Genomic DNA, 56,165 nt, shown 5'->3' on the forward strand with positions numbered 1-56,165 from the left:
TCCGGCAGCGTCGAGGTTCAAGACGCCGTCAAGAACCTGTTGAATTCGCAGGGGTTCACGGTCGTTCGCGCGTACCCGGCGCAGCAGGGATCCTGGCGTCGCTCATTCGTCTTCCGACTGCGCCGGGCCAGTTCATCGGAAGAGATGCGTCGGCGCCTCGAGAAGGTCGAACGCGGGATCGAGCTCCAGCTCCTCACCAAGAACCAGGCGCACGTCGACCAGGCTCAGGGAGATGCGGTCGCGAAACTGCTCGTCGCTCTCGAGGCTTCACCGACAGCCATGGTTCAGATCGGCTCGGTCCTGATCGTCAAGATCGACGGCGTTCCGCTCGTTCGCAACCTCACGCAGACGGAAATCGCCATGCTCGACCGCGACCCGTCTCTGCTCGACAACCCTCGTTCGGTCCTGCGCGCGCTCGGTGACGCGGCCATGGCAGCTCCTGATCCGGGAGCAGGACGCCTGGCCGAGGTGATGAGCCGGGACCATCGGCCGGGAGCCGGTTGACAGCGCCTCCCCCGGACCTGACCGAGGGCGGCACTTTCACGTGAAAGTGCCGCCCTCGGTCAGGTGCTAGACGGTGATCTTGTCGACGTTCGGGCCGCCGTTGGCGGTCGTCGCGGTCGCCTTGATCTTGTTCGTCCCCGCGGTCAGCGTGACCGGGATCGTGACCGTCTGCCACGTGTCCCAGTTGCCCGTGCCGCCGAACGCCACCGCGGACGCCACCTTCGTACCGTTCACCGTGAGGTCCATCGGCCGGTTCACCGTGGTGCCGTTGGCGTACCGCAGGACGACGTTCGCGGCGCCGGCCGACGCCGCGTTCACGGTGAACTCCACCGCGCTGCCCGTCGCGTTGTCGTAGTTGACGAAGCCGGTGCCGGTGAAGCCGGCGTGGTTCGACTCCGCGACGCCGTTGGTGATCGTGGCGTTCTCGGCCTGGTAGTCGGCGGGGTTGCCGGGGGTGACCGTGCCGTCCGCCGGGATCGTCTTCGTCCTGGTGTTCCAGCCCGCGACCCGCACGGACGGCTTGGCGCCCTTGAGGTCCGCGGTCCGGTACGTCGCCGTCAGCGTCGTCGACTCGCCGGGCCAGAGGCTGACCTGGTTGTCGGTCCACCGCACCGGCAGCACCGGCGCGCCCGCCGCGCCGACCACGTGCGCGTCGACGAAGAACGCCGGCACCTTGCCGGCCGCCGGGTTCGTCAGCGTCACCTTGGTCGTCGTGGTGCCGTCGCCGTTCGTCGTCGTGCTGGCCGTCGAGCCCAGCGGAACCTGGGCCAGGCCGTTCAGGCCGGACAGGTCCGCGTAGGCCGACTGAGGCGTGTAGTACCAGTCGCTGTTGCCCCAGTCGAGCGTGTCGGCCTTGGTGGACAGCCAGTACACGTTCCGGCTGACCTCCTTGCCCGACGAGTCGGTGAGCACCAGCTTCGCCAGGTACGTCGTCGACAGCCCGCTCACCGAGCCGATGGTCAGCGCGGTCGTCTTCGCGCCGTCGCCGCCCACCGAAACGGCCTTGGACTGGTCGTACTTCGCCGTCCCGTCCAGGTTGAACAGCTGCACGCGCGCGGTGAGGCCCGACGCCGCGTCGTGGTTGTGGTTCACCACGACCACCGACTTGGTGTCGTACGAGTACTGGATGTGCAGCGGCTCGTTCGCTTTCTTGGCCCCGAAGTAGGAGCCGTTCTGGTCGAGGTAGGCGTCGAACAGCTGCCAGTGCAGCGACGTCCAGCCGCTGTTGAGCATCCAGTAGATGATCCCGGTGGCCGGGTTCGAGCCGTCGCTGAAGTTGCGCGAGTGCGACTCGAACTCGGCGCGGACGTTCTCGTACTGCGCCAGCTGCGCCTTCCGGACGTAGTCGTCGAGGTTCGCCGGCTTGCCGTAGCGGCCGGCCAGCGCGTCGCCGAACAGCTTCAGGTTGCCGAACGTCGAGGACGAGGACCGGTGGTACTGCGTGGCCGACGGGTTCTTCCACAGCGTGTCGAGCTCGCTCGAGGACATCATCCGCTTGAGCGTGTCCATGGTCGGGATGTCCGGCCCGGCACTGGTTTCGGAGTTGAAGCTCCACGCGCCGCCGAGGTCGGTGTGCGCCTTGTCGTACCAGTAGTTCGGCGGCACGTAGTCGTACGGCCCGTTCATCTTCATGCCGGACGACCCGAGCTGCGGCGACGACTTCGCCGACGCGGCCGGGACGACCGGGGTGGGCCAGTCCGCGGCGCTCAGCGCGTCGAGGTAGTTCTTCTCGATGGTCGCGTCCGGGGCGAAGTCGCTGCCGATGAGGAACGAGATGACGCTCGGGTGGTCGCGCAGGCGCTCGGCCTCCGCGGTCATCGACGCCTTCGCGACCGGGTAGTCCGCGGCGGTCCAGGGGTCACCCTTCTCGTCGCCGTTGACCTGGCCTTCCCACTTGTCGCAGCACTCCCAGCCGGGCAGCGTCAGCACGCCCATCCGGTCGGCGAGGTCGAAGAACTCGTCCGGCTCGATGTGCCCTTCCAGGCGCACGGTGTTGAGCCCGAGGTCCTTGACGTAGGCGAGCTTGTCCGCCGCGTACTGCTCGTTCCAGCGCAGGAACAGGTCCGGCGAGTAGCCGCCGCCCTTGATCAGCAGCGGGCGCCCGTTGATCGTGTACGCCCGGCCGCCGCTCGAGTTCTTGTTCGCCGTCACCTGGCGGACGCCGAAGCTCGAGTGCGAGGTGTCCGACGCGGTTCCGCCGACGGCCGCGGTCAGGTCGAGGTCGTAGAGCGGCTGCCCGCCCATCCCGGCCGGCCACCAGACCTGCGGGTTGTCGATCCCGACCACGCCGAACGTGACGGTCTTCTTCTCCTTGGCGGCCAGGGAAACGGTCTGGGTGACCGGTTTGCCGGCGACCGTGCCGGACACCGTCGCCGAGACCGCGGCCGCGGAGTCGTTGCGGACGTCGGCCTTCACCGTGAGGTCGGCGTGGCTCAGCCCGGTCAGCTTGGTCACGACGTGGCCGCCGCGCAGCGCCACCGGGCCGCTGCGCCGGACGAGGACGTCCCGCACGATGCCCATGTTCTGGTCCGGCGGGGTCTGGGCCCAGTCGATCCAGCCCATCGACAGGTCCTTGTTCGGGTCGTTCGGGTAGACCTTGAACGCGATGCTGTTCGCGCCCGACTTCACCTGCGCGGTGATGTCCAGGTCGTGGCGGGTGTAGGCGCCGTTGACCTGGGACTTGTCCGCGATCCGCGTCCCGTTGACCCAGACGTCGGCCTTGGACAGCACGCCGCTGAAGTCGAGGTACGTCCGCTGCGTGGTGTCGGTGACGGTGAGGTCGGTGCGGTACCACCAAGGGACCTGGAAGTCCGCGGTCGGCACGTTCTTCATGTTGGTGGAGTAGAACGGGTCGGCGTACTTGCCGTTGGCCAGCAGGCCGGCGTAGACGGTCGAGCGGGGGCCGACCGGGTACCAGCCCGAGGTGTTGTACCCCGGCTTGGACACCGCCGAGTCGTCGTTCACCTGCGCCGACGTCTGGATCAGGAAGCCGGGGACGGCGGTGGCCGGGGCCGCGGCCGCGACGACCGCTCGCACCGGGACCTGCCCGGTGGCCGACGCGACGGTGGCTCCGCTCACCGCGACGGCCAGCGAGGCCGCCACGAGGAGAGTCCGGGTTCTTTTCTGCCGATAGCTCACTAGCGCGCCTCCTAGGCACCCACGGCGGCGGGGGACTGCGGACTTTCGTTAGGGAACTTTCCTAACAATTGCGGACGATGGTAGCGGTCCGATCACGCGGAGAACAGGGGCGTTCCCGTCAAACCCGGGCGGTCCGCCACGCCGCGGCGGCGCGCAGGGCCAGCAGGAGCGGCAGGGAACCGTCTTCCCAGAGCCGTTGCGGCAGTGCCTCGCTGAGCGGTACACCGGCGGCCAGCGCGGCGCCGATCGCGGCGAGGTCGACGTCGACGAGCGTCAGGCCGGCGCTGTAGAGCCGTTCGCCGCTGACCGGGCGGCGCCGGGCGACCTCCGCGCTGTCGGCCGCGAGCTCGGTCAGCCCGAAGAACTCCGGCTTGGCGCCGCGGTCCATCCAGCGCGCGAAGCCCGTCACCTTCGTCGAGCGGATGTCGGCGGGGGTGAGGCCGCTTTCCTCGCACAGCTCGCGTTCCATCCCGGCGCGGACCGCGGTGTGCAGGGCCTGCCGCGCGCCGCCGTCCGGCGTGCGCAGGTCGCGGGGTTCGAGCGAGCCGCTGCCCGACGGCGCGAGCAGCAGCCCGCTCACGGCGTTGAGCGCCGACTGCCGGACGGTGACGAGCTTGCCGTCGGTGGTGAAGGCGACCGTGGAGACGCCGACGTGGTCGGCCAGCGCGCTGCCGCTCAGCTCGCGCAACGCGCCCGCGGAGTCGGTGAGCTCGGCCTTGCGCAGGTCGTACTCCTCGCCGGTGTCGGTGCGCGTGATGCGGAGCGTGCCGAGTTCGTTCGAGCAGACGGCGTCGAAGAACCGCGCCCGGTGCAGCCGGATCGGCGCGGGCCGCGCCCCGGTGGCGGGCAGCGGGTCGCCGCGCATGCCGACGACGGGACCGTTGAACAGCAGGCGGCCACGGGCCCGCAGCGGGAGGACGTGCGGCGCGGTCGCCTTGAGGGACGGCGGCAGCCGGTAGGGTTGCTCGGCCACGTCGATCGTGTGCCGCTCTTCCCACAGTTCGCGGTCGATCGCGGCGCTGACCAGCGCGGTTCCCCGGGCGGGCACGGCGAGGTACGCCGCTTCCGGGTACGCCGACGGCGGCGGCAGCTCGGCGGCCGGGAACGGCGCCGCGATGGCGGTGAACTCGAACCCGGCCCACCGGCGGCGCAGCAGCCGCACGTCCCGGGTGAAGGTGGTGACGCCGAGGGCGAGCGCGATGATCGAGAGCACCACGCCGATCGCGCTCGGCAGGATGGTGACGACCCCGAGCAGCACCCCGAGACCGGACGCGGCGAGCGGCCACTCGCGGGCGCCGAGGAAGCCGAGGTAGTCCGCCCTCGCCCGGGCGCGGCGCGTCAGTTTTCCCATCGCCGCACTGTTTAGCACGGCGGAGGTGGTGCGCGGGACGGGTTTCAGGCTTCGGCGTCGAGGTAGACCCAGTGGCCGTCGTCACGCCGGAAGCGGCTGTTCTCCTCTTGGAAGCCGTTGCGGCCCCGAAGCCGGTAGTGCGCCCGGAACTCGACGGTGCCTTCGGTGTGCAGCAGGCCCCCGCCGGTGCGCCCCAGGATCTCCAGCCGCGTCCACTCCTGCGCGGGGTCGAGCGCGAGCCGCCGGGGCCGGGTGCGCGGGTGCCAGGTCCGCAGCAGGTACCCCGTGTCGCCCACGGCGAACGCGCTGAACCGCGACCGCATCAGCAGTTCGGCCGTCGGCGCGGCGAGCGCGCCGTCGTGGAACCGGCCGCAGCAGGCGGCGTAGGACTCGGCGAGACCGCACGGGCACGGGACGGGAGGCATCGGGGAATTGTGCCACGACCGTCCACTCCGGACTAACCGGCGTTGACGGGTTTCCCGCTCTCGCGCGCCTCTTGCGCCCCGCGGACCGCGAGCCGGTCGGCGCGTTCGTTCTCCGGGTGGCCGGCGTGGCCCTTGACCCACAGCCATTCGACCTCGTGCCCGCCGATCGCCGCGTCGAGGCGCTGCCAGAGGTCCGCGTTCTTGACCGGTTCGCGCGCCGCCGTCTGCCAGCCGTTGTTCTTCCAGCGGGGCAGCCACTGCGTGATCCCGTTGCGCACGTAGGTGCTGTCGGTGAACACGCGCACCTGCGACGGCCGCGTCAACGTCTCCAGGGCCCGGATCGGCGCGGTCAGCTCCATCCGGTTGTTCGTCGTCGGCGTGGCTTCGCCGCCGTACAGCTCGCGCTCGTGCTTGCCGTAGCGCAGCACCGCGCCCCAGCCGCCCGGTCCGGGGTTCCCGCTGCACGCGCCGTCGGTGTAGATCTCCACGTCCACGCGGCGACCCTATCGGTTCCGGCTCTCGCCCAACGCCGCCACGCCGGGTTACGGTGGGCATCCGGAGCGGAGCGGGAGTTCGGGGCGATGAACGGGCACGACGACACGGCCGAGGGGGCGCTCCTGGCCTACCTCGCCGACGCCGATCGCGAGTACCTGCTCTCCCGCGGTACCCGCCGCCGGTTCCGGGCGAACGACGTCGTGCTCATGGAGGGCGACCCCTCCGACCACGTCCACGTGCTGGTCGCCGGCTGGGTGCGGGTGTCCGCGATCGTCGAGGACGGCCGCGAGGTCCTCTTCGGCCTGCGCGGCCCCGGCGAGGTGCTCGGCGACCTCGCCGCCGTGACCGGGCGCCCGCGGACGGCGTCGGTCCGCGCGATCGAGCCCTGCACCGTCTTCCAGCTGACCGGGGCGCAGTTCATCGACGTGCTGCACGCCCGGCCCGAGATCGCCATCGCGACGATCAAGACCGTCGCCGCCCGGCTCCGCAACGCCGAGTCCGCCCGGGTCGACTCGGCGGCCCTCGACGTCACCCGGCGGGTCGCGGTGCACCTGCTCCGGCTCGCCGAGGAGCACGGGCGGTCGGTCCCGGAGGGCGTGGTCATCGAGGCCGCGCTCTCGCAGACCGACATCGCCGCGCAGGTCGGCGCCGCCCGGCGGACCGTCGCCCGGGCGCTGCGCGTGCTGCGCGAGCGCGAGATCGTCGAGACCGGCCGCCGCCGGATCCTCATCCGGAAGCTGCGCGTGCTCCAGGCCTTCGCCCGTTCTGAGCCAAACGGCACACAAGGGCCGTGACAGCGGGCATCTGAGGACCGCTCCGACCCGGCGATGCTGGAACCCGGCCGGTAAAGAAATGCGATGCCACCGGCTGAATTTCATTTCGAGCGAGGTCGGGGAGTGCTCGTCGTGAACGTCCACTGCAAGATTTCGACCCTGGTGAAATCGGTCTTCGCCGCGTTCGTGGCCGGTGCCGTCGCGGGTTTCCTCGCGGCGGCCGGAAACGCGGTGGAACCCGCCAGTCCGGCGTTCCACGACTCCGCGCGGCTTCCCGCCTCGGCCTGGGTGCAGCGATGAGGAGGTGTGTGTGATGGAGAGCCACTCGATCTGGGCCCTGATCTTCGGGGCCAACTGACCCGCGGAGGGAACCCGGCCGGCCGGCACGCGGGGGGCCGGCCGGCCGGGCATTCCGCGAATGCGCGTGTCCGTGATTTGTCACGTCACCGCCGCCGACGGCCGCTGGTAATGTCAACAGCTCTTTCCACCGGCGGCGCGGAAGGAGGTGGGATGACCGGGACGACATCGGAGAACTCGTTCCCGTTCGTGCGCGAACTGAACGAACTGCGCCGCGGCCGCGGCCTGGACGCGGCCGACCTGCACCAGCGGATCGGCCCCTGCCTGCGGGCCGCCTGCGAGGTCGCCGACGACGACCCGCCCGCCGCCGCGCGGCACAAGGTCGTGCTGCGGCTGACGGAACTGTGCGGGCGGCTGCCCGCGGACCTGCGGCTGGCCGCGCTGGCGGCACTGGGCCTGCACGAGGAGGCGGCGGGGGAGTTCCTCGACCGGCGCATCTCGTGGCTGGCCAGCGTCCTGGACCGCGACCCGCGCACCGCGCGCCGCCGCATCGACCTCGCGTTCCGCCGGCTCGACGAGCTGCTCGGCGCGCCGCCGCGCGAACGTGACCTGCACCCGCTGGCCGGCTGGTACGTCGAGTCGATGAAGGCGATGCTCCGGCTCGACCGCGACCCGCCGGACCTGCAGGAGGAACGCCGGATCGTCGCGGAGGTCGACGAGCTCGACGAGCTGGTGCTCTCGTTCAGCGCACCCGCCGACCCGGGCCTCGACCCGGTGCCGGCCATCACCGCGGACGTGCTGTTCGGCGGCGAAATCGTCGAGGCGCGCCAGGTTTCGGCGAGCCACGCCCAGTTCGTCATGCGGCTGCCGAGCCCGTTGCGGCTCGGGCAGCGGCACGAATACGGCATCCGCTTCGCGCCGCAGCGCACGTCGCTGCGGCCGTACTACGTCATGACCCCGTTGCGGCGCTGCGAGAAGTTCTCGGTGCGGGTGCGGTTCGACCGCGACGGCCCGCCGTCGAAGGTGTGGCGGCTCAACGGCGTGCCCGGCCGCGTGATCGACGACGGCACCGACTCGGGCGACGCGCTGACGGTCAACAGCCTCGGCGAGGTCGGGCTCGAGTTCCACGACCTGCACCAGGGGCTGAGCTACGGCCTGCAGTGGTCGGCCGATCCCGGGGCGGGTTGAGCGGGCCGTGCGCACCGATCCGGTGACCGCGACCGTCGTCCGGCTCGGGATCGTCGCACCGAGCCGGGGGCGGACGGCGCGCGCGGTGCACCTCGGCGCCACCCTCGACGGGGTGCTGGACGAGGTGTTCGAGGGCGTCCCGGTGCCCCACCGCACGCCGACGTGGTTCCGGCGGGCCGAGGGCGACGCCACGACGGTGATCATCCCGCCGACGGTGCCGCACAGCTGGGTCGCGACGGAGCTCGTCGCGCTGCTGGCCGGGGCGCTGGGCCGCCGCAACCGCCACCTCAACGAGTTCGGCAGGCTCCGGCTGCGGGTGGCGGCCGACCACGGCGACGTCGTGCTGCGCCCGCCCCACTTCGGCGGCGCGGCGGTGGCGCTGGCGACGTGGCTGTGCGCGGCCGAGGAGCTGAAGGCGGCGATCGCGGCGGCGCCGGAGCTGGATCTGCTGCTGGTCGTCTCGGACCGGTTCCACACCGCCCTCGCCGGCGACGAGGGCTACCGGCGGATCGTCGTCCCGGCGGGCGGCGAGCGCGAAATCGCGTGGCTCCGGACGGGTCCGGATACTGGGACGCGGAATACCGGCGCAGGCGGCGGGTTGGCACCGTCGTAGCCGATGGGAAGGGGCTCGCGATGAGCACGTTCACGCAGGAGTGGCAGGACTGGAAGACGCAGCGCGAGGAGGACCTCGCCGCTCCGCACGGCTGGCTGGCGCTGGTGTCGCTGGACTGGCTGACCGAGTCCCCGCGCGAGTACCCCGGCATCGCGGGCCGCTGGTGGCAGGACGCCGACGCGGCCTACGTCGACCCGGCCGGCGCTTCGCTGACGTACGAGGGCGCGCCGATCACGGACGTACAGCGTTTCGAGCTGGTCAACAGCGGCGCGGGCACGCGGGTGCTGGCGGGCGACGTCGAGATCGAGGTGGCCCGCCGCTCCGGTTACCTGATCCGCGTGCACGACCCGAAGGCCGAGGTGCTGCGCGGGTTCCACGGCATCCCGGCGTACGAACCTTCGCCGTCCTGGGTGCTTCCGGGGCGGTTCGAGGCCTTCGACGAGCCGCGGCCGACGACCGTGGGCGCGGTCGTGGAGGGCCTCAGCCACGTGTACACGGCGCCGGGCGTGGTCCGCTTTTCCCGCGACGGGCAGTCGCACACGCTGACGGCGTTCAACGGCAAGGACGGCGGCTTCAGCATCCTGTTCACCGACGGGACGAGCGGGGTGACGACGTACGCGGCGAACCGCTCGCTGCCGGTCGGCGCGCCGGCAGCGGACGGTTCGGTGACGCTGGACTTCAACCGCGCGGTGAACCTCCCGTGCGCGTTCACGGACTTCGCGACGTGCCCCCTCCCGCCGGCGGGCAACAACCTGCCGTTCGCGGTCGAGGCGGGGGAGAAGATCCCGTACGAGCGCGGTTGACGCGCTCAGTGCGCGACGTCGATGACGACGCGGTTGGGCGCGGTGAGCGTGAAGACGTTCACCGCGCTCCGCGCCCGCACCCCGACCCCGACGGTGAGGTGCGCCTCGAAGTCCCCGGTGACGGCGACGGCCATGACGTTGGCGAGGTTCCGCGTCCGGAACTTCTGCGGCCCGGCGTAGGTGGGCTGCCCAGCGGCGTTGTGCGCGGCGGCGGGCGTGGCGGAGACGTTGATGAAGTATTCGCCGGTGAGCCAGACGATTTCCCCGCTCGGATCGGCGGTGAGCTCGTCGACGAGCTGGTAGCTGACGGTCGGGGCGGGTCCGGAGCTGAGGTCGAGCACGATCCGGTCGAAGCCGGGGTTGAGCCCGGTCCGGATGTTCGTCATGGCGGGAACGACGGGATCGGCGGCTCGAGCGGGCGCGGCGGCGGCGATGGTGCCGGCGATCAGGACGACGACACCGGCGAACGCGCGGCGGGTGGTGGTGGACATGGTGGGCCTCCTGGCGGAGCGAACCGGTGGAAGCCCCAGCGCTGGGGTCTTGGGGGGACGTCCGATTCGTCCGGGAAGTTGCCCGGCTGTCCGCGATCGTTACCCGGCTGCTCCGAACGTGTCAGCCGCGGACCAGGGAAAAGATCGTCCCGTCGGCCGTCGTGGAGAGCACCTCGGGTGATTCGGGTGCCCGGCGCTCGCTGCCCGCCTCGAGCCGGTCGGCGAACGCTCGTTGCGCTTCCATCACCTCGCCGGCGTCCCCGTCGGTGAGCTGGTCGTCGACCGACTCGTCGATGCCGTACCGGACGGTGAGCCGTTCGCTGCCGAAGCCGAACTCGAGGCTGGTGCCGCGCGCGGTTCCGACCGGGGTCTCGAACGTCACCCGGTCTCGTGGCTGCCGTTCGATCCGGCTCCGCATCACCTGGGGTGCCCACCGCTCGATCGCGCCGAGGTTGCCGCCGAAGTCGGCGAGCACGGCCCAGGAGGCTCGGACGGCGGCATTGGCGATCTCGGCCGCCGAGACGTCCACGCGGTCGGACTCGAGGCGAAAGCTCCGGCCGCGATCGATCGATTCCCCGTCCACGCGGTAAGAAGGTTCGTCGTCGTCACCCGGATCCACCGCCAGGTACGACGTGCGGCTTTCTCCGGTGACCACGGCGGTGGCCAGCCCCTGCGGCACCCGGCCGCCGACGGTGACCCCGTCGAGCCGGCCGACGGCGCGAGCGAGCTGGGACACCGCGTTGCCGGCGTTCTTAGTCCCCTTGCATTCGAGCACGCGCAGGACGTAACGACCGCTGTCGCGCCGGTCGGCACCGATGAGGAGGTAGTCGGCGCGCCGGGTGCCGATGTGCTGGACCGCCGAGCTCGGCCCGAAGACGAAGCGGGCGTCGAGGGCCACATCGATGTCGACCACGCTGCGCAGGGTCGCGGCACTGGTGCTGTCGAACCAGCGCGCGGCCAGCGCGGCACCGAAGCCGATCCCCATCTCTTCGGAGGTGACGCGCCGCTGGTTGCCGGAAATGCGGCGCCCCGCCGCGCTCAGCGCGAGGTTCGGCAAGTGCGAGTGCGAGTAGTCGTGGGCGAAGAAGCCCAGGTAGCGCAGCAGGCCCCACCACAGGTACCGGTCGAGCACGTCGTCGTGGTACCGCGGCCGCGTCACGTAGGACAGCCAGTGCAGGGCTTCGATCGGACGGAGGGTTATGCCGCTCTCCAGGCCGGCCGCGGGGGAAAGAGCCTTCCGGGGCGGGCTGAACTCTTTGCGCTTCCGCAGCTGCCGGATCAGGGCGTCGTCGCTTTGCCCCGGCAGGTGCACCGCCGTATCGACGACGCTGAACGCGTCTTCGAGGTTCATTCCCGTCCTCCCCCTTCGCCGGGCGCTATCCGGCTGCGCCCACCGGCTCCCGCGTCAGGTGCTCCAGCCGCAGCGGCCAGTCCGGTCCGAGGTGCTCGTCCAGCGTGCGCACGAGCCTCGACCCGTCGACGAGCTCCACCCGCCCGCTCTTCGCCGCCAGCTCCTCGGCCGCCCGCGTGAAGGTGCTCGCCGTGACGACGACGCACCCGCCCGAAGTCGTCCCGAGCACCGACCGCACGACGTCGACGCCGACCCGCTGGTGGTGGCACTCGACCGCCTCGCCGGAACACACCGACCCGGCCAGCCGCTCGAACCCCACCGGACCCAGCGTGAAAAGCAGCTCGCGCCGCGCCTCCGCCGAAGCCGGCAAACCGAGGTACCGAGCCCGGATCAACGCTTCGGCGTCGTCAGTCGCGTGCGCCACCGCGGCCGGCATCGAGCGGGCGTGGGCCACGAAGTACGCCTCCGTCGCCTGCAACGCCGAGTGCGGGTGGTCCGGCAGGAGATCCAGCACCCACCGGATCCCGGCCCACGGCGGCTGGTCCGTGCGGTTCGCGTAGAAAGCCTCGATCCGCCTGAAGTGGGGATCGCCGTTCGTGGCGCCCGTAGCCCGCGCCACTGCCAGCCGCGAGTGGTCGTCCGGGGTCGCGCACGCAGGCATCAGCAGGTGCCTGAGCACCAGGTCGAACTCGGCGTCCGGACGCTCCTCGGCCGTCGCGACGAACTCGTCCCTCGTCGCGACGTCCGGGAAGCTCCAGGTCCGCTTCAGCACCGCGCCGGCCGGGCTGTCCGCGTACGCCGACAACTCGGCCAGCCAGCCCGCCAGCCTCGGTGAGTCACCTCTCATGGGTCACCAGCCGCGCTCGCGCCATTCCGCCAGCTTGGCCCGCTCCGCGCCCAGCGTCGAGTCGTCGCCGTGGCCCGGGTAGAACCACGTCTCGTCCGGGAGCTCGTCGAAGATCCGGGACGAGACGTCTCCGAGCAGCGACTGGAAGTCCTCCGGGGACGTCGTCCGCCCGATGCCGCCCGGGAAGAGCGAGTCTCCCGTGAACAGGTGCGGGTGGCCGGACGGGTCGCGGTACAGCAGGGCGATCGAACCCGGTGTGTGCCCCCGCAGGTGGATCACCGAAAGGGTGACCTGGCCCACCGAGAGGGTGTCGCCGTGCTCGACCAGGAAGTCCGGTGGCACCGGCAACGGCGCGGCGTCCAGCGGGTGGGCCGCCGTGTTGGCGCCGTTCGCACCGGCCACCGCGCCCAGTGCCTGCCAGTGGTCCTGGTGCTGGTGGGTCGTCACGACCGTCTTCAGCGCCGGCCGGTCGGGGCCGTGGCCGATCAGGTCGGAGATGCGCTCCGGGTCGCTCGCCGCGTCGATGAGCAGGGCTTCGTTGTCCGCCCGGCACACCAGCAGGTACGTGTTGTTGTCCATCGGGCCGACGGACAGCTTGGTGATGGTCAGCTCGTCCAGCGTGCGCCGGGTGGCGTCGCCGCCCGGCTCGACGTGCCCGGTGTAGGTGTCCACGATGTTCACCGTGCACACGGTAGTCGTTTCACTCCAACCGGTTCCACCCGCACAAGCGCGCGGCCGCCCCGCCACGTAGGCTCACGGCGACCCCCAGCCAGCCCGACCTCAGGACGACCGTGCCCACCTCCCCGACGCCGCGCCGGATCAGCTGGGACCTCCTCCGCGTCGTCGCCGTTCTCGCGGTCATCCTCGGGCACGTCACCCACCAGGGCGCCCTGCTGCACCCCGAACTCACGGGGTACCCCTTCCGGGTGACAGCGCAGTTCGGCGCCGCGATCCTCCTGGTGATCTCCGCCTTCTTCGTTTGCGCCAGCCTCCGCAAGGGCAATCCGCGCCGGTGGCTGTGGAACCGCGTCGCGCGCCTCGTACCCGCGTACCTGGTCGCCGTCCTCGTGACCTACGTCGTGACGCGGTGGGCGGCCATCTCCTTCAGCGGCCTGCCCTACCCGCCCGGCGTGACCGGCTTCCTGTTCGGCGTGCCGCAGGGCCCGCCGTCGAACCCGTCGCCCTGGTACATCCCCACCGGGCTGGACCTGGTCACCAACCTCGGCATGGTGCAGGAGTGGGGCATCCGCTCGGGCGCGTTCTACTACCTCGACGGCTCTTACTGGACGCTGCCCGTCCAGCTCATGGCCTTCACCGGCGCGGCCCTGCTGTGGCCGCGGTCGTGGCGCACCCACCGGCTGACCGTCGCCCTGCTCTGGGCGCTGATCCTGGTGCCGCTCGCGCTGCGCTTCGCGGTCTTCCCGCCGGGGACGGCGAGCCCGCTCGTCGAGACCTTCTTCTACGGCCTCGGCCTGCACCGGCTGCACGTCTTCGCCATCGGCGTCGCGATCTGGCTGTGGTCGCGGCGGCGGCTGAAGAACTGGCACGCCGCGCTGTTCGTCTTCGCCGCCGTCGCCGCGCAGGACCTGCAGGTCTTCCCGTTCCACGTCGCGCTGCCGCAGGACGCCCTGCGCTGGCCGTCCACGATCGGGTTCGCCGTGCTCCTGCTGCTGGTCTGCGTGGCCGCCCGCGGCCCGGACTGGCGGTTCCCCGGGCTGGCCCGGATCGCCCCGGCCGTCACCTGGCTCGCGGGCATCTCGTATGGTCTTTACCTGGTGCACCAGGAACTGGGCTACATCCTGGCCCGCGCCCTGCTCGACCTCGGGCTCCCCGGCTGGCTGCGGCTCCCCGCGGTCGTCGGCGCCGCCGTGCTGGCCGGCTGGGCGGTCACCGCAGGGGTCGAACGCCCGGCCCACCGGTGGCTCACCGCCCGCCGGAAGCCCGCAAAACCGCAGGTGGAAGACGCGGAGCCAGTTTCTGTCGGTGGTGGCTCGTAGCATGGATCGCGGCCACCCGTGCAGCCTGACACCGGGTCGGCGACCGCAACTGAGAATGACTTGAGAGGACCCTGGCGTGGCTGATCGCCTCGTTGTTCGCGGTGCCCGCGAGCACAACCTCCGCGGCGTGGATCTCGACCTGCCCCGCGACAGCCTGATCGTGTTCACCGGCCTGTCCGGGTCGGGGAAGTCGAGCCTCGCCTTCGACACCATCTTCGCCGAGGGGCAGCGCCGCTACGTCGAGTCGCTCTCGGCGTACGCCCGGCAGTTCCTCGGGCAGATGGACAAGCCGGACGTCGACTTCATCGAGGGCCTCTCGCCCGCGGTGTCCATCGACCAGAAGTCCACTTCGCGCAACCCGCGTTCGACCGTCGGCACGATCACCGAGGTCTACGACTACCTGCGGCTGCTCTACGCCCGCGCCGGCAAGGCGCACTGCCCCAAGTGCGGCGAGGCGATCAGCAAGCAGACCCCGCAGCAGATCGTCGACCAGGTGCTGGAGATGGACGAAGGCGTCCGCTTCCAGGTGCTCGCGCCGGTGGTGCGCGGGCGCAAGGGCGAGTACGTCGACCTGTTCGAGAACCTGCAGCAGCAGGGCTACGCGCGCGTGGTCGTCGACGGCACGGTCCACGCCCTCACCGACCCGCCGAAGCTGAAGAAGCAGGAAAAGCACCAGATCGGCGTGGTCATCGACCGCCTGAGCGTGAAGTCGTCTTCGCGCCAGCGGCTCACCGACTCGGTCGAGACGGCGCTGCGCCTGGCCGACGGGCTGATCGAGCTCGAGTTCGTCGACCTGCCGGAGAACGACCCGCACCGCATCCGCGGCTTCTCCGAGAACCTCGCCTGCCCCAACGGCCACCCGCTGGCCATCGAAGACCTCGAGCCCCGCTCGTTCTCCTTCAACTCGCCCTACGGCGCCTGCCCCGAGTGCACCGGCATCGGCATCCGCAAGGAGGTCGACCCGGAGCTGGTGGTCCCGGACGACGAGCTGTCGCTGGCCGAGGGCGCGATCGCGCCGTGGTCGGGCGGGCAGAGCGCGGACTACTTCATCCGCCTGCTCGAGTCGCTGTCGGAGACCATCGGCTTCCGGATGGACATGCCGTGGCGCCGGCTGCCCGCGCGGGCCCAGAAGGCGGTGCTGCACGGCGTCGACGAGCAGGTCCACGTCCGCTACAAGAACCGCTACGGCCGCCAGCGCTCGTACTACGCGGCCTTCGAGGGCGTCATCCCGTTCCTCGAGCGGCGCCAGGAGCAGACCGAGTCCGAGTACATGCGCGAGCGGTACGAGGGCTACATGCGTGAGGTGCCGTGCCCCGCGTGCCAGGGCACCCGGCTCAAGCCGGAGATCCTCGCGGTGACGCTGGCGCACAAGACCCGCGGCGACATGTCGATCGCCGAGGTCTGCGCGCTGTCCATCGCGGAGGCGTCGCAGTTCCTCGACGAGCTGGAGCTCGGGCAGCGCGAGTCGATGATCGCCGGCGCGGTGCTCAAGGAGATCCAGGCGCGGCTGCGCTTCCTGCTCGACGTCGGCCTGACGTACCTCTCGCTCGACCGCGCGTCCGCCACCCTTTCGGGTGGAGAAGCGCAGCGGATCCGGCTCGCGACGCAGATCGGTTCGGGCCTCGTCGGCGTGCTCTACGTGCTCGACGAGCCGTCGATCGGCCTGCACCAGCGCGACAACCACCGTCTGATCGAGACGCTGACCCGGCTGCGGAACCTGGGCAACACGCTGATCGTCGTGGAGCACGACGAAGACACGATCCGCTCGAGCGACTGGGTGGTCGACATCGGCCCGGGCGCGGGCGAGCACGGCGGCCACATCGTCCACAGTGGACCGTACAAGAAGCTGCTGAAGAGCAAGGAATCGCTGACCGGGCAGTACCTGTCCGGCCGCCGGAAGATCGACATCCCGGCGATCCGGCGCCCGATCGACAAGAAGCGGCAGCTGACCGTCGTCGGCGCGCGCGAGCACAACCTGCGCGGGCTGGACGTCTCGTTCCCGCTCGGCTGCCTGGTCTCGGTCACCGGCGTGTCCGGCTCGGGCAAGTCGACGCTGGTCAACGACATCCTCGCGACGGTGCTGGCGAACAAGCTCAACGGCGCGCGCCAGGTGCCGGGCCGCCACACCCGCGTGAACGGCCTCGGCCACGTCGACAAGCTGGTGCGCGTCGACCAGTCGCCGATCGGGCGGACCCCGCGGTCCAACCCGGCCACCTACACCGGCGTCTGGGACCACGTCCGCAAGCTCTTCGCCGCGACCACCGAGGCGAAGGTCCGCGGCTACCAGCAGGGCCGGTTCTCCTTCAACGTCAAGGGCGGGCGCTGCGAGGCGTGCGCGGGCGACGGCACGATCAAGATCGAGATGAACTTCCTCCCGGACGTCTACGTCCCCTGCGAGGTCTGCAAGGGCGCGCGGTACAACCGGGAAACCCTCGAGGTGCACTACAAGGGCAAGACCGTCTCCGACGTGCTCGACATGCCCATCGAGGAGGCCGCGGAGTTCTTCGAGCCGATCAAGGCCATCCACCGCCACCTGCAGACCCTGGTGGACGTCGGCCTCGGCTACGTCCGGCTCGGGCAGCCCGCGCCGACGCTGTCGGGCGGTGAGGCGCAGCGCGTCAAGCTGGCCAGCGAACTGCAGAAGCGCTCGACCGGCAAGACGGTGTACATCCTCGACGAGCCGACCACCGGCCTGCACTTCGAGGACATCAACAAGCTGATCGGCGTGATCAACGGGCTGGTCGACAAGGGCAACTCGGTCATCGTGATCGAGCACAACCTCGACGTGATCAAGACGTCCGACTGGATCATCGACATGGGTCCCGAGGGCGGCTCGGGCGGTGGCACGGTGATCGCCGAGGGCACGCCGGAGCACGTCGCCGGGGTCGAGGCCAGCTACACGGGCGAGTTCCTGCGGACCGTCCTCACGGCGGAGTAGCGGCTCACCGCTCCTTCCCGGTGGTCCGGTGGACCACCGGGGAGAGCGGGCCGTAGTGCAGCGCCCGGAGCCGGTAGGCCGACCGCTCCTCGCCGGGCAGCAGCGAAAGCGCGCACGTCGTCTCATCCGGGCCGGTCACCTCGACCGGGTCGAAGTCCGGCGCGCCCGGCCGCCGCACCTCCAGCAGGAAGCCGGCTTCGTCCGGCGAGCGGTCGGCCCAGGTGAACGTCACCGTGTCGCCCGACGTCACCGCCTTCAGGTCCGTCGAGACCGGGCCGGTGAACGGCTGCACCCGGTAGTAGAACGGCGTCTCCGGGATCAGGTCCGGGTGGTGGTAGCTCGTCGTGTGCGCGGGCAGGAACCGCAGCGTCGTCCACGGGCCCGCCGGGTCGTTCGCGTACTCGACGCGGTGCCCGGCGCCGTCGTCCGGCCAGCTGAGCACCACGTCGGTGGGTGAAGTCAGCGACGCCGTGAAAGCGGGAGCCGGCGAGCAGCCCGCCACCAGCAAGGCGACCAGCAGGAGGGGTTTCACGCGCACGGCGGCTCCCGGGACGGCGGGGGCGGCGGCGGACCCGCTCAGCTTAGGAACCGCGCCCGCACGCCGACAAGATCGTGCCGATCACCGGGACGCACCAATCCGCCCGCGCGGCGGCGCCGAAAGGGGCGAAACCCGGCTGAACCGTTCTTCGCGACCGTCCGTGTTCCCAGGTGTCGAGGTCCGCCGGACGGCGGTGCCGCCCTCACCGAGGAGAGAACGTCATGAACCGTATCCGGCCGGTCGTCGTCAGCGCGGTCGCGCTCGTCGCCGTCGCCACGTTGTCCGCCTGCGGTGAAATGGCCGACGGTGCCCAAGGGCCGCAACACGGGGAGCCGGGGCACAAGATGCTCGCGGTCGCCACGATCAACGGTGTCGGCGCGGTCGTGACCGACGCCGACGGCAAGACGCTCTACCGGTTCGACAAGGACCTCTCGCAGCCGCCGACGTCCAACTGCGACGGGGAGTGCGCGACCTCCTGGCCGCCGCTGCTCGCCGGGGTGGCCACGCCGATGCTCAAGGGCATCCAGGACACCCAGGTCGGCACGACGACCCGCAAGGACGGCAGCAAGCAGATCACGCTCAACGGCTGGCCGCTGTACGAGTTCTCCGGCGACAAGACCGCGGGCGACCTGAACGGCCAGGGTGCCAACGGCACGTGGTTCGCGGTCGCCCCGGACGGCAGCAAGATCACCGCGGGCGGCAAGGCCGGCGGGTCCGGGTACTGACCACCGACGGGTTTCCGGGCAGAACGAGGAAGGACGGGCAGCCGATGAACACCATGGTCGCGCTGCGCTCGACGCACGCACCGCCGGTGGAGCTGAGGGTTGCACTACTGTCCTCGACGACTCAGAACACCGTCGGGAGGACGAGGGTGGCCATAGGAGGCAGGCGGCCTAAGAAGGCCAAAGGCGAAGACCTGATTCGGCAGCTGTACACCGAACACGGGCGAAGCCTGCTGGCCTACGCGACGAGGCTGACCGGGGATCGTGCGGCGGCCGAGGACGTGGTCCAGGAGACGCTGGTCCGAGCGTGGAAACACGCGGACGACTTGCAGAACGACGGGAAGGGCTCGGTGCGCGGCTGGTTGCTGACCGTCGCGCGCAACCTGGTCACCGACCGGGCACGGGCCCGGGCGGCCCGGCCCCAAGAGGTGGCCGAACCGGCCGAAGGCGTGCCGACCCCGGCTGTCGAGCGCGATCACGCCCAGGGCGTGGTCGACTCGATGACCGTGCTCGGCGCGATGGACGGGCTGTCCAACGAGCACCGAGAGGTCCTGGTGGAGATCTACTACCGGGGACGGACGGTGGCCGAAGCGGCGAGAACACTGGGCGTCGCACCGGGTACCGTGAAGTCAAGGTCCTACTACGCACTGAGAGCACTGAGAGCAGCGATGATTTCGAGCGGAACGGAGGTGGCGCGATGAACTCGGTCGACGACAGTCACACGCAGCTCGGCGCGTACGCCCTCGGCGCGCTCGATCCCGGGGAGGCGGCCGACTTCGAGCGGCGGCACCTGCAGACCTGCGCGCAGTGCCGGTTCGACCTGAACGAGCTCGTGGCTCTGCGCGAGTCACTCGACGAGGTACCGCCCGAGGCGTTCCTCGACGGGCCGCCCGAAGGCGGGGACCTGCTGCTGCAGAAGACCCTGCGCCGGGTGCGCGACGAGGAAGAGGCGGCGCCGGCGCGCTCGGGCCGCTCGTCGTCCCGGCGGGGCCTGGCCCTGGTGGCGGCGGCGGTGCTGGTGGTGGCCGCGCTCGGCGGCGGGGTCCTGGTCGGACGGCAGACGAGTTCCACGCCCGACCTCGCGATCCCCGCGCCGCCGACGAACGTCCCGGGCACGAAGAGCGTCGAAGGCCGGGATCCGACGACCGGCGTGCAGCTGGCCGCTTCGGTGAGCCCGTTCCAGGGCTGGGTCCGGGTGAACGTCGCCGTGAAGGGCGTCCAGGCCGGGGAGAAGTGCCTGCTGCAGGTCACCACGAAGGGCGGCCAGTCGGTGACCGCCGGCAGCTGGCAGGTGTCGGAGAAGTGGGAGAGCCAGGGCTTCTCGCTCGACGGGTCCGCGCTGGTCGCGCCCGACGACGTCAAGTCGGTCGACATCGTCACGGTGGACGGCCGGAAGCTGGTCTCGGCCCAGGTGTGACGGCTTCGGCGGGCGCGAGCTACCGGTTCCGCAGCACGTGGCTGCTGCCGGGAAGCGGGCCCGAGCGGGTGTTCGGCGTGGTCACCGACCTCGCCGGCTACCCGCGGTGGTGGTCGGACGTCCGCGCGGTGCGCCGCGTGGACGACGACACCGCCGAACTGGTCTGCCGGTCCCGGCTGCCGTTCCGGCTCGTCGTCCGGATGCACCGCGACCACCAGGACGAGCGCACGGGCCTGATGCGGGTCAGGCTCAGCGGCGACCTCGACGGGGTACTGACCGGTGCGGTCCGCGCGGCGGGCGCGGGCACACTGCTGGAGATCACCCAGGACGTCCAGGCCCGCAAGGAGTTGCTGCGGCGCCTCGACGTGGTGGCCCGGCCGCTGTTCCGCGCGAACCACGCGCTGATGATGCGGCGGGGCCACCGCGGCCTTTCGTCCTACTTGGCCTGAGGCGGGTCAGGCGTGACCGGCGGTGCAGACCGCGGGTTCCGCGGCGGAAGCCGGCGGAGCGGGAACCGTGCGGCGGGCCAGCACCAGCGCTCCCAGCGCCACCGCGGCCACCAGGAAGCCCGCGCTCACCCCGTACGCCAGCCGGAACCCGGCCGCCAAGGCCTCGCGGTCGTCGGCGCCGCCGAGAGACGCCGTGCGGGACGCCGCCACCGAAGCCAGCACCGCCGTGCCGATCGCCGCGCCCACCTGCTGGGTCGTGGTGATCAGGCCGGACGCCACTCCCGCGTCCGACGCTGGGACGTCCGACATCGCCAGTCCCATCAGCGCCGGGATCGCCGCGCCCGCGCCGAGGCCCATCACCAGCAGCGGCGGCAGCACGCCGGTGAAGTAGTTGCCGCCGACCTGCGTCAGCAGCAGCAGGCCCGCGATCACCAGGCCCAGGCCGGACAGCAGCACCGTCCGCGGCCCGAACCGCGCCGACAGCTTGTCCGCGAAGCCCAGCGACGCCACCGCGATCACCAGCGGCACCGGCAGGAACGCGACGCCGGTGCGCAGCGCGTCGAGGCCCAGCACCTGCTGCAGGTACAACGCCGTCACGAACTGGAAGCCGAGCATGCCGGCGACCATCAGCACCATCACCAGGTTCGCGCCGGTCACCGCGCGGATCCGGAACAGCCGCAGCGGCAGCAGCGGCGTGCGCGCCTTCGCCTGCCGCACCACGAACGCGGCCAGCAGGCCGGCCGCCGCGGCCAGTGCGCCCCACGCCGCCGACGAAACCGCGTACACGCCGAGCATCACGGCGCCGGTGACCAGGACCGCGCCGAGCAGGTCCAAGCCCGCCCGGAGGCCGGTGCCGCGATCCGGGGCAACCACGCGGACGGCCAGCAGCAGCGCGGCGAAGCCGATCGGCAGGTTGACGTAGAACGTCCAGTGCCAGTTCAGCGCCTGCGTCAGCGCGCCGCCCGCGATCAGCCCGATCGACGCGCCCGCCGCCTGCGTGAAGCTGTAGACGCCGATCGCCTTCGCCCGGGCCCGCGGCTCCGGGTACATCGTCACGATCATCCCGAGCACCACGGCCGACGCGAGCGCCCCGCCGATGCCCTGGACGAACCGCGAGACGACGAGCACGCCCGCGTTCGCCGAGAGCCCGGCCACCAGGGACGCGGCGGTGAACAGCGCCAGCCCGCCGAGGAAGACGCGGCGGCGGCCGAGCAGGTCGCCGAGCCGCCCGGAGATCAGGAGCAGACCGCCGAAGGCGACCAGGTAGGCGGTGACCACCCAGGCCAGCCCGGCGGGCGTGAACCCCAGGTCGGCCTGGATGGCGGGCAGCGCCACCGCGACGATGCTGCTGTCGAGCACGACCATCAGCGAGGCGGCGCACAGCACCGCCAAGGCGAGGCCGCGCGAGCGGGTGGGGTGGTTCTCGGCCATGTCGGGCCCCTCCAGTTGAGCGTTCCCCCTGGTCGTCGCCAGGGCACTTCTTGTAACAGTGCCCATCATGTGTGACCATGGGTGACCGCGTAAGGAGGCACTTCCATGTCCCAGGGGAACATCGGTGTACCTGTCCAGGTCACGGAGATCGACCCGGAAAAACTCGATGTCTGCACCGTGCTGGAGGTCATCAACCGGATCAGCGGGAAGTGGGCGATCGGCATCCTGCTGGAGGCGATCCGCGGGCCCGTGCGGTTCACCGAGCTGGAACGCGCGGTCAACGGGATCAGCCGCCGGATGCTGACCCTGACGCTGCGCAACCTCGAGCGCGACGGCCTGCTGAAGCGCACGATCTACCCGACGGTCCCGCCGCGCGTGGAGTACGAAGCCACGCCGATGGCGAAGGAGCTGTACCAGTCGCTCAACGGCCTGCTCGGCTGGGCGGAGCGGCACCGCGACGACATCGCCGAAGCGCGCGTCGCCTACGACGCGGCCTGAAAACGTGGAAACGGGCCGCTGCGCGAGGTCGGGGAGACTCGCGCAGCGGCCCGTCGTGGCTCGTGCTCAGCGGGGGCGTGAGCACGAACGTCGGGGGTGCTACCGCACCGTGGCGTCCGCTGGCTCCGGCTCCCGCTCTTCGTCGACCATCGTGGATTCGTCGAAGGGTGCCTGCCCGGCGAACACGCGCCGGGCCTGTTCGCGGTCGAACTCCTTCGTCCAGTTTCCGATGAGGACGGTCGCGACGGCGTTGCCGGCGAAGTTCGTCAGCGCGCGGGCCTCGGACATGAACCGGTCGATGCCCAGGATGAAGCCGACGCCGTTGACCAGTTCCGGCCGGTGCGACTGCAGGCCGCTGGCCAGGGTCGCGATGCCGGAGCCGGACACGCCCGCGGCGCCCTTCGACGCGATGATCATGAAGACCAGCAGGCCGATCTGCGCGCCGATCGACAGCGGTTCGTCCTGCGCCGCGGCGATGAACAGCGTCGCCATGGTCAGGTAGATCGCGGTGCCGTCGAGGTTGAACGAGTAGCCGGTGGGCACGGTGATGCCGACGACGGACTTGTCGACGCCGAGGTGCTCCATCTTCGCGATCAGCCGCGGCAATGCCGACTCCGACGACGACGTCGAGAGGATCAGCAGGAATTCGCGGCCGAGGTAGCGCAGCAGCTTCAGGATGCTGACGCGGGCGCCCAGCCACAGCACCAGCCCGAGGACCACGAACACGAACACCAGGCAGGTCGCGTAGAACCCGATCATGATCACCGCGAGGCTCTTCAACGCGGCCCAGCCGGTCGCGCCGACCACCGCCGCGATGGCGCCGAACGCGCCGATCGGGGCGGCCCACATGATCATCGCCAGGATCCGGAAGACCAGCTTCTGCAGGTGCTCGACACCGCGCAGGATCGGGGCGCCCTTCGGGCCCAGCTTCTGCAGCGCGAACCCGACGAGCAGCGCGACGAGCAGCGTCTGCAGCACTTCGCCTTCGGTGAAGGCGGAAACGAGCGTCTTCGGGATGATGCCGAGCAGGAAGTCGACCGGGCCTTCGGCGCCACCGGCGGACTTCTGGACGCTCTTCACGTCGGCCGGGTTCAGGTGCAGGCCGGTGCCGGGGTGCAGCAGGTTGCCCACGACCAGCCCGATGGCGAGGGCGAACGTCGACATGATGATGAAGTAGAACAACGCCATCACCCCGACCTTGCCGACCTTGGCCGCCTTCGCGACCGAGCCGACGCCGATGACGATGGTGCAGAAGATGATCGGCGTGATCATCATCTTGATCAGGTTGACGAAGCCGTCGCCGAGGGGCTTGAGGCCCTTGGCGAAGCCCGGGAAGAGGAAGCCCACCAGGATCCCGAGCAGGACCGCGACGATCACGGCCAGGTACAGGTAGTGGGTCTTGTCCCGCTTGCGCGGGGTCTCCTCGGTGGTCGGTGGGGTCGGCACCGTTGCCTCCAGCTCAGGGGTGTTCCAGGTTGCGGCACACTGTAGGCGCACTTCGGTGACCCGGCTCACTTGTGTTCATTGAGTTCGCGCGCACCGTCCCGTTCGGACACCGGGGCGCGCGTGTGCTGGTATGAGGAGGTGCCCCCGACGATGCGGTCCCGCTGGAGCCTGGCCCGTCAGCTGCTCGTGCTGCAGCTGGTGGTGCTCTGCGTGCTGGCCGGCGCCGGGATCACGTTCGCCTACCTCGACGCGTCCCGCGCGGTCGACGAAAACGCGCGCGACCAGGTCCGCGCGATCGCCTCGACGGTGGCCGACGCGCCGACCGTCGTCGCCGCGGTCGGCACGCCGGACCCGAGCGCGACGCTGCAGCCGTTCGCGCTGCGCGTGCAGGGCGACACCCACGTCGACTTCATCACGATCATGAGCCCGGCCGGGATCCGGTACACGCACCCGAATCCGGCGCTGATCGGCCAGCACTACATCGGCACCATCGAGCAGGCGCAGCGGGGCGAAGAGCTCACCGAGACCTACACCGGCTCGCTCGGCCCGTCGGTGCGCACGGTCGTGCCGGTCTTCGACGCCGGCCACCGGGTGGTGGCGCTGGTCGCGGTCGGGATCACCGTCGCGGCCATCTCGGCCGAGCTGCGCGAACGGCTGTGGCCGCTGTTCGGCGTGGCCGGCGCGGTGCTGCTGGTGGGCGCGCTCGGCGGCTGGCTGATCAGCGCCCGGCTGCGGCGCCAGACCCGCGGCGTCGCGCCGGACGAGCTGAGCAACCTGTTCGAGTACCACGAAGCCGTGCTGCACTCGGTGCGCGAAGGCGTGCTGCTGGTCGGCCGCGACGGGCGGATCGGGCTTTGCAACGACGGCGCGCGCACGCTGCTGGGCCTCGACAGCGACCCGGTCGGGCGCGAGCTGGCCGCGCTGGGCCTGCCCGCCGAACTCGCCGAAGCCTTCAGCTCTTCGGAAAACCGCGCGGAAGAACTGCACCTGACCGACGCCCGCGTCCTGCTGGTCAGCACGACCGCCGTCCGCTCGGGCGGCCGCGCGCAGGGCACCGTCGTCGTGCTGCGCGACCACACGGAACTGCAGACGCTGACCGGGGAACTGACCACCGCGCGCGGTCTCGCGGAGGCGTTGCGGTCGCAGGCGCACGAGGCGGCGAACCGGCTGCACACGGTCGTTTCCCTGGTGGAGATCGGCAAACCCGAGCAGGCGGTGGAGTTCGCGACCGCCGAGCTGGCGCTGGCGCAGGAGCTGACCGACCGGGTCGTCGGCGCCGTCGCCGAGCCGGTGCTCGCCGCGCTGCTGCTGGGAAAGGCGGCCGAGGCGAGCGAGCGCGGGGTCGAGCTGACCGTCACCCCGGACACCGTGATCGACGACCTCTCGCTCGGCGTCGCCGCCCGCGACCTGGTGACCATCCTCGGCAACCTGATCGACAACGGCCTCGACGCGGCGGTGCGCGGCAACGGACACCCGAAGGTCGTCGTCACGGCGCGCACCGAGGAGGACGGCTTGCTGCTGCGCGTGGCCGACACCGGGCCCGGCGTCCCCGACGACGCCGACGTGTTCCGCCGCGGCTGGTCGACGAAGGCGGAGGACGGCCACGGCCTCGGCCTGGCACTGGTCGGGCAGGCGGTCCGCCGCTACGGCGGTACGGTCGACGTCGGACGGGACGGCGGCGCGGTGTTCACCGTGCGCCTCCCGCGGCAGGAGGCGGACCGGTGATCCGGGTGCTGGTGGTGGAGGACGAGCCGGTCGCGGCCGAAGCGCACCGCGTGTACGTCGAACGGCTCCCCGGCTTTTCGGTGGCCGGCGTGGTCCATTCCGGCGGCGACGCCCTGCGCTTCTGCGAGCGCGAGCCGGTCGACCTGGTGCTGCTGGACTTCTACCTCCCCGACACGCACGGCTTGGCGGTGTGCCGATCGCTGCGCGCGGCCGGCCTCCCGATCGACGTCATCGCGGTGACGTCGGCCCGCGACCTCGGCCTGGTGAAGGCGGCGGTGTCGGTCGGGGTGGTGCAGTACCTGCTCAAGCCGTTCACGTTCGCGACCCTGCGCGAGAAGCTGGAGCGCTACGCGGAGTTCCGCGACGCCTCCGGCGAGGTGACCGGCCAGGCGGAGATCGACCGCGCGCTGGGCGCGTTGCGCACGACGGAGCAGCCGCCACTGCCGAAGGGCATGAGCGTCCAGACCCTGGAGGCGATCCAGGACGCGCTGTCCGGAGCGGCGGAGGGCCTTTCGGCAGGAGCGGCGGCGAGCGCGATCGGCGCTTCGCGCGTGACGGCCCGGCGGTACCTGGAGTACCTGGCGGACAACGGAATGGCCCACCGCGAGCCCCACTACGGCCAGGTCGGGCGCCCGGAGGTCTGGTACCGCCTGACGAGGGTGTGAGCTACCGGACGAGCGGAGGTCGAACGCGGCGGGCGCGACGGGTGTCCAGCTGTTGCGCCGATCCGCCCGGAGCAGGTAGCGCACGACTTCCGAGTCGCGAGGAACGTGAAGACCGAGTGGGGGACAGGTCCAGCTCCGCCGGCCGGGTCTGGCCGTGGCCCTGCTTCGCGACCAGCACCATGACGTCGCCTTCACCGGTGCCCGTCAGGGTGCACGTGCGGGCCGTGCCACTGACGCCGGCGATCGGGACGGCGGGCTGGGCGCAGTCTTTCGTCCGCGAGGTCGGCCACCCCAGGGGAACGGGCACGCGGAGCCGACCACGCCCGGCGAACGCGGCGGTGGGGGCGCGCCGGACGTCGGCACCGGCATTCCCCCTCGAAACCCCATACCCGTCAGCCCAGTCGCGTATAACGACCTATACCGCGAGCCTCCGACTTCCGGCGGTTCCGGCGGCGCGGTCCGTGCGGTAGACCGGGAAGATCACCGACCAGGGGAGTGCCGCCATGCGGAAGTGGGCCGGGATCGTCGCAGCCGCGATCATGGTGCTGGGGATCGCCACCCCGGCACAGGCCGGCGAACCCGCCGGCAGCGTCACCGACGTCCAGGTGACCGGGCCGGTCTCGCAGCGGTTCAACCTCGTCGTCCTCGGGGACGGTTACACCGCCGCCGAACAGCCCAAGTTCTTCGCCGACGTCCAGCGGCACGTCAGCACGCTCTGGTCGCTCGAGCCGTTCAAGTCCTACCGCAGCTACTTCAACGTCTTCGCCGTCTCCATCGCCTCGCCCGAGTCCGGTGTGGACTGTGACCCCTCGCTCGACGCGCCGAAGAAGAACACCCCGCTGGACATGGGTTTCTGGGGCGGGTGCAACGCGCAGAGCGTGCAGCGCCTGCTCACCGTCGACGACGCCGCCGCGCAGCGGTACGCCGACCTCGTGCCCGGTACCGGCCCGGCGAACCGGCAGATCCTGGCGCTGGGCAACAGCAGCACCTACGGCGGCGCGGGTGGTTCGTACGCGACGGCGTCGGGCGGGAACGCCTTGTCCGCGCTCATCTCGCCGCACGAACTGGGCCACTCGCTCGGCGGCCTCGACGACGAGTACGACTACTACGCCCGCAACGTCCCGGGCGGCGCGTACGAAGGCGGCGAGCCCGACTCGGTCCACCACACCCTGCTGACCGAGAAGCAGCTGCGCGACCAGCACGCGAAGTGGTGGCGCTGGCTCGGCGAGCCGAGCGAGTCCGGCGGCTCGATCGGCCGCTTCGAAGGCGGCCTGTACACGCAGACCGGCGTGTGGCGCCCGAGCAAGCACTCGATGATGAAGACCCTCGGCTACGACTTCGACCAGGTCGGCCGCGAGCGGATGACGCAGCGGATCGCGGCGAAGGTCCCGCTCGTCAGCGGCGGCACGCCGGCCGGGACGATCGGCGCCGACCGGGTCGTGTGGCTGCGGACGATGCACCCCGTCGACCACCGCCTCGACGTCCGCTGGACCCTCGACGGCGTCGCGCTGCGGGGCGGCGAAGCGGTCGACCTCCGGCAGGCGCACGTGAAGCCGGGCAAGCACACGCTGACGGCGACGGTCACCGATCCGACGCCGTTCGTCCGCGACCCGGCCGTCCGGCCCTCGGCCACGCGCACCTGGACGGTGGACACCAGCGTGGTCACCCCGCCCGCGGGCGGCCCGGCGGTGGTCGCGTCGACCGCCACCGCGCAGCCGGTCGGCGGGCACGACGTCGTCTACGTCGAAACGGGCGAGCCGACCGGGTCGGTTCCCCAGGTCCGCTGGGCCCTCGACGGCAAGCCGGTCGCGACCGGGCCCGACTACGCGCTGAAGGAATCCCGTGGGACGCACCAGCTGACCGCGACGACCGGCGGCACGACGCTGACCTGGACGGTCGACGCGGCGGGCCCGACGACGACGGCCGAAGCACCGGCGGGCCAGGCGGTCCACGGCTCGTTCACGATGCGGCTGACGGCGTCCGACGGGATGCCGGAGTTCCGCGTCGACGGCGACGGCTGGCACAAGTACTACGGCTGGCCGACCGACCCGGACGCGCCGTACCTGTTCACCCCGCGCGGCACGGAGATCGACGGCCTGGCGTACGGCAACCTCGGCCCGGACGGCCTCACGGTGTCGCCGTTCACCGAACGCAAGCCGGGCTACGGCCGCCACCGCGTCGAGTACCGCTCGATCGACGCGGCGGGCAACACCGGCCCGACGCGCTCGTTCGAGGTGACGCTGCTGCCGTGATCAGCGGAGCCGGCCCGGCACCCCGGGCCGGGTCTGCCACGGGTGCGGTCCGGCGAGCGGCCGGTACTCGACGCCGAGCGCGTCGAGCCGGGGCAGGTGGTGGTCGCGCAGCCGCGGCAGGAATTCGGCGTAGTCCCGGGCCCCGGAGCTCCACGCGACCTCCGCGAACGCCGACAGCCGCGGGAACGCCATGTAGTCCACGCGCCGGACGGTGTCGAGGTGCTCGCTCCACACCTGCGCCTGCACGCCGCGCAGGCGCGGGCCGGTGAGGGCCGGCTCGTACGCGTAGACATCCTCCAGCGTGTGCACCGCGCCGACCGGGATCGGCTCGTCCGGGTGCTCGGCCTGGCGGTGGTCGAGGTAGACGTGCTGCTCCGGGCACATCACGACGTCGTGGCCGGCTTCGGCCGCGCGCAGGCCCGCGGCCTCGTGCTGCCACGAGCCGATCACCATCGGGGGGAGGCCGTCGATGTCGAGGACCTCGTCCCAGCCCATCGGCGTCCGGCCGCGGGCCGTCAGGTGCTCGGCCAGCAGGCGGACGAACTCGCGGTGCTCGTCGGTCGCGCCCGGCGTCTCGTCGCCGCCCAGCGCGACCACCGACGACGGGAAGACCTCCAGCAGGTAGTCGAACACCGTCCGGAAGAAGTCCAAAGTGGACTCCGATGGCGACAGCAGCGAAGTGCTGATGCCCCAGGAGGTCCAGATCTCGTACGACGACTCGGTGCCCAGCGCCGGATACGCGGCCAGCGCCGCCCGCGCGTGGCCCGGGATGTCGATCTCGGGCACCACTGTGATGGCTCGTGCGGCCGCGTAGGCGACGATCTCCCGCAGGTCGTCGCCGGTGTAGAAGCCGCCGTGCGGACGCCCGTCCTGCGGGCCCCCGCTGCCCTGCATCGACGACGGCCGCCAGCCGCCCACCGACGTCAGCTCCGGGTACTCCGGCACCTCGAAGCGCCAGCCCTGGTCGTCGGTGAGGTGCAGGTTCAGCACGTTCAGCTTGTGCGCGGCCAGCAGGTCGACGAACCGGAGCACCTCGGCCTTGGTCCGGAAGTGCCGGGCGACGTCGAGCAGGCAGCCGCGCCAGCCGAACCGCGGGTGGTCTTCCACCACCCCGCAGGGCAGGGAAAGCCCGGTTTCCAGCGAAGCGGCGCGGAACGCGTCCGGCCCGGCGAGCTGGCGCAGGGTCTGCCGTCCGTAGAACTCCCCGGCCGCGTCGGCGCACGACAGCACGACGCCGGACGGCGAGATCTCCAGCCGGTAGCCCTCCGCCGGCAGGTCGGCGCCGCGAACGTCCACAAGGGACGGCCAGGGGCACGAACCGGGAGCGGGCGTGACCGAAACCGGCCGGGGGAGCAGGGTGTCGAAGGAAGACATGTCAGCCCTTCACGGCGCCGGCCATGCCGGACACCAGCCGTCGCTGGACGAGGACGAAGAACACGAGCACCGGGATGGTCATCAACGTCGAGGACGCCATCACCGCGCCCCAGTCGGTGTCCTCCGGCTTGAAGAACACCAGGATCGCCTGCGGCAGCGTCTGGTTCTCGGTCTTGGAGATGATGAACGTCTTGGCGAACAGGAAGTCGTTCCAGGCGTGGATGAACGCGAGCACGCTCACCGCGACCAGCCCGGGCGCCACCAGGGGGAACAGGATCTGCCAGGTGAACCGCACTCGCGACGCACCATCGAGCTTCGCCGCCTCTTCGAGCTCCACCGGTACCGCGGCCACGAACCCGCGCAGCATCCAGATCGCGAACGGCAGGCTGAACGCCAGGTGCACCAGCACCAGCGAACCCAGCTCGTTGAGCCCGAACGCCGGCACCGCGCCGCCGATCTGGCGCATCAGGAAGAACAGCGGGATGGTCAGCGCCTCCACCGGCACCATCTGCGCGACGAGCGTCATCACCAGCAGCACGGTCCGGCCCTTGAACGAGAACCGCGTCAGCGCGACCGCCGAAAGGAACGACAGCAGCAGCGACAGCACCACGACGACCAGGGCCACGAGCAGGCTGTTGAGGAAGAAGCGCCCGAAGCCCGAAACCGTGAGCACGCGCGAGAAGCTGTCGAACGACGGGCTGAACGTCCACGGCTTCGGGTTCGCCGACTGGATCTCGCCCGGCGGTTTCACCGCCGAGAGCAGCATCCAGTACAGCGGGAACGCGATCAGCCCGGCGATGACGATCGTGACGGCCTCGGCGATCAGCCGGCCGGGGCGGCGAACGGCTAGAGCCATGCCGCGCTCCGGCGCTGCGACCGGACGTACAGCCCGGTGATCGACAGCAGCAACACCGTCATCACGACTCCGATCGCCGACCCGAGGCCGTATTCCTGCCCGGCGAAGGCCTGTTGGTAGGCGTAGACGTTGAGCACGAGGTTGCGCCCGGCCACGCCGCCGCCGTTGGTCATCACGTAGATCTGGGTGAACACCTTGAAGTCCCAGATGATCGACTGGACGGTCGCGATCATCAGCAGCGGCCGCACCATCGGCAGCACGATCGACCAGCTGGTGCGCCACACCGACGCGCCGTCGAGCGACGCGGCCTCGAGCACCTCGTCCGGCACGCCCTTGATCCCCGCGTACATCGTGACCAGCACGAACGGGAACGAGCACCAGACGACCTCGGCGGCGACCAGGCCGAACGCGCCCAGCGTGCCGAACGTCCACGAGTGGTGCTCGAACGGCAGCCCGAGCCCGGTCAGCACCTCGTTGACCAGGCCGAAGTCGGTGTCGAAGAGGAACAGCCAGACGTAGGAGCCCGCGATCGCCGGTGTCGACCACGCGCCCAGCGCGGCCAGGAACAGCAGCGTCCGGGGCAGCGAGCGCACGCGGCTCGCCAGCACCGCGAGCCCGGTGCCGACGACGAGCGAACCGGCGACGCAGGCCGCGGCGAACCCGACCGTCTTGCCCAGCACGGTCCAGAACTGCGCCTGGGACAGCAGGTCCGCGTAGTTCGCGAAGCCGAGGAACACCAGCGGCGCGTTGCCCGCGGCCTGCGGCTGGCCGTAGTCGTAGAACGAGATCAGGACCAGCTGGTAGATCGGGTAGGCCAGCATCGCGGCGAGCAGGATGCCCGCCGGGGCGAGGTAGAGCGCGGCGGCCCGGCCGTCCCCCTTCCGCCGCGGCTTGCGCGCGGGTGCCGTGACGGGAGGGGCGTCTTGGACGACCACCACTAGCCGAAGGCCTTGTCCATCGCGGCCGCGGCGTCGGTGAGCGCCGCCGCCGGGTCCTTGCCGCCGGTCGCGATCTGCTGCACGGCGGTGGGGAGGACGTTCTGGCTGTCGATCTTCGACCACGCCGGCGTCGCCGGGACGAACTTGGTGCCCGACTTCAGGGTTTCGACGAACGGCTTGAGGAACGGGTCGTTCGCGGCGAGCTTCTGCTGCACGGTGCTCAGCGTCGGCAGGTTCCCCATCGCGGTGTACATCTTCTCCTGGTACTTCGCGCCGCCGAGCAGCTCGATGAACTCCAGCGCCAGGCCGCGGTGCTTGCTCGCGTTGAAGACGCCCAGCAGGTTGCCGCCGGCGAACGCGGGGGCGATGCTGCCCGCCGTGGCGCCCGGCAGCGGGACGACGGCGTACTTGCCCTTCGCCACACCCTGGTCGACGGCCTTGCGGTTGAAGTCGCCGCCGATGGTCATGCCGGCCTTGCCGCCCGCGAACGCCGTGACGCTCTGCGTGCCGGTGAGGTTCGCGCACTGCGCGGGCGGGCAGACGTCGTCCTTGAGCAGGCTCGCGTACTGCGCGACGCCGGTCTTCGCCTTCTCCTCGGTCACGGCCGACTTCCACTTGCCGCCGTCGTCCTTCGCGAGCTCGCCGCCGTTGGCCCAGAGGAACGGCAGCATCGCGTAGGTGTACTTGCCGCCGACGGAGATGCCGTAGAGGTCCGGCTTGGCGGCGCGGATCCGGCGCGCGGTGTCGGTCAGCTCGGCCAGCGTCGCGGGCGGCTTCAGGCCCAGCTCGGTGAAGACGTCCGTGCGGTAGTACAACGCGCGGATGCCGGTGTACCAGGGCAGGCCGTAGGTCTTGCCGCCGGACTTCGCGGTGTCGAGCACGGTCGGGATGAGGTCCTTGCCCTCGCCCCACGACGCGAGGTCGCCGGTCAGGTCGGCGAGCGCGCCGGTGGCGGCGTAGCTGGAGACGTCGGTGTTGCCGAACTCGGCGACGTCCGGCGCGTTGTTCGGGTCGTTGAAGGCGCCGGAGAACTTGTCCGCGCGGCCTTCGACCGGCACCCACTGGACGTCGACCTCGACGCCTTGGTGCGCGGCCTTGAACTCGGTGATGGCTTCCTCGACCGCGGCCTCCTTCGGCGCGCGGTTGGCCTCGTCGAAGAGCCAGACGCGGACGGTGCCGGTCTTTTCGTCCCCGCCGCTGCCCGCGGGCGCGGACTGGGTGGGCGCGCAGCCGGCCAGCAGGGCGACCGCGGCGAAAACGGGCAGGGTGCGGCGCAGTCTCATGAGGATCCTCCAGTGCGACCTGAACAGTTCAGGCGAAATAGACGGAGTTGACGCTGCCGACGGCGAGCGAGCCGGCGACCGCACCGGGCAGGCCGGTGGCCGGGTCGCGGGGCAGCCAGGTGACGGTGCCGGAGCGCTGGTTCGAGACGTAGAACCAGTTTTCGCCGGGGTCGAGGGCCACGTGCCGCGGCCAGTTACCCCCGGTCGGCACCGTGGACACGAGCTTCAGCGACGCGCCGTCGACGGCGAACGTCGCGAGGGTGTTGGGGCCGCGGACGGTGGCGTAGGCGAACTTCCCGTCCTTCGACAGGGTGATCTCGCCCGGGTACCGCTCGCCGGTGCTTCCGGCGGGCACGGCCGGGACGACGGAAAGGACCTTCAGCGTGCCGGTTTCGGCGTCCCAGCTCGTCACCGTGACCTCCGGGCGCAGCTCCTGCAGGACGTAGGCGAACTTCCCGGTCCGGTCGAACGCGAGGTGCCGCGGCCCGGCGCCGGCGGGCAGCTTCAGCTGCTGGTGCAGGGAAAGCTTCCCGGTGGCGACGTCGAGGGAGTAGACGTACACGGAGTCGGCGCCGAGGTCGACCGACAGCACCCAGCGGCCGGTCGGGTCGTTGACGACCTGGTGCGCGTGCGCCTGCCCGGAATCGGCCTGGTGCGTCACGAGATCCGTGGCCGCGCCGAGCTTCCCGCCGGCCAGGATCGGCAGCACGACGACGCTGCCCGAGCTGTAGTTCGCGGCCAGCACGTACTTCTGGCTCGCATGCACGCTCAGGTGCGTCGGCGCGCCGCCCTTGGACGAAACCTTGTTGAGCAGCTTGGGTTTCGTGGCGTCGGCGACGCTCAGCGCCGAGACGTACCCGGCCGGGTCGCCTTCGTTGGTGACGTACAGCGTCTTGCCGTCGGCACTGCGGTCGAACCACGACGTGTCGGTGATCCCGGGGATCGTGCGGACGGGCCCGAGCGCGGCGCCCGTCCGGCTCGAGACGTCGAGGCCGTGCCCGTTCGCCCCGCTGGTGTAGCTGCCGATGTACACGGTCCCCCCGACGATACAGCCCTTCGAAGTGGTGTCCGCAGCGGCGAACTGCGCACCGAGAACGGTCGCGGCACTCGCCCCCGCGGCGGCACCGAGGAACGTACGACGGGAAAGTCCGGTCATCGTCTTTGTCTCCCAACGGTTCGGGCGGCGGCTTTCCTCCAGTATGGTCTAGACCACGGCCATGAGCAATGCCGAAACCGCGAAACCGGAAACGGAAAGCACGGTTTCCAGTGCGGTCCACGACTTCAGCGTCTGCACCACGCTCATGTTGAAGTAGCGCGAAACGATCCAGAACCCGCCGTCGTTGACGTGCGAGGCGATGATCGACCCGGCGGAGATCGCCATGACGAGCAGGGCCAGCTGCACCTGCGAATACCCGAGCTGGGCGACGGTGGGGGCGATGATCCCGCTCGTGGTCACGATCGCGACCGTCGCCGAACCCTGCGCGATGCGCATGCCGCAGCTGATGACGTACGCCGCGAGCAGCACCGGCAGGCCCGCGTCGTGCAGCGAGTCGGCGACGGCCTTGCCGATCCCGGTCGCCGAGAGCACCGCGCCGAAGAACGCGCCCGCGCCGACGACCAGCAGGATCATCGCGACCGGCCGCAGCGACTTCGACGCCAGTTCGTTGAGGTCCTTGCCGGTGAACCCGCGCCGCAGCCCGAGCAGCCAGGACGCGAGCAGCACGGCGACGGTCAGCGCGACGGCGGGCGTGCCGATGAACGCGGCGACCCCGGCGAGCGCGGAGCCCTTCGGCAGCCAGATGCTCCCGAAGGTACCGGCGAGGATCAGCACCAGCGGCACCGCGATGATCGAGCCGACCAGCGCCAGCGACGGCACGTCTTCCTCTTCTTCGCCTTCCTCTTCGGCGACGATCATTTCGGCGGGCACCCCGACGTCGATGCGCTTGCCGATCCAGGTCGCGTAGAGCACGCCGCCGATGAGGAATGCGGGGATGCCGCAGGCCAGGCCCATGAGGATGATCCAGCCCAGCTCGACGTGCAGCAGCCCGGCCGCCGCCACCGGGCCCGGGTGCGGCGGCAGGAAGGCGTGCGTGATCGACAGGCCGGCGATCAGCGGCATCGCGTAGAGCACCAGCGAGCGCTTTCCCTGCTTCGCGGCGACGTACACCAGCGGCGCCAGCACGAAGATGCCGATGTCGAAGAACACCGGGATGCCGAAGATGAACCCGGCGACACCCATCGCCAGCGGCGCCCGCTTTTCACCGAAGCCCCGCAGCAGGGCCCCGGTGAGCACCTTCGCGCCGCCGGAGCGTTCCAGGATCGACCCGAGCAGCGTGCCGAGCCCGATGATCGCCGTGATGTGCCCGAGGATGCTGCCGAAACCCTTTTCCAGCAAGGAGTCCGACGACTTCTGCGCGGTGCCGACGATCGTGCCGACCGGCAGTCCCGCGGCCAGTGCGGTGAGCAGGCCGACCACGATCAGCGCGATGAACGGCTCGATCTTGAGCTTGACGATCAGCAGCAGCAGGACGGCGATCGAGACGGCGGCGAGCGTCAGCAGGCCGCCCGTGGTGTGTTGCAGCCAGTGGATCATCGGGCTCTCCGGGGGTTGCGCAGGGAGTGTCCGGCGAGGGCGCCGGTGGGACGGCCGTCGTCGAGGGCGGCGACGCCGTTGACGTACACGTGCGTGAGGCCCGCGGCGGCCTGCCGCGGGTCGTCGAAGGTGGCGGTGTCGGTGATCGTTTCGGGGTCGAACAGCACCAGGTCGGCGGCGTACCCGGCGCGGACCAGCCCGCGGTCGGTCAGCCGCAGCCGGCGCGCGGCCCGCCCGGTCAGGTGGGCGACGCACTCGGCGAGGTCGAGCACGCCCAGTTCGCGGACGTAGCGGGCGAGGTAGCGGGGGAACGTGCCCCACGCGCGCGGGTGCGGCCGGGTGCCGACGAGGAGGCCGTCGCTGCCGCCGGTGTGCGTGCGGTGCCGCATGATCGCCTGGACGTTCTCCTCGTGCCCGACGTGCATCAGGCACGACGTCCCGAGCTTCTCGTCCAGCAGCGTGTCGAAGTACAGCTTCGCCGGTTCGGTGCCCTGGGTGCGGGCGGAGGCGGCGACGCTGTGCCCGACCAGGTGGGCGTTGTGCTCGTTGCGGACGCCGTTGACTTCGATGGCGTCCCAGTCGATCGGGACGCCGTGCGCACCGTCCGAACCGGACTCCTCGATCTCGGCGCGGATCCGCTCGCGTTCATCCACATCGGACAACCGGGCCAGGGTGGCGTCGAGCCCGCCTTCGGTGGCCCAGCTCGGCAGCAGCGCGCTCAGGTACGTCGCGCCCGGGAGGTACGGGTAGGTGTCGAGGCTGATGTCGCAGCCGTCGTCGAGCGCGTCGTCCAGGAGCTTCAGCAGGTCGGGTGCCTTGCCCTTGTTGACCGAGAAGTTCATCGTGGCGTGCGCGAGGTGCAGCGGGCAGCCGGAGCGGCGCGAGACGTCGATCATCTCGGCGAACGCCGCCAGCGCGCCCTTGCCGTAGCTGCGGTGGTGCGGGCTGTAGAACCCGCCCAGCTCGCCGACCACCCGGCACAGCTCGACCAGCTCGCTCGTCTCGGCGTACATGCCCGGCGTGTAGGTCAGGCCGGAGGACATCCCCATCGCGCCCTCGGCCAGGCCGGTGGCGACGAGCTCCTTCATCCGGGCCAGTTCGGCGTCGGTGGCGGGCCGGTCGGCCCAGCCGACGGCGAGCATCCGGACCGTGCCCTGCGGCACGAGGTAGGCGGCGTTGACGGCGATGCCCCGGTCGAGCCGGTCGAGGTACTCGCCGACCGAGCGCCAGTTCCAGTCGAACCCCGCCGGGTCGTCGTTCCAGCCCGCGAGCTGCTGCCGGAGCGCTTCGAGCACGGCGTCGTCGACGGGCGCGTAGGAGAGCCCGTCCTGGCCGAGCACCTCGGTCGTGACGCCCTGGGTGATCTTCGCCGGGTGCTCGGGGTTGGCCAGCAGCTGCAGGTCGGAGTGCGAATGCATGTCGATGAAGCCGGGCGCGAGCACGAGCCCGTCGGCGTCGATGTGCCGGCGTCCGGCCAGGGAGCCCGCCTCGGCGACGCTCGCGATCTTGCCGCCGGTGAGCCCGACGTCGTGGCGGGTGAGTGGGTCGCCGGTGCCGTCGGCGACCAGCGCGTTCTTGATGACGACGTCCATCAGAACCACGTCCGGACGAGGTCGACGACGGTTTCGCCGTCGGCCGCCGTCACCGGCAGCAGCGGCCACTTGTCGAACACCGTGCACGGGTGCGAGAGGCCGAGCCCGATCCAGTCGCCGACCTCGACCGGCGACCCAGGCGGCAGCGTGAGGAACGCGTGCTGGTCGTTCATCTTCGCGACGACGTGCCCGTCGAGGGGCTCGGCCGGGCCGCCGGGCGTCCGGCGCAGCTGCGGCTCGGGCATGCCCTCGTCGAAGGACGCGTCGCGCTTGCCGATGGTGAGCAGCGCGAGCTCGTCCGACGGCTTCGACGTCACCTGCGCCCAGGCCCGCAGCGCCGGGCGGAACGACTCGACGCCGTCGATGCGCGGGTGGTCGCCGAGCGGGGAGATCTCGCGGTAGAAGCCGTCGTCGTGGGTGAGGTAGGCGCCGCTGCGCAGCACCGGCAGCACGTCGAGGCCGGCCGGCCACGGCTTGGTCAGCTCGTTCGCCACCTGGTCGAAGTACGCGCTGCCGCCGGCGGTGACGATGATCTGCCCGTCGAGGAGTCCCTTGTCCGCGAAGGCGATCGCGAGGTCGCGCAGACCGTCCACATAGGAGCTGATCTTGGCGAGCGCGGCTTCGTCGGTGCCGTGCGAGAGCGCGCCCTCGTAGCCGCCGGTGCCGCGCAGCCGCAGCACGGGGCTGGCGTCGACCGCTTCGGCGACGGCCCAGGCGGTCGCGGAGTCGCGAACGCCGGTGCGGCCGCCGTCGGCACCGAGTTCGAGGAGGACGTCCACCGGCCGCTCGGTGCCTTCGAGGGCTTCGGTCATCAGCTCGACGCCGCGGACCGAGTCGACCCAGCAGACGAACTCGAAGCCCGGGTCCGCGGCCAGCTCGGCGGCCAGCCAGCGCAGGCCGGCCGGGTCGAGGAGCTGGTTGGCCAGCAGGATCCGCGAGACGCCGAAGGCGCGGTAGACCCGGAGGTGCCCGGCGTTCGCGCAGGTCACGCCCCACGCGCCGTGCTCGATCTGGCGCGCGAACAGCTGCGGTGCCATGGTCGTCTTGCCGTGCGGGGCGAGCACGACGCCGCGTGCGGCGCACCAGGCGGCCATCGTCCGCAGGTTGTGCTCGAGAGCGTCGTCGTCTAGCACGACGAAGGGCGCGAAGAACCCGTCGGCGAAGAGGTTGAGCCTGCGTTCCGCGGCTTCTTCCAGGGTCAGCCCGGTCAGGGCGGGGGCGGCGGAGCGGAACCGCCAGTCGACGCGCTCCTGGCGGAGGGCGTCGAGCGCGGCGGTGTTCATGGTGCAGGCGGCGGGTGAGTTCATCGGCGGCGACCTCTGTTGCGTATGTTGCAACGACTGTTGCGCATTTTGAGTGCCATAGGTGTAGCATCCGGGTCGCCACAGGTCAACGGGGTGAAGGGCAGGGAGACGGACAGTGACGAGCGGGCCCGAGGTGTTGTGTGTCGGCGAGTCGATGGCGCTGTTCGTGCCCGCCGAGCCCGGCCCGCCGGACGAGGTCAAGCAGTGGGTGCGCACCATCGGTGGCGCCGAATCGAACGTGGCCTGCAACCTGCCGACGCTGGGGGTGCGCAGCGGCTGGGTGAGCGCGGTCGGTGACGACCCGTTCGGCCGGGCACTGCTGCGCGAGGTCGAATCCCACGGCGTCGACGTCAGCGCGTGCACGGTCGACCCGGCGCGCCCGACCGGGCTGTACATCAAGGAAAGCGGCGCCGGCGGCAGCCCGGTGCGCTACTACCGCTCCGGCTCGGCCGCGTCCGGGATGGGCCCGTCGCTGCTGGAGCGGCTCGACCTCGGCGGCGTCCGCGTGCTCCACCTGTCCGGCATCACGCCGGCGCTGTCCGACAGCTGCCTCGCGCTCGTGCGCGCGCTGCTGGACATGCCCCGCGGCGACCGGCTGATCTCGTTCGACGTCAACTTCCGCCCCGCGCTCTGGACCGGCCGCGACCCGAGCCTGCTCGCGGAGCTGGCCGCGCGGGCCGACATCGTGCTGACCGGCGACGACGAGGCCCAGCGCGTGTGGGGGACCGGCGACCCGGCCGAGCTGCGCGCCCTCCTGCCGGGCCCGCGCACGCTCGTCGTCAAGCACGGCGAGCGCGGCGCGACCCTGGTCGAAGGCGAACCGCTGTTCTCGCCGGCGCTGCGGGTCGACGTCGTCGAGCCGGTCGGCGCCGGGGACGCGTTCGCCGCCGGCTTCCTCGCCGCGACCCTGCGCGGCGCCGAGCCCTTGGCCCGCTTGCGCCAAGGGCACCTGCAGGCCGCCGCGACGCTGCTCACCCACGACGACGTCGGGGTGCCGCTGCCGCGCGAGGTGGTGGATAGCCTGCTCCAGGCGGATCCGGACGAGTGGAGTTCGGCCCGGCTGACCGGAGAGGGCGTGGTGCGCACGTGAGCCAGAGCTTGGACCGCGCGTTGACCCTGCTGGGGTCGATCGCGAAGGATGCGCGCACCCTCGACGACCTCGCCGACGAGATCGGCGTGCACAAGTCGACGGTGCTGCGGCTGCTGCGCACCCTCGAACAGCACCACTTCGTCCGCCGCGAAGGCGCCCGGTACTACCGGCTGGGCAGCGCGATGTTCGACCTGGCCAACCAGGCGCTCGACTCGATCGACGTCCGGCGCAGCGCCCAGCCCGCGCTCGCCGCGCTCAACGCGCGCACCGGCCACACCGTGCACCTGGCCAGCTACGACGACGGCGAAGTCGTCTACATCGACAAGTACGAGGGCCGCCACTCGGTGCGGATGTACTCGCGCGTCGGCAAGCGCGCGCCGCTGCACTGCACGGCGGTGGGGAAGGTGCTGGTCGCCGCGATGCCCGCGGCCCGGCGCGAGGAGATCGCGCGGTCGATCGAGTACCGGGTGCTGACCCCGAACACGATCACCACGCCGTCGGACTTCCTGGCGGAGCTGGAGCGCGTGGCGCACCTCGGTTACGCCGTAGACAACGCCGAGCACGAAGACTTCATCCACTGCATCGCCGCCCCGGTCCGCGGCGCCGACGGCGAGGTGCTCGCCGCGGCGTCGATGTCGGTGCCGAAGGTGCTGCTCGACTACGAAGGCCTGCTCGCCCTGGTCCCGGACCTGCGGGCGGCGACGCACGAAGCTTCCGTCCACAGTGGATGGACGGGGAACGGAAAGGGGCACTGATGAGCAAGACGGCAGTTTCCACCGAGAACGCGCCGAAGCCGCCGGCGAAGTTCTCGCAGGCCGTCCGCAAGGGGAACCTGCTGCAGGTCGCCGGCCAGGTCGCGTTCGACCCGGCCACCAACGAGATCGTCGGCGACGACGTCGTGGGCCAGACCCGGCAGACGTTCAAGAACATCGAGGCCGTGCTGGCGGAGGCGGGCTCGAGCCTGGCCGACGCGATCATGGTCCGCGTGTACCTGACCGACACGGCGCACTTCGCGCCGTTCAACGAGGTCTACAACGAGCTGATCGGTGACGCCCCGCACGCCGCGCGCACGACGGTGTACGTCGGCCTCCCGGGCGAGCTGCTCGTCGAGATCGACGTGCTCTGCGTGCTGGACTGAGCCTTCGGTGGGCCGGGATCGCTCCCGGCCCACCGGTTCAGCCGAGGACACTCGTGTAGCCGTTGAGCGCGGGCTGCCCGCCGAGGTGGGCGTAGAGGACGTTGGAGTCGCTCCCGATCTCGCCGCGGCCGACGAGGTCGATGAGTCCCGCCATGGACTTGCCCTCGTACACCGGGTCGGTGATCATGCCTTCCAGCCGGGCGCACGTCTCGATCGCGTCCACAGTGGACTTGTCGGGGATGCCGTAGATCCCGGCGTGGTAGCGGTCGTCCAGCTCGACGTCGGCGATCTGGCCGGCGCCGATCAGGTCCGCGGTGTTCCGCGCGATCCGGGTGATCTGCTCGCGGGTCTCGGCCGGCTTCGCGGAGCCGTCGATGCCGAGGATCCGCCGCGGCTTGCCGCTCAGCGCCGTCCCCGCGACCATCCCACCCTGCGTGCTGCCGGTGACCGAGCAGACGATCACCGTGTCGAAGAAGACGCCGAGTTCTTCTTCTTGTTCCTCGAGTTCGACGATCCAGTTCGCGAAGCCCAGCCCGCCGAGCCGGTGGTCCGAGGCACCCGCCGGGATGGCGTACGGCTTCCCGCCGTGCTCTTCGATCTCGGCGACCGCGTCTTCCCACGCCTCCTTGAAGCCGATGCCGAAGCCGGCCTGGACGAGCCGGACGTCCGCGCCGAGGATGCGCGAGAGCTGGATGTTGCCGACCTTGTCGTACAGCGGGTCGTGCCAGTCGACCCAGCTTTCCTGCACCAGCACGGCCTTGAGCCCGGCCCGCGCCGCGGCGGCCGCGACCTGCCGCGTGTGGTTGGACTGGACGCCGCCGATCGAGACGAGGGTGTCGGCGCCTTCCTTCAGGGCGTCCGCGACGAGGTATTCGAGCTTGCGGGTCTTGTTGCCACCGTAGGCGAGACCGGAGTTCACGTCCTCACGCTTCGCCCAGACCTTCGCGCCGCCGAGGTGGGCGGTGAGGCGCTCGAGCGGGTGCACCGGCGACGGGCCGAACAACAGCGGGTAGCGGGGGAAGTCGGCGAGGGTCATCGGTCCTCCAGCAGATCGGTCCAGATGGTCGAGATCACGGAAACGGCGGTGGCGGGGTCGCGGGCTTCGAGCGCGTCGATGAGCTTCGTGTGGCGCAGGACGGAGTTCCAGGCGAGCGCCGAGCTGAACCGCGCGTGTTCGAGCCGGCGCAGCAGGGGGGTGTAGCGGTCGAGGGTCGCGGCGACGGCGGCATTGCCGGCCAGCCGAACGGGGATGTCGTGGAGTTCGTCGTCCGCCTTGACCGCCGCTTTGACGTCACCGGCCTCGATGGCTTTCGCGAAGCGATCGTTGGCGGCGCGCATGGCGGCGACGTCTTCCGGACGGCACTTCGCGGCGGCCTGCCGGACGGCGAACTCGTGCAGCACCCGGACGATCTCCCTCGCGTCGAGGACGTCGGGGGACATGACCTCGGAGACGCGGGTGTAGCTCTGCGGCTTCGAGTCGACGAGACGTTCTTCGGCCAGGCGGCGGAGGGCTTCGCGGACGGGCGCCTTGGAGAGCCCGAGCTGCTCGGCGAGGTCGCCGTCGCGCAGGGGGGCGCCGGGTGGGAGGGACCCGTCCACGATGGCTTGCCGGATGTGGTCGTATGCCTCGTCGCGCAGGAGCGGGCGGGTGACCTTCGGAAGACTCACATCTAACATGTTAGATGTCAGAGTCGCGGCGGGGAAGGCCTGGTCGGGTGAACTGCGAGCCGTCTTACTTCTTCAGGTCGCTGCGGACGCGCCAGTGGCGTTGTTCCGCTTCGGCGTTCGCGGGCGCCCGGCGGCGCGACCAGCTGGAAGGTTACGGATCCGCGTCGCGGACGGTGATCCCGACTCCGTGGGGGAGGAGGGTGGCGCCCGCTCAGTCCGCGGGCGGGTCCGGCTCGTACGGCGAGCATGGCCGGCGTGGCGCAGCCAAGGCTGGAGGCGGAGTCCGGGGCCCCTTTTCGCCGCGGGCGGGTCCGGCCTGTGCTTCAGGGGTTGGTGCGGCGAGGCCTCGAGTGTGCCCGGCGGCGAGCAGGGCCGGCGCGGTTCGGCTGGAGGCGGGGGCCGGCGCCTCTTCTCGCTGCGGGCGGGTCCGGCCTGTGCTTCGGGGGTTGGTGCGGCAAGACCTCAAGCGGGGGCCCTGGCGCAGCCCTGGCTTCGGGTAGAGCTTGGCCCGTGTCGTCCGCGGGCGGTCCGGGCCGCGCCGGAAACGCCCGAGCGGGCCCGGCGACGGCCGGCGTGTCCAAGCCGTAGCGCCCGGCCGGCGCACCGCACCGGCCGGGCCGTCGGCTCAGTAAACGGGGCCGGTGTACTTTTCCCCAGGACCCTGACCAGGGGGATCGGGCACGACCGAAGCCTCCCGGAAGGCCTTCTGCAGCGACTGCAGACCGTCCCGCAACGGGCCGGCGTGCAGGCCCAGGTACTCGGCGGACGCCGTCACCAGTCCGGCGAGCGCGGTGATCAGCCGGCGGGCCTCGTCGAGGTCGCGGTGCGGGGAGGTCTCCGGGTCGGCGTCGGCGAGGCCGAGCCGCTCGGCGCCGGCCGACAGCAGCATCACGGCCGCGCGGCTGATCACCTCCACGCTCGGGATCTCCTCGAGCTGCCGTTCGGAATAGGGGGGCTGTTCGGGGGGTTGTTCTGACACGTCTGGTACCCTTCCACGAGCGACCAGCCCCTGAGCGATCGGGGGCGGCAAGTGGAGCCCCGCTCCCACCCGCGTCACCGTTCAGGTGGCCGGGTCCGGTCTCGCCCGGACGTCAGTCCAGGGTGAAGAAGTGTCCTCCGGGGCACGATCGGAAACAGAGTGGGCCCCGCGCACCGAAAGGTGACCGGGGCCTTCGCTATGTGGGCACCAGGTCGAACGAGAACAGGAAACATTCCTCGGACCAAGGAGGCCCCATCAGCTCCGAGACACGCATCAACGACCGAATCCGGGTGCCGGAGGTCCGACTCGTCGGACCCGCCGGTGAACAGGTCGGCATCGTCCGGATAGAGGATGCGCTGCGCCTGGCGCAGGAGAACGATCTCGACCTCGTCGAGGTCGCGCCGCAGGCCCGCCCGCCGGTGTGCAAGCTCATGGACTTCGGCAAGTTCAAGTACGAGAGCGCGCAGAAGGCCCGCGAGTCGCGGCGCAACCAGCAGCTGACCGTCATCAAGGAACAGAAGCTGCGCCCCAAGATCGACCAGCACGACTACGAGACCAAGAAAGGTCACGTGTCGCGCTTCCTGGCGGCCGGCAACAAGGTCAAGGTCACGATCATGTTCCGCGGTCGCGAGCAGTCCCGGCCGGAGCTCGGCTACCGGCTGCTGCAGAAGCTCGCCGAAGACGTCACGGAGCTCGGCTTCGTCGAGTCGTCGGCCAAGCAGGACGGTCGCAACATGATCATGGTGCTGGCCCCGCACAAGAACGTGAAGCCGAAGGCGAAGGCCGAGGCGGTCCCCGAGCCGACTCCCGACGCGTAGGCGCCGACCAGCACGAGTCAGCGGCTCACCGGAATCTCCGGTGAGCCGCCGCACGAAAGAGGACTGAAATGCCGAAGATGAAGACCCACAGCGGTACGTCCAAGCGGATCCGCGTCACGGGCACGGGCAAGCTGCGCCGCCAGAAGGCCGGGCGCCGCCACCTCATGGAGAAGAAGTCGAACCGCCTCACCCGCCGGCTCGAGGGCACGACCGAGCTGGCGAAGACCGAGGCCGGCCGCGTCAAGCGCCTGCTCGGCATCTGATCCCGCAGAACTTGCTGTAACCACCCGGGGCGTTTCCCCTCGCCCCCTGAGATCGACAGGATGGACCCGTGGCACGCGTCAAGCGGGCGGTCAACGCCCAGAAGAAGCGTCGCGCAACTCTCGAACTGGCCAGCGGCTACCGCGGCCAGCGTTCGCGGCTGTACCGCAAGGCCAAGGAGCAGACGCTTCACTCGCTCAACTACGCCTACCGGGACCGCCGTGCCCGCAAGGGTGACTTCCGCCGCCTGTGGGTCACCCGCATCAACGCGGCCGCCCGCGAGAACGGCGTGACCTACAACCGGTTCATCCAGGGCATCAAGGCCGCGGGTGTCGAGGTCGACCGCAAGATCCTCGCGGACCTCGCCGTCAACGACGCCGCCGCCTTCACCGCGCTGGCCGAGCTCGCCAAGGCCAACGTGAACACCGAAGCGAAGTCGGCCTGACCGGCAGCTTTCCCCGGCCCGGGGCGGATCCGTTCACCGAACGGACCCCCCGGGTCGTTGCTGCGCGCAAGCTGACGCGGCGTGCGGAACGCGACAAGACCGGCCGCTTCCTGGCCGAAGGCGCCAACGCCGTCGAGGCCGCGCTCGAGCACGGCACCGTGCACGAGCTGTTCGTCACCGCCCGCGCGGCGGAGCAGCACGCGGACCTCCTCGAGACGGCCCGCGCGGCCGGCGTCGGGGTCTCGCCGATCACCGACCGCGCCGCCGACGGGCTGTCGGAAACCGTGACGCCCCAGGGCATCGTGGCCGTCTGCGCGCTGCTCGACCGTCCGCTCGAAGCGGCCGTGACGCCGGGCGCCCGGCTCGTCGTGGTGCTCGTGGACGTCGCCGACCCCGGCAACGCGGGCACGGTCATCCGCGTCGCCGACGCCGCGGGCGCCGACGCGGTCGTCCTGGCCGGCGACACCGTCGACCCGCACAACGGCAAGTGCGTCCGCGCCGCCGCCGGCAGCCTCTTCCACCTGCCGATCACGCGGGTCCGGGACGTGCCCGCCGCGCTGGCCGCCTGCTCGGCCGCGGGCCTGCGGACGTTCGCCGCCCACGGCTACGCCGACGCCGAACTCGATCGTGTGGATCTCACCGCCCCGACCGCCTGGGTCTTCGGCAACGAGGCCCACGGCCTGCCCGCCGACGTCCTCGAGCGCACCGACCTCGCGGTCCGGATCCCGCTGTACGGCAAGGCGGAGAGCCTCAACCTCGCCACCGCGGCGGCGGTCTGCGTCTACACGAGTGCGCTGGCGGCACACCGCTGACCAGCCGCTAGGCTCCGCCCGACCAGATCGTTCCGGGGGGATCCATGGGCAAGCTCGCTCGTTCGTACGCGTTGTTCACCGCTTCGGTGCGGGTGTTGCGCGCCCACCGGGGCTTGGCCTGGTTCCCGGTGCTGGCCGGCCTCGCCGGGCTGTTCGTCGCCGGGGTGTTCCTGACGCCGGCGTTCTTCCTCTCCCGCGTCGAGATCGCCGACGGCGGCCGCCCCACGGCCGGGTCGTGGGTGCTGCTCGCCGCGTTCTACGTCGCTTCGGCGTTCGTCGCGATCTTCTTCAACGCGGCGCTGATCACCCAGGCCGACGTCGCGCTCCGCGGCGGCGTCCCGGCGGTCGGGGCGGGCCTGGCCGCGGCCGCGCGCCGGTGGCCGGCGCTGCTCGGCTGGGCCGCCGTCTCCGCGACGGTCAGCCTGGTCCTGCGCGCGATCGAGGAGCGGCTCGGCTTCCTCGGCCAGTTCGTCGCCGGCCTGATCGGCCTGGCCTGGCGGCTCACGACGTTCCTCGTGCTGCCCGTCGTCGTGCTCGAGGGCGCGGGGGTGAAGGCCGGCGTCCGGCGGTCGGTGGAGCTGTTCCGCCGGACGTGGGGCGAGAACGTCGCCGGCGGCATCGGGATCGGCCTGATCGGCTTCATCCTGAGCCTGGCGGGCTACGCCGTGCTCGTGCTGGCCGGCTTCCTGCTCGGCGGCGGCCCGGCCACCGTCTTCGTCTGCCTCGGCCTCGCGCTCGTCTGGTCGGTGCTGGTGGCCGTCTTCACCTCGACGTTGTCCGGCATCTACCAGACCGCGCTGTACCGCTACGCCGCCGAGGGCGTGGTGGCCGGCGAGTTCGCGGACGCCGACTTCGCGGGGGTTTTCCCCGCGCGGTGAGCGGGTGGCCGCGCGGCCACGGGGCGACCGGGGGCGCGCGGACCCGATCCCATAGACTTTTCCCGCCTTTGACCTCTCGTGCGCCGCGTGTCCGGCGGCGCCCGAACGAACCAGTCCCAGCGGACGCCGAGGAGTTATGTCCGGAGCCAAGGAGAAGGAAGCCCAGGGCGCGGTTTTGGCCCCCGAAACGCTGCAGGAGGCGGTCAAGGCCGCCGAAGCGGCGTTCGCCGCCGCGACCGGGCTCGAGGCGCTGGCCGAGGTCAAGCCCGCGCACCTCGGTGACCAGGCCCCGGTGGGCCTGGCCCGCCGCGAGATCGGCGCCCTGCCCAAGCAGGAGAAGGCCGAGGCGGGCAAGCGCGTCAACGAGGCCCGGCAGGCCGTCCAGGCGGCCTTCGACGCCCGCCGCGCCGAGCTCCAGGTGGAGCGCGACGAGCGTGTCCTGCGCGAAGAAGCCGTCGACGTCACGCTGCCGTGGGACCGCGTCCCGCGCGGCGCCCGCCACCCGATCAGCACGATCTCCGAGCGCGTCGCCGACGCGTTCGTCGCGATGGGCTACGAGGTCGCCGAGGGCCCGGAGCTCGAAGCCGAGTGGTTCAACTTCGACGCGCTGAACTTCGGCAAGGACCACCCGGCCCGCCAGCTGCAGGACACGTTCTACGTCGGCGAGGAGGACTCCGGCCTGGTGCTGCGCACGCACACCTCGCCGGTGCAGGCCCGCACGCTGCTGCACCGCGACCTGCCGGTGTACGTCGTCTGCCCGGGCCGCACGTACCGGACCGACGAACTCGACTCGACGCACACCCCGGTGTTCACCCAGGTCGAAGGCCTCGCGGTGGACAAGGGCATCACCATGGCGCACCTCAAGGGCACCCTGGACGCCTTCGCCCGCGCGATGTTCGGCGAGAGCTCCAAGACCCGCCTGCGCCCGCACTTCTTCCCGTTCACCGAGCCGTCCGCCGAGGTGGACGTCTGGTTCGAGGAGAAGAAGGGCGGCCCCGGCTGGGTCGAGTGGGGCGGCTGCGGCATGGTCAACCCGAACGTGCTGCGCGCCTGCGGCGTCGACCCGGACGTGTACTCCGGCTTCGCCTTCGGCATGGGCATCGAGCGCACCCTGCAGTTCCGCAACGGGATCCCGGACATGCGCGACATGGTGGAGGGCGACGTCCGCTTCACCCTTCCCTTCGGAACGGAGGCGTAGTGCGAGTTCCAGTCAGCTGGCTGACCGAACGCCTCGATCTCACCGAGGAGATCACGCCGCAGGACCTCGCCGACGCCTTCGTGCGGATCGGCGTCGAGGTCGACGACCTGAGCGAGCTCGGCCCGGTGACCGGGCCGCTGGTCGTCGGCCGGGTGGCCGAGATCGAAGAGCTCACCGAGTTCAAGAAGCCGGTCCGGTTCTGCCGCGTCGACGTCGGTGAGCCCGCCGACGAGGACGAGGCGCTCGAAGACGAGGAAGACGAAGACGAGGAAGACGAAGACGGCGAGTTCGACGAGGGCCCGCACGGCATCAAGACCCGCGGCATCGTCTGCGGCGCCCGCAACTTCACCGAGGGCGACCTGGTCGTCGTCGCGCTACCGGGCAGCGTCCTGCCCGGCGACTTCGCCATCGCGTCCCGCAAGACGTACGGCCGCGTCAGCGACGGCATGATCTGCTCGGCCCGCGAGCTCGGCCTCGGCGACGACCACACCGGCATCCTCGTGCTGCCCTCGGGCACGGCGAGCCCGGGCGACGAGGCCCAGGAACTCCTCGGCCTGAACGACACGGTCATCGAGCTGGCCCCGACCCCGGACCGCGGCTACGCGCTCTCGATCCGCGGCCTCGCACGCGAGCTGTCGAACGCGCTGGACGTCCCCTTCGGCGACCCGGCGCTGCTGGAGGTCCCGGCGGCCGAGGGCGACGCCTGGCCGGTCCGCGTCGAAGACCCGGAAGGCTGCCCGCGGTTCGTGCTGCGCCGGGTCACCGGCCTGGACGCGACCGCGCCGACGCCGTGGTGGATGCGCCGACGGCTGATGCTGGCCGGCATCCGGTCGATTTCGCTGGCCGTCGACGTCACCAACTACGTGATGCTCGAGCTCGGCCACCCGCTGCACGCGTTCGCCACCAAGGCCATCCAGGGCGACCTGGTGGTCCGGCGCGCGAAGCCGGGCGAGAAGCTGACCACTTTGGACGACGTCGAGCGCGCGCTCGACCCGGACGACATCGTCATCGCCGACGACAGCGGCGTCATTTCGCTGGCGGGCACGATGGGTGGTGCGAGCACGGAGATCACGACGGAGAGCACCGACGTGCTCCTCGAAGCGGCGCACTGGAACCCGGCCGCGATCAGCCGCACCGCGCGGCGGCACAAGCTGTTCTCCGAGGCCGCCAAGCGCTTCGAGCGGTTCACCGACCCGCAGCTGTGCCCGGCCGCCGTCGAGCTGGCCGCCCGCCTGCTGCGCCAATACGGCGACGCGTCGATCCGCCCCGGTCGCACCGACGAGGGCTCGGTCGAGCCGAACCCGCCGGTCGTCATGCCGATCAACCTGCCGGACAAGGTCGCGGGCGTGAACTACCAGCGCGGCGTCACGGTCCGCCGCCTCACCCAGATCGGCTGCAAGGTCGCGGTGAGCACGGGCGACGACGGCACCGGCCTGGTCACGGCGGTCCCCCCGAGCTGGCGCGGCGACCTGCGCCAGCCCGCGGACCTCGTCGAAGAGGTCCTGCGGCTGGAGGGCTACGACAGCATCCCGTCGACGCTGCCTGCCGCCCCGGCGGGCCGCGGCCTGACCGACGCCCAGCGGCGCGTCCGGAGCGTTTCCCGTGCGCTCGCCGAGGCGGGCTACATCGAGGTGCGCCCGTTCCCGTTCGTCGGCGACTCGGTGTGGGACGCCTTCGGCCTGCCGGAAGACGACGTCCGCCGCAACGCGGTCGTCGTCCGCAACCCGCTGGAGGCCGACCGCAACCGGCTGGCCACCACGCTGCTGCCGGGCCTGCTGGACACGCTGCAGCGCAACGTGTCCCGCGGGATGAAGGACGTCTCGCTGTACCACATCGGCCAGGTCGTGCTGCCCGCGCCGAACCCGCTGAAGGTCCCGGACCTCGGCGTCGACCAGCGCCCGAGCGACGAGGAGCTGGCCCTCCTCGAAGCCGCGGTCCCGCAGCAGCCCCTGCACGTCGCGGTGGTCCTCACCGGCCACCGCCACCGCGCGGGCTGGTGGGGTGCCGGCGAGCCGGCGAGCTGGGCCGACGCGGTCCAGGCCGCCCGCACGATCGCGGAGGCCGCCGGCGTCGAGCTGACGGTCCAGGCAACGGACCTCCCGCCGTGGCACCCGGGCCGCTGCGCCCAGCTGCGCGTCGGCGACTGGCCGATCGGCCACGCCGGCGAGCTGCACCCGAAGGTGGTCGAGGCCCTCGGCCTGCCGCCGCGGACGGTCGCGATGGAGCTGGACCTCGACGCGATCCCGCTCCCGGACGACCGCCCCGCCCCGAGCGTGTCGGGTTACCCGCCGGTGCTCCTCGACGTCGCCCTGGTGGCGAAGTCGGACGTCCCGTCGGCGGACCTCGCGGCGGTGCTGCGCGAGGGAGCGGGCGAGCTCCTCGAGGACATCACGCTGTTCGACGTGTACGCGGGCGAGCAGGTCGGCGAGGGCAAGCGCTCCCTGGCGTACAAGCTCCGCTTCCGGGCAGCCGACCGCACCCTGACGGTCGACGAGGCCACGAAGGCCCGCGACGCCGCGGTGGCCGCGGCCGGCGAGCGCTTCGAGGCGGCTCTGCGCGCCTGACGGAAGGCACGACGCTGAAGGAGAGGGGCCGGGCAACCGGCCCTTCTTCGCGTTCCGGCCCAGTCGTGCGCGGGGCGTGGCTTGCGTGCTCGTGTTCCGGTGCGGCCGCGCGTGTGTCGGCTGCTTGGGTGCCCACATCCAGGCGTGTGGTCGCCGGGCCGCGTCCTGCGGCGATCGCCTCGGGCTGCCAGCCGTGCCAACGCGTTCTGGCTCGCGAGGAGCGGTCGCGTGTGGGCGCGGCTTGCGTGCTCACGTTCCGCCGCGGTCGCGCGCGTGTCGGCAGCCCGTTGCTTCGCGTTCTGGTCGCGCGAGATCCGCCCTTCCCGGTCAGCCGATGTGCTTGAGTGCCTCCCTCCTCGACAGTCCGGACAGTCCCGGGTGATCGTCCACGAAGGACCGCACCCAGTCCGGCGCCGTCTTCGCATACTCCCGCAGCGCCCAGCCGATTCCCTTGCGCAGGAAGAACTCCGGCTCGGCGATCGCCGGCTCGATCGCCCGGGTCAGCAGGTCCGTGTCCGTCTCCTCCTTCGCACCGACCTGGCAGATGATCGCCGTCCGGCGGCGCCAGAGGTCGGGGTCGGTCGCCCACCTCAGCAGCACCGGCGTCAGCCGGGGGCGGTCGGCACGCAGGATCGGGCCGATCCGGCGGATCGCGAGCTCGTCCACGTGGTCCCACCAGGCCCCGCTGACGATCATTTCCTCGTACATCGGCACCAGTTCCGCGTCCTGCCAGCCGCGGTACGCCCGATAGCCGGAAAGATCGATGGCCGCGTAGCGCTCTTCGCGGAATTCGGCGGTCCGCCACAACTCCAGGACGGTCGCTGAATATGTCACTCGATCGGGCAGTATGTGGTCGGCGAGCACCCGCTTGATCAGCACGCTGCGCTGCGGTTTCGCGACCCCGCGGAACGGCATCGCCGACTTCATGTACGCCTGCATCGCGGGCGCTTTCGCCGGGTCGGCCAGCTCCGCCAGCCCGGTGCGGATCGCCTTGACCAGCCGATCGTCCACGTTCATCCGTCCTCCCTGCGCCTTCCGGCGACCCGCAGCGTACTTCCGGCCACCGACAGTTCCGGGACTCGGCGGCGGGCGCAGGTCCCGACGAAAGGCGGATGGCGGAAGTCGCGTCGGTCGACGAGATTGTCCAAGGTTGCCGGTAGTTTCGTCGAAATACGGCGAACTCTGTCGAATGCGGACGAAAAGGACGACTGTGAAAAGAATCGTTGCCGCCGTCGCCGCCGCGGGGCTCGCGGCCGGGCTGATGGCCGCCGCGCCCGCCGCCTCGGCGGATCCCGGGGTGCAGTTCACCCCCGCGCCGATCGCCTGGGGGCCCTGCGCGTCGGCGAGCCTCAAGGCCAACGGCGCCGAGTGCGGCTTCCTCGAGGTGCCGATGGACTACGCGAAGCCGGGCGGGACGAAGGTCTCCGTCGCGGTGTCGCGGATCAAGCACAAGACCGCGCAGTCCCAGGGCGTCATGCTGGTGAACCCGGGCGGCCCGGGCGGCTCCGGTCTCGGCCTCTCGGTGCTCGGCAAGTACGTGCCGAACCACGCGGGTGACAACTACGACTGGATCGGCTTCGACCCGCGGGGCGTCGGGTCCAGCAAGCCGTCGATCAGCTGCGACGGGAACTACTTCAGCTACAACCGGCCGGCGTACGTGCCGTCCACGCCGCAGCTGGAGAAGACGTGGCTCGCCCGCTCGAAGGGGTACGCCGACGCGTGCCGCGCGAACGGCGAGATCCTCGACCACATCAAGACGACCGACGTCGCGCAGGACATGGACAGCCTGCGCAAGGCGCTGGGCGAGAAGCAGATCAACTACTACGGCTTCTCCTACGGCACCTACCTCGGCCAGGTGTACAGCACGCTGTACCCGAAGAACGTCCGCCGGATGGTGCTCGACGGCAACGTCGACCCGCGCAAGGTCTGGTACGAGGCCAACCTCGACCAGGACGTCGCGTTCGGCAAGAACATCAAGATCTACTTCGACTGGCTGGCGTCCTACGACAACGTCTACCACCTCGGCAAGACCGGTGGCGCCGTCGAGAAGCTCTGGTACGACACGCAGCGCAAGCTCACCAAGAACCCCGCGGGCGGGGTCATCGGCGGCGACGAGTGGACCGACGTCTTCCTGCAGGCCGGCTACTACGTCTTCGGCTGGGTCGACATGGCCAAGGCTTTCGACGGCTACGTGCACAAGGGTGACTGGCAGACGCTCAAGGCGCTCTACGACAACTCGAACCCGCCGGGCGACGACAACGGCTTCGCCGTCTACCTCGGCGTGCAGTGCACCGACGTGCAGTGGCCGACCAACTGGAACAAGTGGCGCGCCGACAACTGGATCACCTACTTCAAGGCCCCGTTCGAGACCTGGGGCAACGCGTGGTTCAACGCGCCTTGCGTGTTCTGGCCGGCGAAGGCGGGCAAGCCGGTGAACATCGACGGCAGCAAGGTGTCCGGTGCGCTGCTGATCAGCGAAGAGCTCGACGCCGCCACGCCGTACGCCGGCAGCCTCGAGGTCCGCAAGCGGTTCCCGAAGTCGAGCCTGATCAGCGCGCCGGGCGGCACCACGCACGCCGGTTCGCTGTCCGGGGTGTCCTGTGTGGACGACAAGATCGCCGACTACCTGGCCACCGGCGCCCTGCCGAAGCGCCAGCCCGGCAACCACTCGGACGTCCAGTGCAGCCCGGTCCCGCCGCCGGTGCCCGACGGCGCCGCCGCGCAGAAGTCGGACAGCTCCGCGAAGGCCGCCCAGGAGAAGCAGAGCACGCTGGCCCAGCTGCTGCACTTCTGAGCGCAAGTCCCACCCGGTGCCCCGGTCCGGCTCGTCCGGACCGGGGCACCGTCTTGTCCGCCGGTGTCTCATCGTCGCCTCCTCGTGACGCGGTGTGGTCGCCTGCGACGCTAGAGGAGGGGTCCGACAATTTCGGAGCGAAGTCGGCCGTGAGCAGCGCGTGGCCGAAAATTGTCGGGGGTGCGCGCTAGCTTCGGGGCATGTCGATCATCGAAGAGCGCCGGACCGAGATCCGGGCACAGGAAACCACCTACCAGATCGTGGTCGCGACCAGGACGGACCTCGACCGCGCCGAACCGACCCCCAAGGTCATGATCACGCTCGAAGCCGGCGGCCCCGGCGGCGAACCGGTCGCCGAGGGCAGCCTCGACCTGGACGTCGCGGTGGCGGCCACGGTCGCCGACCTGGTCGCCGAGGAGTTGCTCTCCGCGACCGGCGCGGCCCGGCCTCCGCGGCGAAGATCCGCCGGCCGCCCCGCCCAGCAAGGCCGCCCGTGGAACGAGGAGATGGACGCGGAACTGGAAAGCCGCTGGATCGCGGGCGAGAGCGTCGCCGAAATCGCGACGTCGTTCGAGCGCACCCCCGGCGGCATCCGCGCCCGGCTGCCCCGCGTCGGCTGCGACCCGGAGAACCCGGGCTGCTACCTCCCCGTGCCGCCGAGCAGGCGCACGGACCTGGACGGAGGTGAGCCGAGCTGACCAGCGGCGGCGGGCCGGTCCGTGGTGGGCCGGCCCACCGCCCCGAGCGGGGGAGGAAATCCCGTGCACAGACCATCGAAGAACAGGCGGACCGCGCCGGCGGTCATCGCCTGCCGCGCCCGGCCGTCGTCCCCTCGCGGCCGCGCGACATCCTGCCCTTCAACGCGGCAGAGGCTCACCGGCCGCCGCGTGGGCGCGGGCGCCCAGCACCTTCAGGTGCCCGACCAGTTCCGCCGGTTCCTCGACCGTGAACTCACATCCCAGGCCCAGCAGCCGGAACGCGAGCCAGTCCAGCGTGTCCGCGTGGGTCCGCCACCGGCACCGGCCGTCGCCGAGGTCGGTCAGCTCGCCGGCCGCCACGCCGAGCCGGGCCGCGATCTGCGCCGCCGGTTCGGCCAACACAGCCACCGCGCGGTACGTCGGCGCGAGGTCGTAGAGCCGGTCGAGGACGTAGGCCGCGAGGTCCGCCGCCGGTGGCTTGCGCGGGGTGGTGCGGCCGCCGGTCGCCTGGGCGTCGCGGACGCGGTCGGCGCGGAAGACGCGCCAGTCCGCCCGGTCGAGGTCGTAGGCGACCAGGTACCAGCGGCGCCCCGCCGCGACCAGCCGGAGCGGCTCGGCCCGGCGCCGGGTCTCGGCTCCGTCGTTCGCCCGGTAGCGGAAGCGGACCGTCTCGTGGTTGGTGATCGCACCGGCGAACACGGTCAGCTGCGCGGGGTCGACGACGGGCCCGGTGGCCGGCACGGCGACCGTCGCCGTGCCGATCGTGCCCACCCGGCGGCGCAACCGGGCGGGCAGCACCTGCTCCAGCTTGGCCAGCGCCCGCACCGACGCCTCCTCGATCCCGGAAACGGACTGCCCCGCGGCGGTCCGCAGTCCCACGGCGATCGCGACGGCTTCGTCGTCGTCGAGCACCAGTGGCGGCATCGCGGTGCCGGCGACCAGCCGGTACCCGCCCGCGACGCCACGGCTGGCCTCGACCGGGTAGCCGAGCTCGCGCAGCCGGTCGATGTCGCGGCGGATCGTGCGCGGGCTGACCCCGAGCCGGCCGGCGAGTTCGCTGCCCGGCCATTCCCGTGGCGTCTGGAGCAGCGAGAGCAGGCCGAGCAGCCGGGCCGGGGTGTCCGTCATGCGCTCAGCATCCCAAGGTGGCGGGCACCACTTCCCGGTAAACCTGTTTGTTTAGCCTTGCAGGGGCGTGCATAATCATGCGTATGACGGTGAACATCGCGGTGGCCGGAGCCAGCGGGTACGCGGGCGGCGAGCTGCTGCGCCTGCTCCTGACCCATCCCGAGGTGCGGATCGGCGCGCTCACAGCCGCCAGCAGCGCGGGCACCAGACTGGGCGTCCACCAGCCGCACCTCGTCCCGCTCGCCGACCGCGTCCTCGCCGAGACGACGCCGGAAATCCTCGCCGGCCACGACGTCGTCTTCCTGGCGCTGCCCCACGGGCACTCCGCCGAGATCGCGGCGCAGCTCGGCCCGGACGTCCTGGTCGTCGACCTCGGCGCCGACCACCGGCTGGCCGACCCGGCCGACTGGCAGCGCTGGTACGGCGGCGAGCACGCCGGCCAGTGGCCGTACGGCCTGCCGGAACTGCCCGGCGCCCGCGAGCGGCTCACCGGCACCAAGCGCGTCGCCGTGCCCGGCTGCTTCCCGACCGGCGGCTCGCTGGCCCTCGCGCCCGCCTTCACCGACGGGCTGATCGAGCCGGACGTCACGGTCGTCGCGGTCACCGGCACCTCCGGCGCGGGCAAGAGCCTGAAGCCGAACCTGCTCGGCTCCGAGGTGATGGGCTCGGCGAGCGCGTACGGCGTCGGCGGCGCCCACCGCCACACCCCGGAGTTCGCGCAGAACCTCTCGGCCGTCGCGGGGGAGCGGGTCACCGTGTCCTTCACCCCGGTCCTCGCGCCGATGCCCCGCGGCATCCTCACCACAGCGAGCGCGCCGCTGAAGGGTGACGTCGGCGAAGCCGCGGTCCGCGAGGCCTACGAGAAGGCCTACGACGCCGAACCGTTCGTCCAGCTGCTGCCCGCCGGCGCCTGGCCGACCACCGCGTCGACGCTCGGCTCGAACAACGTCCAGCTGCAGGTCGCGGTCGACACCGGCGCCCGGCGGCTGGTCGTCGTCGCCGCGATCGACAACCTGACCAAGGGCACCGCGGGCGGTGCCGTCCAGTCGATGAACCTGGCCCTCGGCCTCCCGGAAACCACCGGGCTTCCCACCGTAGGAGTGGCACCGTGACCGTCACCGGCCCCCAGGGCTTCCGCGCCGCCGGCGTCGCCGCCGGGATCAAGGCTTCCGGCGCGCTCGACCTCACGCTGGTCGTCAACGACGGCCCGCTGGACGTCGCGGCCGGCGTGTTCACCCGCAACGTCATCAAGGCCGCACCGGTGCTGTGGTCGCAGGAAGTGCTCAAGCAGCAGCGGCTCAAGGCCGTCGTGCTCAACTCGGGCGGCGCCAACGCGGCCACCGGGCCCGGCGGCTTCCAGGACACCCACGCCACCGCCGAAAAGGTCGCCGAAGTCCTGC

54 protein-coding genes (2 of these 54 cut by a window edge) are annotated in these 56,165 nt (G+C 71.4%); 30 read left to right on the forward strand and 24 right to left on the reverse strand.

Annotated features, from left to right (window positions below; all coding sequences use genetic code 11):
* Positions 1–504: the 3' portion of a hypothetical protein gene (locus tag AB0B33_RS12600; RefSeq protein ID WP_360770233.1), read on the forward strand. Its footprint begins 138 nt before the window's first position; 504 of the gene's 642 nt are visible here — the last part of the coding sequence; its start codon lies off the left edge, out of view; it ends in the stop codon at positions 502–504.
* 66 nt (positions 505–570) lie between these two features.
* On the opposite strand, the gene AB0B33_RS12605 is transcribed toward AB0B33_RS12600, so the two are convergent.
* The 4 genes from AB0B33_RS12605 to rnhA all read right to left on the reverse strand — a co-directional run bounded on the left by AB0B33_RS12605 (position 571) and on the right by rnhA (position 5,912).
* A complete protein-coding gene (locus tag AB0B33_RS12605) occupies positions 571–3,642 on the reverse strand; it encodes a carbohydrate-binding protein (protein ID WP_360770236.1) in 3,072 nt (1,023 codons plus the stop codon).
* A 118-nt stretch (positions 3,643–3,760) separates the two neighbouring features.
* Complete coding sequence (locus AB0B33_RS12610) at positions 3,761–4,993, reverse strand: hypothetical protein (protein WP_360770239.1); 1,233 nt, start codon at positions 4,991–4,993, stop codon at positions 3,761–3,763.
* Positions 4,994–5,037: 44 nt separating this feature from the next.
* On the reverse strand, positions 5,038–5,418 hold the full coding sequence (locus AB0B33_RS12615) for a YchJ family metal-binding protein (protein WP_360770242.1): 381 nt from the start codon (positions 5,416–5,418) through the stop codon (positions 5,038–5,040).
* 32 nt (positions 5,419–5,450) lie between these two features.
* Positions 5,451–5,912 (reverse strand): ribonuclease HI, encoded by a 462-nt coding sequence (gene rnhA, locus AB0B33_RS12620; RefSeq protein WP_247021426.1) that lies wholly within the window; start codon positions 5,910–5,912, stop codon positions 5,451–5,453.
* An 87-nt stretch (positions 5,913–5,999) separates the two neighbouring features.
* Between rnhA and AB0B33_RS12625 the strand changes: the two genes are divergently transcribed.
* The 5 genes from AB0B33_RS12625 (at position 6,000) to AB0B33_RS12645 (ending at position 9,587) form a co-directional block, all read left to right on the forward strand.
* Positions 6,000–6,707 (forward strand): Crp/Fnr family transcriptional regulator, encoded by a 708-nt coding sequence (locus AB0B33_RS12625; RefSeq protein ID WP_247021428.1) that lies wholly within the window; start codon positions 6,000–6,002, stop codon positions 6,705–6,707.
* A gap of 102 nt (positions 6,708–6,809) precedes the next feature.
* On the forward strand, positions 6,810–6,986 hold the full coding sequence (locus AB0B33_RS12630) for a hypothetical protein (RefSeq protein ID WP_247021430.1): 177 nt from the start codon (positions 6,810–6,812) through the stop codon (positions 6,984–6,986).
* Positions 6,987–7,196: 210 nt separating this feature from the next.
* Positions 7,197–8,171, forward strand: coding sequence for a hypothetical protein (locus AB0B33_RS12635; RefSeq protein ID WP_360770246.1), 975 nt, complete (start codon positions 7,197–7,199; stop codon positions 8,169–8,171).
* 7 nt (positions 8,172–8,178) lie between these two features.
* Positions 8,179–8,784, forward strand: a complete 606-nt coding sequence (locus tag AB0B33_RS12640) for a hypothetical protein (RefSeq protein WP_360770249.1) — start codon at positions 8,179–8,181, stop codon at positions 8,782–8,784.
* A 20-nt stretch (positions 8,785–8,804) separates the two neighbouring features.
* The gene (locus AB0B33_RS12645; protein ID WP_360770252.1) at positions 8,805–9,587 is read left to right on the forward strand and encodes a DUF1684 domain-containing protein; all 783 of its coding nucleotides are present in this window, start codon (positions 8,805–8,807) and stop codon (positions 9,585–9,587) included.
* 5 nt (positions 9,588–9,592) lie between these two features.
* On the opposite strand, the gene AB0B33_RS12650 is transcribed toward AB0B33_RS12645, so the two are convergent.
* The 4 genes from AB0B33_RS12650 to AB0B33_RS12665 all read right to left on the reverse strand — a co-directional run bounded on the left by AB0B33_RS12650 (position 9,593) and on the right by AB0B33_RS12665 (position 12,957).
* Positions 9,593–10,078 carry a hypothetical protein gene (locus AB0B33_RS12650; protein ID WP_360770254.1) on the reverse strand — a complete coding sequence of 162 codons (486 nt, stop codon included), beginning with the start codon at positions 10,076–10,078 and terminating at the stop codon, positions 9,593–9,595.
* Between the two features lie 121 nt (positions 10,079–10,199).
* Positions 10,200–11,429, reverse strand: coding sequence for a hypothetical protein (locus AB0B33_RS12655; protein WP_360770256.1), 1,230 nt, complete (start codon positions 11,427–11,429; stop codon positions 10,200–10,202).
* Positions 11,430–11,454: 25 nt separating this feature from the next.
* Complete coding sequence (locus AB0B33_RS12660) at positions 11,455–12,276, reverse strand: restriction endonuclease (protein ID WP_360770259.1); 822 nt, start codon at positions 12,274–12,276, stop codon at positions 11,455–11,457.
* 3 nt (positions 12,277–12,279) lie between these two features.
* Positions 12,280–12,957, reverse strand: a complete 678-nt coding sequence (locus AB0B33_RS12665) for an MBL fold metallo-hydrolase (RefSeq protein WP_360770262.1) — start codon at positions 12,955–12,957, stop codon at positions 12,280–12,282.
* Positions 12,958–13,067: 110 nt separating this feature from the next.
* On the opposite strand from AB0B33_RS12665, the gene AB0B33_RS12670 reads away from it, so the two are divergent.
* Both AB0B33_RS12670 and uvrA read left to right on the forward strand, forming a co-directional pair.
* Positions 13,068–14,273, forward strand: coding sequence for an acyltransferase (locus AB0B33_RS12670; RefSeq protein ID WP_360770265.1), 1,206 nt, complete (start codon positions 13,068–13,070; stop codon positions 14,271–14,273).
* 76 nt (positions 14,274–14,349) lie between these two features.
* Entirely contained in the window at positions 14,350–17,211 is a 2,862-nt protein-coding gene (gene uvrA, locus AB0B33_RS12675) for an excinuclease ABC subunit UvrA (protein ID WP_247021448.1), read from the forward strand.
* A 4-nt stretch (positions 17,212–17,215) separates the two neighbouring features.
* On the opposite strand, the gene AB0B33_RS12680 is transcribed toward uvrA, so the two are convergent.
* The gene (locus AB0B33_RS12680) at positions 17,216–17,749 is read right to left on the reverse strand and encodes a fibronectin type III domain-containing protein (RefSeq protein ID WP_360770268.1); all 534 of its coding nucleotides are present in this window, start codon (positions 17,747–17,749) and stop codon (positions 17,216–17,218) included.
* A gap of 221 nt (positions 17,750–17,970) precedes the next feature.
* Here AB0B33_RS12680 and AB0B33_RS12685 point away from each other — a divergent pair, with 221 nt between their 5' ends.
* The 4 genes from AB0B33_RS12685 (at position 17,971) to AB0B33_RS12700 (ending at position 20,337) form a co-directional block, all read left to right on the forward strand.
* On the forward strand, positions 17,971–18,474 hold the full coding sequence (locus tag AB0B33_RS12685; RefSeq protein WP_247021452.1) for a hypothetical protein: 504 nt from the start codon (positions 17,971–17,973) through the stop codon (positions 18,472–18,474).
* 146 nt (positions 18,475–18,620) lie between these two features.
* Positions 18,621–19,172: a sigma-70 family RNA polymerase sigma factor gene (locus tag AB0B33_RS12690; protein ID WP_247025062.1), complete on the forward strand. Its 552-nt coding sequence runs from the start codon at positions 18,621–18,623 to the stop codon at positions 19,170–19,172.
* Positions 19,169–19,888: a zf-HC2 domain-containing protein gene (locus AB0B33_RS12695; RefSeq protein WP_360770271.1), complete on the forward strand. Its 720-nt coding sequence runs from the start codon at positions 19,169–19,171 to the stop codon at positions 19,886–19,888. Before AB0B33_RS12690 ends, AB0B33_RS12695 begins: the two co-directional genes overlap by 4 nt.
* Positions 19,885–20,337 carry an SRPBCC family protein gene (locus AB0B33_RS12700; RefSeq protein ID WP_360770274.1) on the forward strand — a complete coding sequence of 151 codons (453 nt, stop codon included), beginning with the start codon at positions 19,885–19,887 and terminating at the stop codon, positions 20,335–20,337. Before AB0B33_RS12695 ends, AB0B33_RS12700 begins: the two co-directional genes overlap by 4 nt.
* A 6-nt stretch (positions 20,338–20,343) precedes the next feature.
* On the opposite strand, the gene AB0B33_RS12705 is transcribed toward AB0B33_RS12700, so the two are convergent.
* Positions 20,344–21,768 carry an MFS transporter gene (locus AB0B33_RS12705; RefSeq protein ID WP_360770277.1) on the reverse strand — a complete coding sequence of 475 codons (1,425 nt, stop codon included), beginning with the start codon at positions 21,766–21,768 and terminating at the stop codon, positions 20,344–20,346.
* Between the two features lie 105 nt (positions 21,769–21,873).
* Here AB0B33_RS12705 and AB0B33_RS12710 point away from each other — a divergent pair, with 105 nt between their 5' ends.
* A complete protein-coding gene (locus AB0B33_RS12710) occupies positions 21,874–22,266 on the forward strand; it encodes a helix-turn-helix domain-containing protein (protein ID WP_360770279.1) in 393 nt (130 codons plus the stop codon).
* Between the two features lie 99 nt (positions 22,267–22,365).
* Here AB0B33_RS12710 and AB0B33_RS12715 read toward each other — a convergent pair whose 3' ends face one another.
* A complete protein-coding gene (locus AB0B33_RS12715; RefSeq protein WP_360770282.1) occupies positions 22,366–23,712 on the reverse strand; it encodes a cation:dicarboxylase symporter family transporter in 1,347 nt (448 codons plus the stop codon).
* 150 nt (positions 23,713–23,862) lie between these two features.
* On the opposite strand from AB0B33_RS12715, the gene AB0B33_RS12720 reads away from it, so the two are divergent.
* The 3 genes from AB0B33_RS12720 to AB0B33_RS12730 all read left to right on the forward strand — a co-directional run bounded on the left by AB0B33_RS12720 (position 23,863) and on the right by AB0B33_RS12730 (position 28,354).
* Entirely contained in the window at positions 23,863–25,437 is a 1,575-nt protein-coding gene (locus tag AB0B33_RS12720; protein WP_360770285.1) for a sensor histidine kinase, read from the forward strand.
* Positions 25,434–26,102 (forward strand): response regulator, encoded by a 669-nt coding sequence (locus tag AB0B33_RS12725; protein ID WP_125312370.1) that lies wholly within the window; start codon positions 25,434–25,436, stop codon positions 26,100–26,102. The genes AB0B33_RS12720 and AB0B33_RS12725 overlap by 4 nt, the downstream gene beginning before the upstream one ends.
* A gap of 503 nt (positions 26,103–26,605) precedes the next feature.
* Positions 26,606–28,354 carry a M64 family metallopeptidase gene (locus AB0B33_RS12730; RefSeq protein WP_360770287.1) on the forward strand — a complete coding sequence of 583 codons (1,749 nt, stop codon included), beginning with the start codon at positions 26,606–26,608 and terminating at the stop codon, positions 28,352–28,354.
* Here AB0B33_RS12730 and AB0B33_RS12735 read toward each other — a convergent pair whose 3' ends face one another.
* Genes AB0B33_RS12735 through AB0B33_RS12770 form a run of 8 tightly spaced genes read right to left on the reverse strand, consistent with a single transcriptional unit; the run spans position 28,355 to position 38,297 of the window.
* Positions 28,355–29,728, reverse strand: coding sequence for a beta-N-acetylhexosaminidase (locus AB0B33_RS12735; protein WP_360770290.1), 1,374 nt, complete (start codon positions 29,726–29,728; stop codon positions 28,355–28,357).
* A 1-nt stretch (position 29,729) separates the two neighbouring features.
* A complete protein-coding gene (locus AB0B33_RS12740; protein ID WP_360770293.1) occupies positions 29,730–30,584 on the reverse strand; it encodes a carbohydrate ABC transporter permease in 855 nt (284 codons plus the stop codon).
* The gene (locus AB0B33_RS12745) at positions 30,575–31,519 is read right to left on the reverse strand and encodes a sugar ABC transporter permease (RefSeq protein ID WP_360770396.1); all 945 of its coding nucleotides are present in this window, start codon (positions 31,517–31,519) and stop codon (positions 30,575–30,577) included. Before AB0B33_RS12745 ends, AB0B33_RS12740 begins: the two co-directional genes overlap by 10 nt.
* A gap of 2 nt (positions 31,520–31,521) precedes the next feature.
* Positions 31,522–32,805: an extracellular solute-binding protein gene (locus AB0B33_RS12750; RefSeq protein WP_247021476.1), complete on the reverse strand. Its 1,284-nt coding sequence runs from the start codon at positions 32,803–32,805 to the stop codon at positions 31,522–31,524.
* A gap of 28 nt (positions 32,806–32,833) precedes the next feature.
* Positions 32,834–33,961, reverse strand: coding sequence for a lactonase family protein (locus AB0B33_RS12755; RefSeq protein ID WP_360770297.1), 1,128 nt, complete (start codon positions 33,959–33,961; stop codon positions 32,834–32,836).
* A 48-nt stretch (positions 33,962–34,009) separates the two neighbouring features.
* A complete protein-coding gene (locus AB0B33_RS12760; protein WP_360770300.1) occupies positions 34,010–35,398 on the reverse strand; it encodes a gluconate:H+ symporter in 1,389 nt (462 codons plus the stop codon).
* Positions 35,395–36,990, reverse strand: coding sequence for a D-aminoacylase (locus AB0B33_RS12765; protein WP_360770303.1), 1,596 nt, complete (start codon positions 36,988–36,990; stop codon positions 35,395–35,397). Before AB0B33_RS12765 ends, AB0B33_RS12760 begins: the two co-directional genes overlap by 4 nt.
* Positions 36,990–38,297, reverse strand: a complete 1,308-nt coding sequence (locus AB0B33_RS12770) for an amino acid deaminase (protein WP_360770306.1) — start codon at positions 38,295–38,297, stop codon at positions 36,990–36,992. Before AB0B33_RS12770 ends, AB0B33_RS12765 begins: the two co-directional genes overlap by 1 nt.
* 112 nt (positions 38,298–38,409) lie before the next feature.
* Here AB0B33_RS12770 and AB0B33_RS12775 point away from each other — a divergent pair, with 112 nt between their 5' ends.
* From AB0B33_RS12775 to AB0B33_RS12785, 3 genes are read left to right on the forward strand one after another with little or no spacing between them, the layout of a single operon-like run.
* Positions 38,410–39,384: a sugar kinase gene (locus AB0B33_RS12775; RefSeq protein WP_360770309.1), complete on the forward strand. Its 975-nt coding sequence runs from the start codon at positions 38,410–38,412 to the stop codon at positions 39,382–39,384.
* On the forward strand, positions 39,381–40,139 hold the full coding sequence (locus AB0B33_RS12780) for an IclR family transcriptional regulator (protein ID WP_247021487.1): 759 nt from the start codon (positions 39,381–39,383) through the stop codon (positions 40,137–40,139). Before AB0B33_RS12775 ends, AB0B33_RS12780 begins: the two co-directional genes overlap by 4 nt.
* Positions 40,139–40,522, forward strand: coding sequence for a RidA family protein (locus AB0B33_RS12785; protein ID WP_354819661.1), 384 nt, complete (start codon positions 40,139–40,141; stop codon positions 40,520–40,522). Before AB0B33_RS12780 ends, AB0B33_RS12785 begins: the two co-directional genes overlap by 1 nt.
* Positions 40,523–40,559: 37 nt before the next feature.
* Here AB0B33_RS12785 and AB0B33_RS12790 read toward each other — a convergent pair whose 3' ends face one another.
* The 3 genes from AB0B33_RS12790 to AB0B33_RS12800 form a co-directional block, all read right to left on the reverse strand.
* Positions 40,560–41,558 (reverse strand): 1-aminocyclopropane-1-carboxylate deaminase, encoded by a 999-nt coding sequence (locus tag AB0B33_RS12790; protein WP_360770313.1) that lies wholly within the window; start codon positions 41,556–41,558, stop codon positions 40,560–40,562.
* Positions 41,555–42,190 carry a GntR family transcriptional regulator gene (locus AB0B33_RS12795; protein ID WP_360770316.1) on the reverse strand — a complete coding sequence of 212 codons (636 nt, stop codon included), beginning with the start codon at positions 42,188–42,190 and terminating at the stop codon, positions 41,555–41,557. Before AB0B33_RS12795 ends, AB0B33_RS12790 begins: the two co-directional genes overlap by 4 nt.
* Positions 42,191–42,815: 625 nt before the next feature.
* Entirely contained in the window at positions 42,816–43,169 is a 354-nt protein-coding gene (locus AB0B33_RS12800) for a DUF1844 domain-containing protein (RefSeq protein WP_247021495.1), read from the reverse strand.
* A 200-nt stretch (positions 43,170–43,369) separates the two neighbouring features.
* Between AB0B33_RS12800 and infC the strand changes: the two genes are divergently transcribed.
* From infC to pheT, 7 genes are all read left to right on the forward strand, one after another.
* Positions 43,370–43,987: a translation initiation factor IF-3 gene (gene infC, locus AB0B33_RS12805; RefSeq protein WP_247021497.1), complete on the forward strand. Its 618-nt coding sequence runs from the start codon at positions 43,370–43,372 to the stop codon at positions 43,985–43,987.
* 68 nt (positions 43,988–44,055) lie between these two features.
* Complete coding sequence (rpmI, locus tag AB0B33_RS12810; RefSeq protein ID WP_086672342.1) at positions 44,056–44,250, forward strand: 50S ribosomal protein L35; 195 nt, start codon at positions 44,056–44,058, stop codon at positions 44,248–44,250.
* Positions 44,251–44,318: 68 nt separating this feature from the next.
* Positions 44,319–44,693, forward strand: coding sequence for a 50S ribosomal protein L20 (gene rplT / locus AB0B33_RS12815; protein WP_247021499.1), 375 nt, complete (start codon positions 44,319–44,321; stop codon positions 44,691–44,693).
* Positions 44,690–45,505 (forward strand): RNA methyltransferase, encoded by an 816-nt coding sequence (locus AB0B33_RS12820; protein ID WP_360770399.1) that lies wholly within the window; start codon positions 44,690–44,692, stop codon positions 45,503–45,505. The genes rplT and AB0B33_RS12820 overlap by 4 nt, the downstream gene beginning before the upstream one ends.
* Before the next feature lie 44 nt (positions 45,506–45,549).
* The gene (locus AB0B33_RS12825) at positions 45,550–46,383 is read left to right on the forward strand and encodes a DUF6159 family protein (protein WP_360770320.1); all 834 of its coding nucleotides are present in this window, start codon (positions 45,550–45,552) and stop codon (positions 46,381–46,383) included.
* A gap of 136 nt (positions 46,384–46,519) precedes the next feature.
* Positions 46,520–47,581: a phenylalanine--tRNA ligase subunit alpha gene (gene pheS, locus AB0B33_RS12830; protein ID WP_086856942.1), complete on the forward strand. Its 1,062-nt coding sequence runs from the start codon at positions 46,520–46,522 to the stop codon at positions 47,579–47,581.
* On the forward strand, positions 47,581–50,145 hold the full coding sequence (pheT, locus tag AB0B33_RS12835) for a phenylalanine--tRNA ligase subunit beta (RefSeq protein WP_360770324.1): 2,565 nt from the start codon (positions 47,581–47,583) through the stop codon (positions 50,143–50,145). Before pheS ends, pheT begins: the two co-directional genes overlap by 1 nt.
* Before the next feature lie 327 nt (positions 50,146–50,472).
* Here pheT and AB0B33_RS12840 read toward each other — a convergent pair whose 3' ends face one another.
* On the reverse strand, positions 50,473–51,162 hold the full coding sequence (locus AB0B33_RS12840; RefSeq protein ID WP_360770326.1) for a DNA alkylation repair protein: 690 nt from the start codon (positions 51,160–51,162) through the stop codon (positions 50,473–50,475).
* A 193-nt stretch (positions 51,163–51,355) separates the two neighbouring features.
* On the opposite strand from AB0B33_RS12840, the gene AB0B33_RS12845 reads away from it, so the two are divergent.
* Both AB0B33_RS12845 and AB0B33_RS12850 read left to right on the forward strand, forming a co-directional pair.
* A complete protein-coding gene (locus tag AB0B33_RS12845) occupies positions 51,356–52,939 on the forward strand; it encodes an alpha/beta hydrolase (RefSeq protein WP_360770330.1) in 1,584 nt (527 codons plus the stop codon).
* Positions 52,940–53,139: 200 nt separating this feature from the next.
* The gene (locus AB0B33_RS12850; RefSeq protein WP_360770333.1) at positions 53,140–53,637 is read left to right on the forward strand and encodes a helix-turn-helix domain containing protein; all 498 of its coding nucleotides are present in this window, start codon (positions 53,140–53,142) and stop codon (positions 53,635–53,637) included.
* Between the two features lie 159 nt (positions 53,638–53,796).
* Here AB0B33_RS12850 and AB0B33_RS12855 read toward each other — a convergent pair whose 3' ends face one another.
* Positions 53,797–54,765, reverse strand: coding sequence for a YafY family protein (locus AB0B33_RS12855; protein WP_360770336.1), 969 nt, complete (start codon positions 54,763–54,765; stop codon positions 53,797–53,799).
* Positions 54,766–54,848: 83 nt separating this feature from the next.
* Between AB0B33_RS12855 and argC the strand changes: the two genes are divergently transcribed.
* Positions 54,849–55,877 carry an N-acetyl-gamma-glutamyl-phosphate reductase gene (argC, locus tag AB0B33_RS12860; RefSeq protein ID WP_360770339.1) on the forward strand — a complete coding sequence of 343 codons (1,029 nt, stop codon included), beginning with the start codon at positions 54,849–54,851 and terminating at the stop codon, positions 55,875–55,877.
* On the forward strand, positions 55,874–56,165 hold the 5' portion of the coding sequence (gene argJ, locus AB0B33_RS12865) for a bifunctional glutamate N-acetyltransferase/amino-acid acetyltransferase ArgJ (protein WP_247021518.1). 869 nt of this gene lie beyond the right edge of the window; the window shows 292 of its 1,161 coding nt (coding positions 1–292); it begins with the start codon at positions 55,874–55,876; its stop codon lies beyond the right edge, outside the window. The genes argC and argJ overlap by 4 nt, the downstream gene beginning before the upstream one ends.

The sequence above is a fragment of the Amycolatopsis sp. NPDC049159 genome (genome assembly GCF_040648295.1).
GTDB classification, from domain to species: domain Bacteria; phylum Actinomycetota; class Actinomycetes; order Mycobacteriales; family Pseudonocardiaceae; genus Amycolatopsis; species Amycolatopsis pretoriensis_A.

Excerpts from the sequence above, each read along its gene's own strand:
- AB0B33_RS12610 (WP_360770239.1), bottom strand. The coding sequence starts at position 4,993 with ATGGGAAAACTGACGCGCCGCGCCCGGGCGAGGGCGGACTACCTCGGC.
- AB0B33_RS12615 (WP_360770242.1), bottom strand. The coding sequence starts at position 5,418 with ATGCCTCCCGTCCCGTGCCCGTGCGGTCTCGCCGAGTCCTACGCCGCC.
- AB0B33_RS12625 (WP_247021428.1), top strand. The coding sequence starts at position 6,000 with ATGAACGGGCACGACGACACGGCCGAGGGGGCGCTCCTGGCCTACCTC.
- AB0B33_RS12635 (WP_360770246.1), top strand. The coding sequence starts at position 7,197 with ATGACCGGGACGACATCGGAGAACTCGTTCCCGTTCGTGCGCGAACTG.
- AB0B33_RS12645 (WP_360770252.1), top strand. The coding sequence starts at position 8,805 with ATGAGCACGTTCACGCAGGAGTGGCAGGACTGGAAGACGCAGCGCGAG.
- AB0B33_RS12650 (WP_360770254.1), bottom strand. The coding sequence starts at position 10,078 with ATGTCCACCACCACCCGCCGCGCGTTCGCCGGTGTCGTCGTCCTGATC.
- AB0B33_RS12655 (WP_360770256.1), bottom strand. The coding sequence starts at position 11,429 with ATGAACCTCGAAGACGCGTTCAGCGTCGTCGATACGGCGGTGCACCTG.
- AB0B33_RS12660 (WP_360770259.1), bottom strand. The coding sequence starts at position 12,276 with ATGAGAGGTGACTCACCGAGGCTGGCGGGCTGGCTGGCCGAGTTGTCG.
- AB0B33_RS12685 (WP_247021452.1), top strand. The coding sequence starts at position 17,971 with ATGAACCGTATCCGGCCGGTCGTCGTCAGCGCGGTCGCGCTCGTCGCC.
- AB0B33_RS12695 (WP_360770271.1), top strand. The coding sequence starts at position 19,169 with ATGAACTCGGTCGACGACAGTCACACGCAGCTCGGCGCGTACGCCCTC.
- AB0B33_RS12705 (WP_360770277.1), bottom strand. The coding sequence starts at position 21,768 with ATGGCCGAGAACCACCCCACCCGCTCGCGCGGCCTCGCCTTGGCGGTG.
- AB0B33_RS12710 (WP_360770279.1), top strand. The coding sequence starts at position 21,874 with ATGTCCCAGGGGAACATCGGTGTACCTGTCCAGGTCACGGAGATCGAC.
- AB0B33_RS12720 (WP_360770285.1), top strand. The coding sequence starts at position 23,863 with ATGCGGTCCCGCTGGAGCCTGGCCCGTCAGCTGCTCGTGCTGCAGCTG.
- AB0B33_RS12730 (WP_360770287.1), top strand. The coding sequence starts at position 26,606 with ATGCGGAAGTGGGCCGGGATCGTCGCAGCCGCGATCATGGTGCTGGGG.
- AB0B33_RS12735 (WP_360770290.1), bottom strand. The coding sequence starts at position 29,728 with ATGTCTTCCTTCGACACCCTGCTCCCCCGGCCGGTTTCGGTCACGCCC.
- AB0B33_RS12740 (WP_360770293.1), bottom strand. The coding sequence starts at position 30,584 with ATGGCTCTAGCCGTTCGCCGCCCCGGCCGGCTGATCGCCGAGGCCGTC.
- AB0B33_RS12750 (WP_247021476.1), bottom strand. The coding sequence starts at position 32,805 with ATGAGACTGCGCCGCACCCTGCCCGTTTTCGCCGCGGTCGCCCTGCTG.
- AB0B33_RS12755 (WP_360770297.1), bottom strand. The coding sequence starts at position 33,961 with ATGACCGGACTTTCCCGTCGTACGTTCCTCGGTGCCGCCGCGGGGGCG.
- AB0B33_RS12760 (WP_360770300.1), bottom strand. The coding sequence starts at position 35,398 with ATGATCCACTGGCTGCAACACACCACGGGCGGCCTGCTGACGCTCGCC.
- AB0B33_RS12765 (WP_360770303.1), bottom strand. The coding sequence starts at position 36,990 with ATGGACGTCGTCATCAAGAACGCGCTGGTCGCCGACGGCACCGGCGAC.
- AB0B33_RS12770 (WP_360770306.1), bottom strand. The coding sequence starts at position 38,297 with ATGAACTCACCCGCCGCCTGCACCATGAACACCGCCGCGCTCGACGCC.
- AB0B33_RS12785 (WP_354819661.1), top strand. The coding sequence starts at position 40,139 with ATGAGCAAGACGGCAGTTTCCACCGAGAACGCGCCGAAGCCGCCGGCG.
- AB0B33_RS12790 (WP_360770313.1), bottom strand. The coding sequence starts at position 41,558 with ATGACCCTCGCCGACTTCCCCCGCTACCCGCTGTTGTTCGGCCCGTCG.
- rpmI (WP_086672342.1), top strand. The coding sequence starts at position 44,056 with ATGCCGAAGATGAAGACCCACAGCGGTACGTCCAAGCGGATCCGCGTC.
- AB0B33_RS12825 (WP_360770320.1), top strand. The coding sequence starts at position 45,550 with ATGGGCAAGCTCGCTCGTTCGTACGCGTTGTTCACCGCTTCGGTGCGG.
- pheS (WP_086856942.1), top strand. The coding sequence starts at position 46,520 with ATGTCCGGAGCCAAGGAGAAGGAAGCCCAGGGCGCGGTTTTGGCCCCC.
- AB0B33_RS12840 (WP_360770326.1), bottom strand. The coding sequence starts at position 51,162 with ATGAACGTGGACGATCGGCTGGTCAAGGCGATCCGCACCGGGCTGGCG.
- AB0B33_RS12850 (WP_360770333.1), top strand. The coding sequence starts at position 53,140 with ATGTCGATCATCGAAGAGCGCCGGACCGAGATCCGGGCACAGGAAACC.
- AB0B33_RS12855 (WP_360770336.1), bottom strand. The coding sequence starts at position 54,765 with ATGACGGACACCCCGGCCCGGCTGCTCGGCCTGCTCTCGCTGCTCCAG.
- argC (WP_360770339.1), top strand. The coding sequence starts at position 54,849 with ATGACGGTGAACATCGCGGTGGCCGGAGCCAGCGGGTACGCGGGCGGC.